Source organism: Acidovorax delafieldii (genome assembly GCF_007993815.1).
Classification (GTDB): Bacteria; Pseudomonadota; Gammaproteobacteria; order Burkholderiales; family Burkholderiaceae_C; genus Acidovorax; species Acidovorax delafieldii.
Map to the genome: position 1 here is coordinate 1 of NZ_VJWE01000005.1, position 40,754 is coordinate 40,754.

The window sequence follows — 40,754 nt, forward strand, 5'->3', positions numbered from 1 at the left end:
GTGGTGACCGGTCGCGTGGAACGCGGCATCATCAAGGTCGGCGAAGAAATCGAAATCGTGGGTATCCGCGACACGCAAAAGACCACCTGCACCGGCGTGGAAATGTTCCGCAAGCTGCTGGACCAAGGCCAAGCTGGCGACAACGTCGGCCTGCTGCTGCGCGGTACCAAGCGCGAAGACGTGGAGCGTGGCCAAGTGCTGTGCAAGCCCGGCTCGATCAAGCCCCACACCCACTTCACGGCTGAGGTGTATGTGCTGAGCAAGGACGAAGGCGGTCGCCACACTCCTTTCTTCAACAACTACCGTCCCCAGTTCTACTTCCGCACGACCGACGTGACTGGCGCCATCGAGCTGCCAGCCGACAAGGAAATGGTCATGCCTGGTGACAACGTGTCGATCACTGTGAAGCTGATCAACCCCATCGCCATGGAAGAAGGTCTGCGCTTCGCTATCCGCGAAGGCGGCCGTACCGTGGGCGCTGGCGTCGTGGCCAAGATCATTGCTTAATTCATAAGCAGAAAAGGAACTTGCCATGTCCAAGCAAAAAATCCGCATCCGCCTGAAGGCGTTTGACTACAAGCTGATCGACCAGTCCGCTGCCGAGATCGTTGACACCGCCAAGCGCACCGGCGCCATCGTCAAGGGTCCCGTGCCCCTGCCGACGCGCATGAAGCGTTTCGACATCCTGCGCTCGCCGCACGTCAACAAGACCAGCCGCGACCAGCTCGAAATCCGCACGCACCAGCGTCTGATGGACATCGTGGACCCTACGGACAAGACCGTGGATGCCCTGATGAAGCTCGACCTGCCAGCTGGCGTGGACGTCGAAATCAAGCTGCAGTGATGTAGCAGTAGCTGCTGTGGGACGGGTTCGCCCGTCCTGCAGTGACTGAAATAACGCGAACTTGCTTGAAAAAGCAGTTCGCGTTATACTTTAGGGCTTCGCTCGATTTGCGCCTGTTAAATGGTGTGCATCAGCGGAGTTTTATTAACCTTCTTTCATGCACGCAAGCGAGAGTTTGCGGAAACGCCGTAGCCAATTGAAGTTGCGGCGGTGAGAGTTTTGGAGAAAACCAATGAGTCTGAGCAACTCCCTCGGGTTGCTGGGTCGCAAAGTGGGCATGATGCGTCTGTTCACCGATGATGGGGACGCAGTGCCTGTCACGGTGGTGGATGTGTCCAACAACCGCGTTACCCAGGTCAAAACCCAAGAGAACGATGGCTACGTGGCCCTGCAGGTCACGTTCGGTTCGCGCAAAGCATCGCGCGTGACCAAGCCAGAAGCCGGCCACCTTGCCAAGGCAGGTGTGGAAGCCGGTGAAATCATCCAGGAATTCCGCGTGACCGCAGAAACCGCTGGCAAGTACGCCGCGGGTGCTACGGTTCCTGCCACCGATGTGTTTGCCGTGGGCCAAAAGGTCGACGTGCAAGGCACGTCCATCGGTAAGGGCTACGCCGGTACCATCAAGCGTCACAACATGAGCTCGCAGCGCGCGTCGCACGGTAACAGCCGTTCGCACAACGTGCCTGGCTCGATCGGTATGGCACAAGACCCAGGTCGCGTGTTCCCCGGCAAGCGCATGACGGGCCACCTCGGCGATGTCACCAAGACCACGCAAAACCTCGATGTCATCCGCATCGATGAAGCGCGTCAACTGCTCTTGATCAAGGGCGCTATTCCGGGCTCCAAGGGTGGGTTCGTGACGGTGCGTCCAGCGATCAAGGCCAAAGCCTCCAAAGGAGCGAACTAATGCAGCTCGAACTCCTGAATGACCAAGGCCAAGGCGCATCCAAGCTGGATGTTCCTGAAACCGTGTTCGGTCGTGAATACAACGAAGATCTGGTGCACCAGATCGTGGTGGCCTATCAGGCCAACGCACGCCAAGGCACTCGCGCCCAGAAGGACCGCGAGCAAGTCCGTCACTCGACCAAGAAGCCTTTCAAGCAAAAGGGTACGGGTAACGCACGTGCAGGTATGACTTCCTCGCCTCTGTGGCGTGGGGGTGGTCGGATTTTCCCGAACATGCCTGACGAAAATTTCACGCAGAAGATCAACAAGAAGATGTACCGCGCCGGTATGTCTGCCATCTTGTCGCAGCTGGCCCGCGAAGGCCGTCTGGCTGTGGTCGATTCGCTGAAGCTTGATTCCCCCAAGACCAAGGTCCTGGCTGACAAGTTCAAGGCGATGAACCTGCAATCGGTGATGGTGATTGCCGACGAAGTGGACGAAAACCTGTACCTGGCCTCGCGCAATCTGGTAAACGTGCTCGTCGTTGAGCCCCGTTACGCCGATCCCGTGTCGCTGGTGCGTTTCAAGAAAGTGCTCGTCACCAAGGGTGCAATCGACAAACTCAAGGAGATGTTCGCATGAGCACACTCAAGTTTGACGAAGGTCGTCTGATGCAAGTGCTGGTCGCTCCCATCGTGTCCGAAAAGGCCACCATGGTTGCCGAGAAGTCCAATGCAGTGACGTTCAAGGTGCTGCAGAACGCTACCAAGCCCGAAATCAAGGCCGCTGTGGAATTGATGTTCAAGGTGGAAGTCAAGGGCGTTTCTGTGGTGAACACCAAAGGCAAGACCAAGCGTTTCGGCAAGACCGTGGGCCGCCGCGACAACGTTCGCAAGGCATACGTCACGCTGCAGCCAGGTCAAGAGCTGAACCTCTCCGGGGAGGCCGCGTAATCATGGCTGTCGTTAAGATGAAACCTACCTCGCCCGGCCAACGTGCCGTGGTGAAGGTCACGCGTGACCACCTGTACAAGGGTGAAGCGTACGCCCCCCTGCTGGAGCCACAATTCCAGAAGGCCGGTCGTAACAACAACGGTCACATCACCACCCGTCACAAGGGCGGTGGTCACAAGCACCACTACCGTGTGGTGGACTTCAAGCGCAACAAGGACGGCATTCCGGCCAAGGTTGAGCGCATTGAGTACGACCCCAACCGTACGGCCCACATCGCTCTGGTGTGCTATGCCGACGGCGAACGTCGCTACATCATCGCTCCCCGCAACCTGGAAGTGGGCGCAACCCTGCTGTCCGGTTCGGAAGCACCGATCCGCGCTGGCAACACGCTGCCTATCCGCAACATCCCCGTGGGTTCGACCATCCACTGCATCGAGCTCAAGCCCGGTGCCGGTGCTCAGATCGCCCGTTCGGCAGGTGCTTCGGCAACGCTGCTGGCCCGCGAAGGCGTTTACGCTCAAGTGCGTATGCGCTCCGGCGAAGTGCGCAAGATCCACATCGAATGCCGCGCCACCATTGGTGAAGTGGCCAACGAAGAGCACAGCCTGCGCCAACTGGGCAAGGCCGGTGTGAAGCGCTGGATGGGTATTCGTCCTACGGTTCGCGGCGTGGCCATGAACCCTGTGGATCACCCTCACGGTGGTGGCGAAGGCCGCACCGGCGAAGGCCGCCATGCAGTCGATCCTTGGGGCAATCTGACCAAGGGTTATCGCACCCGTAACAACAAGCGCACACAGATCATGATCGTGTCGCGTCGCAAGAAGTAAGGGGTAACAGATGACTCGCTCTCTCAAAAAGGGTCCATTTGTTGACCATCACTTGCTGGCCAAGGTCGAAAAGGCCGTCGCCACCAAGGACAAGAAACCAGTCAAGACCTGGTCGCGTCGCTCCATGGTTCTGCCCGAGTTCATCGGTCTGACCATCGCCGTGCACAACGGCAAGCAACACGTGCCGGTCTATGTCACCGACCAGATGGTGGGCCACAAGCTGGGCGAATTCGCCCTGACGCGCACCTTCAAGGGTCACCCCGCTGACAAAAAAGCGAAGAAGTAAGGAACGACCATGTCTGAAACACGTGCAGTCCTCCGGGGCGTCCGTCTGTCGGTCGACAAGGGCCGTCTGGTCGCCGACCTGATCCGCGGCAAGAAAGTGGACCAGGCTCTGAACATCCTGAACTTCACGCAGAAAAAAGCTGCGGGAATCGTCAAGAAGGTTCTGGAGTCGGCCATCGCCAACGCCGAACACAACGATGGCGCTGACATCGACGAACTGAAGGTCAAGACCATCTACGTCGAACAAGGCACCACGCTCAAGCGCTTCACCGCGCGCGCCAAAGGCCGCGGCAACCGCATCAGCAAGCCCACGTGCCATGTGTACGTGACGGTTGGCAACTAAAGGCTCGGGAAGACTATGGGACAGAAAATCCATCCTACCGGCTTCCGCCTTGCGGTCAGCCGCAACTGGTCCAGCCGTTGGTACGCCAGCAACCGCGATTTCGCGGGCATGCTGGCCGAAGACATCAAGGTGCGCGAGTACCTGAAGGCCAAGCTCAAGAACGCGGCTGTGTCGCGCATCCTGATCGAGCGTCCTGCCAAGAACGCCCGTATCACCATTTACTCGGCACGTCCTGGTGTGGTGATCGGCAAGAAGGGCGAAGACATCGAGAACCTGAAGAAGGAACTCGCGTCGCGTCTGGGCGTGCCCGTCGCAGTGAACATCGAAGAAGTGCGCAAGCCTGAAATCGATGCCAAGCTGATCGCCGACAGCATCACGCAACAGCTCGAAAAGCGCATCATGTTCCGCCGCGCCATGAAGCGCGCCATGCAGAACGCCATGCGTCTGGGTGCCCAGGGCATCAAGATCATGTCGTCCGGTCGTCTGAACGGTATCGAAATCGCTCGCTGCGAGTGGTACCGTGAAGGCCGCGTGCCACTTCACACGCTGCGTGCGGACATCGACTACGGTACCTCTGAAGCCAAGACCACCTACGGTGTGATCGGCGTCAAGGTCTGGGTCTACAAGGGTGACACGCTGGGCCGCAATGACCTGCCCGCCGTGGAAACGCCTCGTCCAGACGAAGAGCGCCGCCCACGCGGCCCACGCCGTGATGGCCGCCCAGGTGGCGACCGTCCAGGCGCAGGCCGTGGCCCACGTCGTCCTGTCGGTGGCAACGCCGCTCCGGCCGACGGCAGCGACAAGCCAGCGGAAGCTGGTGGCGCTGATAACACCGCCGTTAAGCGCGTACGCAAAGTCGCCGCGCCCGCTACAGCAGCGGACGGTAAAGGAGAATAAAGATGCTGCAACCTGCTCGCCGTAAATACCGCAAGGAGCAAAAGGGCCGTAACACTGGCGTCGCAACACGGGGTGCCTCCGTTGCGTTCGGTGATTTCGGTCTGAAGTGTACCGATCGTGGCCGTCTGACGGCCCGCCAGATCGAAGCTGCACGCCGTGCGATTTCCCGTCACGTCAAGCGTGGCGGCCGTATCTGGATCCGCGTGTTCCCGGACAAGCCAATCTCTACAAAGCCCGCAGAAGTGCGTATGGGTAACGGTAAGGGTAACCCCGAGTACTACGTGGCCGAAATCCAGCCCGGCAAGATCGTGTTCGAGATCGTCGGCGTGCCCGAAGAACTGGCCCGCGAAGCCTTCCGCCTGGCTGCTGCCAAGCTGCCGCTGCGCACCACGTTCGTCAGCCGTCACCTTGGCGCGTAATTCAGGAGACCATGAAAATGACCAAAGCTACTGAATTGCGCCAAAAAGACGTTGCCGGCATCGAAGCCGAAATCAAGGCACTGCAAAAGGCCCATTTCGGCCTGCGCATGCAAAAGGCTACGCAGCAACTGGGTAACACCAACACGCTGCGCACCACCCGCCGTGATATCGCACGTGCCAAGACCATTCTTGCTGAAAAGCAAGCCGCCAAGTAAGGAGCCCATATGACGGAACCTAAAAAATCCCTCAAGCGCACCTTGATTGGCAAGGTGGTCAGCGACAAGCGTCAAAAGACTGTGACCGTGCTGGTCGAGCGCCGTGTGAAGCACGAGCTCTACGGCAAGATCGTTGCGAAGTCGAGCAAGTACCACGCCCATGATGAAAATGGCGAGTACAAGCTGGGCGACGTGATCGAAATCACCGAGAGCCGTCCGCTCTCCAAGACCAAGAACTGGGTGGCGACCCGCTTGGTGCAAAAGGCCGGTCTGCTGTAAGCAGCTGTCCATGCCCGCTCCGGGGGCGCAAGCCCCTGGGCAGCAAGGCCCTTCAAAACGACCCACAATGTGGGTCGTTTTGCTTTGTGGGCATCCTTTTTGATGCGAACGGTTCACACCGTGCCCAGGAGGAGCTTTGCATGGCACTGCGTTCTCGGGTTCCAACACCCCATCCCAACATCCCTAGGAGAAAACAATGATCAAAGTCGGTGACACCCTGCCCGCAGCCACGCTGATGGAATATTCCGAAGTCGAGGGCGAAGGCTGCAGCATCGGCCCGAATCCCGTGGCGGTGGACAAGGCGACGGCGGGCAAGACGATTGCCCTGTTTGCATTGCCCGGTGCCTTTACACCCACCTGCTCGGCCAAGCATGTTCCTGGCTATGTGGAGAAGGCCGCCGAGTTCAAGGCGGCCGGCGTGGATGAAATCTGGTGCGTGAGCGTGAACGACGCGTTCGTGATGGGCGCCTGGGCGCGCGACCAGAAGACCGACGGCAAGGTGCGCATGCTGGGCGACGGCAGCGCCGCCTTCGCGCAAGCCACGGGCCTCACCCTGGACCTTACCTCCAAGGGCATGGGCCTGCGCAGCAACCGCTATTCGATGCTCGTGCGCGATGGCAAGGTGGTCACGCTCAACGTCGAAGCACCGGGCAAGTTTGAAGTGAGCGACGCTGACACCCTGCTGGCCCAGGCCAAGGCGGCGTGAGACCCCGCTGATTGCTATTGAATCAATAGCTGCAAGCGCATGTGCACCATGCGCTTGCGCCTCAAATGGTCAAAAAATATCGACCTTGAGGTAATGCGCCCCGGGTATGGGGTTGTGGTAGTAGGGCGGGATTTCTTCGAAGCCCAGGTCGGTGTATAGCGCGCGGGCCGACTCCATATCGTCCAGGGTGTCGAGCAAAACACACGCGTAACCTGCTTGCCGCGCCCGGTCCAGCATGGCTTCGGCCAGCTCGCGACCCAGGCCAAAGCCGCGAAACGCCTTGCGCACATACAGCCGCTTCATTTCGCTGGCGTTGGGGTAGTCGGCGTTGTCCAGCGGGCGCAGGGCGCAACAGCCTGCCAAGGCGCCTTCCACTTCGGCGACCAGCAGGGCGCCACGAGGTTCGGCGTAGTCGCCCGGCAGCTGCGCCAGTTCGGACTCAAAGTCCTGAAAGCACAAATCAACGCCCAGCGTGCTGGCGTACTCGCGAAAGATGTCTCTGACCGCATCCCACTCGGCGGGCGAAGAGGGGGTTCTCAGGGAGATGGAGGGCTTGTCCAAAGCGCAAGGCGTGCAAACGAAGGAGCCGCCAGTGTAGCGACTTCGTTCAGAACGCCGGTGCCGCCAGGGACGACACCCACCAGGCCACGCCAGCGCTCAGTGCCAGCACCACCAAGGCGACGATACGGCTCAGGGCGTCATCCCGCGAAGGTGCTGCCGCCTCGGGCAGCGTCTTGTCGCCGTCCAGCATGGGGCGAATGAGCTGCTGCTTGCGCACGCGCACATAAAAGATGATGGCCAGCACGTGCAGCGCCACCAGCCCCAGCACCAGGAACTGCCCGATGTCCTTGTGGTAGTTCGTGGCCAGCCCCACGACGGCGTTCGAGACATATTGGGTCAACGGTCCGGCAAAGGCGATCTCGTCGTCGCTCAGCAAACCCGTGCCCACCTGGGCTGCCAGCACGGCCAGCAGCACGAACACCGACAACGCGCCCAGCGGGCTGTGTCCGATGCCGTCCTCCGGGTGTGGCGTGCCACGCAGGTACCGCAGCAGCCGCGCTGGCGAGTACAGGAACGCCGAAAAGCGCGACCAGCGGCCGCCCACCAATCCCCAGACCAGCCGGAACACCAGCAGCGCCAGCACCGTGTAGCCCAGGCGGAAATGCCAGACCATGGCATTGCCTCCCACATTGGCGGTGATGACCAGCGCCACGATGCAGACCGCCAGGGCCCAATGAAAAATGCGGGTTGGAAGGTCCCAGATGCGTACGGTGTGCTGCGTCATGGTGGTCAAAGGCGGTGCGCCGAAGTGAGGGATGGATGAGGAAGCATGCGGCATTGTGCGGCAGGGCGGCCGGACCTGTAACCTCCCAGCCACAGCACAAACGCGCCCAAACCGGCATACTGCGCAGGCTTGGAAGGCACCATTCTGTTCCACCCACGAAAAAGGAAGTTCCGATGAAAGCATTTGCTGCGTTGACCCTGGCGGCTGCGGCTCTGACCCTGTGCGCCCCCGCCTCCGCCCAATTTGCCAAAGCCGAAGATGCCATCAAATACCGCCAGAGTGCGCTGTTTGTGATGGGCCAGCACTTCGGCCGCCTCGGCGCCATGGCCAACGGCCGCGCGCCGTTCGATGCCAAGGTGGCGCAGGAGAATGCCGACATCGTGGCCCAGATGGCCAAGCTGCCATGGGCAGGCTTTGGTCCCGGCACCGACAAGGGCGCGCCCACCAAGGCACTGCCAGAAATCTGGACCGAGCAGGCCAAGTTCAAGGACCATGCCGAGAAGCTGGAAGCCGAGACCGTGAAACTCGCCGCTGCGGCCAAGACCGGCAACCTGGACAACCTGAAAACCGCCTTTGGTGCCACTGCAGGCACTTGCAAGGCCTGCCACGACAACTTCCGAGCGAAGTGACGCGATCACTGGAGGACCATGTTGCTATGTTTTGCGTAGCAATCAAGGCATGATCCACTAGCGCAAAAGGCCAATTTCTTTCGAAATTGGCCTTTTTGATGCCCTGAACGGGCTGTGGTGCATGCGGGGGCGTTGTGTCCGCCCCGCTGCTCAGGTTTCTGCCAGCAGCTTCTCGATCAACTGGTGCAGCTCCGGGAAATTGGGGGCGCCCACATAGGTCTTCACGATCTCGCCCCGCTTGTTCACGATGAAGGTGGAGGGCGTCAGGCGCACATCGCCCCAGGCCTTGGCCACGTTGCCGGTGTTGTCGATGGCCACCTGGAAGGGCAGCTTGCGTGTCTCGGCAAAGTTCACCACGTAGCTGGGCGGGTCGTAGCTCATGGCCACGGCCAGGGTGTCAAAACCCTTGCTGTTGTATTTGTTGTAGGTCGCGATGATCTCGGGCATTTCGGCCACGCAGGTGGTGCAGCTCGTGGCCCAGAAGTTGACCAGGGTGACCTTGCCTTTCAGGTCGGCGGTGGATTTGCTGGAGCCATCCAGCAGCACGAAGGTCGATGCAGGCGCTTCGGCGCGGCCTGTGTCCAGGTACACATAGGCGCCCACAGCGGCAAACGCTGCCACCGCCACACCTGCTGCCCAATGCTTGATCGCCATGACTTCACCACCCATCCCAAAAGAAACACGGGGCCTGTGCCCCACCCCACATTGTGCCGGAGTGGCCCACTCGCCGCGCGAGCGGCGCCCGCCACACCAAGGCTGGACTCCACTTTCCCGCAAAAGTTCGCTGCAGAACGCAGGGCGGAGCCGACATCGGGGACTCTGCCGATAATGCCCCGATGAAATGGACATTGACCGGCGCCGCTGCCCTGCTGATTGCGGGCTGCAGCCCCGCACTGAATTGGCGCACCGTGCCGTTGCCCGAAGCGGACCTGACCATCACCCTGCCGTGCAAGCCCGACCAGGCCACCCGCACCGTGGAGCTGGCCGGTGCACCGGTGGAGCTGTCCATGGTGGGCTGTGACGCAGATGGCGCCACCTTTGCCGTGTCCCATGCCGCGTTGGCAGACCCTGCCCAGGTGGGCGCAGCGCTCACCCACTGGCGGGCTGCCATGCTGGCGCGCCTGGGGGCAGGGGCCGAAGCGGGCGCCAAAGACGTACCCTACGCGCCGCGCGGCACCTTGCCCCTGCCGCAGTCGGTGCGTACCGTGGCACAGGGGCAGCGTCCCGATGGCAGCGCGGTGGTCGCGCAGGCCGTGTGGTTTGCACGCGCGGCAGGGCCGCAGGTGCGGCTGTACCACGCCGTCGTCTACACCGCCAAGCCCCGGCCGGAGGTGGCCGACCAGTTCTTCGCTGGCCTGGCGCTGCCATGACGATGAGCAGCGGCGGCGTGTTGCCACGGCGGGCGGCCGTCATCGTCTTTCTGGCGTTTGCTTTTGCCTACTTTCTGTCGGCGCTGGTGCGTGCCGTCACGGCCACCCTGGCGCCAACGCTGGCCCAAGAGTTCTCGCTACAGGCGCGGGACCTGGGGCTGCTGGCGGGCGGGTACTTTCTGGGCTTCTCGGCCACGCAGCTGCCGTTGGGGACCTGGCTGGACCGGCATGGCCCCAAGAAGGTCGCACTGGGCTTCCTGGGCGTGGCCGTGGTGGGCAGCCTGGTGTTTTCGGCGGCCACGGGGTTTTCGGGTCTGCTCGCCGGTCGGGTGTTGTGCGGCGCGGGCGTCAGCGCCTGCCTGATGGCGCCGCTCACTGGCTACCGCCGGTGGCTGGAGCCGGTGGCGCAGATGCGGGCGAACTCGTGGATGTTGATGACGGGCTCGCTGGGCATGGTGGCCTCCACGCTGCCGGTGCAATGGGCGTTGCCGCTGGTGGGCTGGCGCCCGCTGTTCTGGGGGCTGGCGGTATTGATCGCGTTGTCGATGGTGGTGATTGCACTGTGGGTGCCAGGCTGGGGTTTTGCGGGGCAGGCGAAGGCCGATTCCGGCGCCGCAGAGGCCTTGCCCCAGGGCTATGGCGTGGTGTGGCGGCACCCTTATTTCCAGCGCCTCGCGCCGCTGGGGTTCTTCTGCTACGGCGGCATGGTGGCCATGCAGACGTTGTGGGCCGGGCCGTGGATGCAGCGCGTGGCGGGCTACACCGCCCTGGAGTCGGCGACGGGCCTGTTCTGGATCAACGTGTCCATGTTGTGCACCTTCTGGACCTGGGGCATGGTCAACCCCTGGCTGCTGCGCAAGGGGTTTGGTGCCGACCGGCTGATGGCCATGGGCCTTCCGCTGTGCTCGGTGGTGCTGCTGGGCATCATCCTGGCGGGGCCCCAGGCCGGGGGTGGCGCCTGGGCGTTGTTCTGCGTGTCGTGCACCTTCGTGTCGCTGTCGCAGCCCGCCGTGGCCATGGCGTTTCCGCAGGCGCTGGCAGGGCGGGCGCTGTCGGCCTACAACCTCGTGATTTTTGTGGGCGTGTTTGTGGTGCAGTGGGGCATCGGGCTGGCGGTGGACGCCTTTGCAGCCGCGGGGCTGGCCACCGTGCCGGCGTTCCAGGCGGCCATGGCGGTGTACCTGGCATGCAACGCCAGCGCCTACGCATGGTTCCTGCTTCGGGGGCGGCGCCATAATGTGTTGACAACCCCCACACCATGAACACTTGCGCAACCATCGATGCAACCTCCGGCGGCCTCTTCATGATGCCCTTCGTTGATACCCGCGTGGCGTAAGTCGTGACCATGAGCCCCACCAGCATCCTCATCATTGCCCACGCCCCACTGGCCCATGCGCTGCGCGAATGTGCGCTGCACGTGTTTGCCGACTGCGGCAGCAGCGTGGCTGCGCTCGACGTGCAGCCCAACCAGCCCCCCGAAGAATCGCTGGCCCAGGCGCGCATCATGCTGGACCAGCTGGGCACCGACACCACCCTGGTGCTGACCGATGTGTTCGGCGCCACGCCCTGCAACGTGGCGCAGCGCCTGGTAGACGGCGTGCGCTCGCGCCTGGTGACGGGTGTCAATCTGCCCATGCTGCTGCGCGCCGTGAGTTACCGGGCTGAGCCGCTCGATTCCGTGGTGACCCGCGCCGTGGTGGGTGGTACCCAAGGGGTGATGCAGGTGGCCATTTCCGCGCCGCAGAACCAGAACCGCCGTAACCGACATGATCAAGACCCGTACGACCATCAGCAATAAATTGGGCCTGCACGCCCGCGCATCGGCCAAGCTCACCAAGCTGGCCGGCAGCTTTCCGTGTGACGTTTTCATGAGCAAGGGGGAGCGCCGCATCAACGCCAAGAGCATCATGGGCGTGATGATGCTGGCCGCCGGGCTGGGCTCTGAAGTGGAGCTGGAAACCAACGGCGACCGCGAACAGGAGGCCATGGACGCCCTGCTGGCACTCATTGCCGACAAATTTGGCGAAGGTGAATAAGCCTGCCCACCTCGCCCGTGTCCTGACCCCGTCGAACCTTTGATCACACCACCATGACCTTCTCCGTCCACGGCCTCGCAGTTGCACGCGGCATTGCCATTGGCCGGGCCGTGCTGGTGGCGTCCAGCCGGGTGGATGTGGCGCACTACTTTGTCGAGCCCTCACAGGTCGAGGGCGAGATCGAACGCGTGCGCCAGGGCCGCAACGCCGTGGTCGAGGAGCTGCAGCGCCTGCAGACCGACATGCCCGCCGACGCGCCGCACGAGCTGACCGCGTTGCTGGATGTGCACCTGATGCTGCTGCAGGACGAAGCCCTCACGGGCGGCGTGAAACACTGGATCACCGAGCGCCTGTACAACGCCGAGTGGGCGCTCACCACCCAGCTTGAGGTGATTGCGCGCCAGTTCGACGAGATGGAGGACGAGTACCTGCGCGAGCGCAAGGCGGACCTGGAGCAGGTGGTTGAACGCATCCTGCGCTACATGAAGGGCGTGGCCAGCCCGGTGGCACCACCGGCCAGCAGCCCGCGCCGCAAGACACAGCAAGATTTGCTGCTGGACGACACGGTGGATGTGCCCCTGGTGCTGGTGGCGCACGACCTCTCGCCCGCCGACATGCTGCAGTTCAAGCAAAGCGTGTTCGCGGGCTTTGTGACGGACGTGGGCGGCAAGACCAGCCACACCGCCATCGTCGCGCGCAGCATGGACATCCCCGCCGTGGTGGGCGCGCGTGCCGCCAGCCAGCTGGTGCGCCAGGACGACTGGGTCATCATCGATGGCGATGCGGGCGTGGTCATTGTCGATCCCTCGCCCATCATCCTGGCCGAATACGGATTTCGCCAGCGCCAGGTTGAGCTGGAGCGCGAACGCCTGGCGCGCCTGCGCCACACGCCTGCCATCACCATCGACGGCCACAAGATCGAGCTGCTGGCCAACATCGAGCAGCCCGGCGACGCCGCCGCCGCCGTGCGCGCAGGCGCCGTGGGCGTGGGCCTGTTCCGCAGCGAATTTCTGTTCATGGGTAAAAGCGGCAACCTGCCCGGCGAGGACGAGCAGTACCGCGCCTACTGCGAGGCCATTGACGGCATGCAGGGGCTGCCCGTCACCATCCGCACCATCGACGTGGGCGCGGACAAGCCTCTGGACAACAAGGCCCACAAGGACAGCTACCTGAACCCGGCCCTGGGCCTGCGCGCCATCCGCTGGAGCCTGGCCGACCCGGCCATGTTCCGCACCCAGCTGCGCGCTGTGCTGCGTGCGGCGGCCCATGGCAAGGTCAACCTGCTGTTCCCCATGCTGGCGCACACGCACGAAATCCAGCAGACGCTCGCCCAGGTGGACCTCGCCCGGGGTGAGCTGGATGCACGTGGCGAGCCCTACGGTCCGGTGCAGCTGGGCGCCATGATCGAGGTGCCCGCCGCCGCGCTCATGGTGCGCACGTTCCTCAAGTACTTCGACTTTCTCTCGATCGGCACCAACGACCTGATCCAGTACACCCTGGCCATCGACCGCGCCGACGAGGCCGTGGCCCACCTGTACGACCCGCTGCACCCTGCCGTGCTGCGCCTGGTGGGCGACGTGATTGCCGAGGGAGAGCGCCAGGGCAAGAGCGTGTGTGTGTGCGGCGAAACGGCGGGCGATGTGACCATGACGCGGCTGCTGTTGGGCCTGGGGCTGCGCAGCTTCTCCATGCACCCCGCGCAGATCCTGGCTGTGAAGCAGGAGGTGCTGCGCGCTGACACGCGCAAGCTCGCCCCCTGGGCGCAACAGGTGCTGGCGGGCGATGAACCTGCTGTGCTGCTGACTGCTTGACGGGCGGAGCATCTGACCGCCTGAGGGGGGTAGTTACTTCAAAATTGATAGCTGTCCGAGCATATTTTTCTAGCGCTCCCAGCCAATTTCGCTGAAATTACTACGTCAGCGTGCCCGCATCCCCATCACGGCTGCGCTGATGATCATGGCCGTGGCCAGCGCAATGCTCCAGGTGAATGCGCGACCGCTCACCAGGATCAGCAGCGCGGTGGACGCCAGTGGCGTGATGTAGCTCAGGATGCCGATGTGCCGGGCGTCCCCCAGCTTGAGTGCCTTGTCCCACATAAAAAACGACGCCCCCAGCGGCCCCAGGCCCAGCACCGCGAGCAGTCCCCAGTCGCGAGGCTGCAGTGCCGCCGCAGGCTCCAGCGCCACATGGCACAGCAGCGACAGCACGCCGGACACCAGCCCGAACAGGCCAATGGCCGTGGTCGGGAACGCTGCCACGCGCTTGGTCATGAGCGAATACGTGGCCCAGATGAAAGCCGCTGCCAGCGCGGGCAGGTAGCCCCAGGCCAGCGTGCCGCTCAACTCGCGCCCGCCGGCAATGGCAATGGCCGCGCCGCCAAACCCCAGCAGCGCCGCCAGCACATGTGGCAAGCGCAGCGCCACACCGGGCAGCACCACCGGCGAGAGCACCACGATGAACAATGGCCACAGGTAGTTGACGAGGTTGGCCTCCACCGGCGGGGCATGGCGCAGCGCGATGAACAGCAGGAAGTGGTACGCGAACAGGCCGTACACGCCCAACGCCAGTGTGCGCAGCGGAATGCGCCACTGCGACGGATCGCGCGCCACGAACGGCCAGGCCGGCACGCTGCCGATGATGAGCGCAACACCCGTGAGCAGGAAGGGCGGAATGTGGGTGAGGGACACCCCCAGGGAAGCGAGAGAGGCCCACAGCGCAATGGCGCCCAGGGCATAGAGGTTGGCTTGCATGGCGCCGAGCTTACGCGCGCCCGCTGTAGTGAGTCGTCGCGCAACACGGGTGAGTCGTCGCGCGCCAAGGTTTTGGGCTGGTTGCCAGCCGTCGTCGGCCGTTATGTGTGCTGCTCAGCCCGGCGCAATGCGGCAGTCAAAGCCGAGGGCGAGCGGTAGCCCGTGCGCAGCGCCACCTCGGCCACCGCCATGCCCGTGCTGCGCAGCACCCGGGCCTGCGCCAGGCGCAAGCCGCGCAGCCAGGCCATGGCGCCCATGCCCTGGTCGTCCCGGCAGCGGGCAGAAAACTGGCTGGGGCTCAGATGCACCTGCGCCGCCAGGTCGGCCACGGTCAGTTCACGGTGCCATTGCTGCGCCGCCCATTGCTGCAGGGCGGGCCAGTTGATGGTGCGGCCGCGCGTGGGGCCGGGCGTGGAAAGGTCGGAATGGGTGCTGTCGAGCCACGCCTCCAGCAAGAGCGCAGGGCCGTAGGTTTGTGCCAGCGGGCGGTCTTGTTGCAGTGCGCTCGCCAGATAGTGCGCCAGTGGCAGTGCATCGGCGGGTGGTTTGGTCGAGCGGCGTTGGCCGGTACAGCGCGCCCAGTCGGGGTGTGCGCTGTCGAGCACCAGGCACAGGCTGCCACGGGACGATTCAAAGTCGTGCCGATCTCCCGGGGCAATCACGCAGCCGCCGCCGGGTGCCACGCGGACGCCACGGCCCGCCACCTCCAGGTCCAGCGCTCCGGAGAGTCCCAGCAGAATCTGGAAATGGTCATGGCTGTGGCTGCCCGGTGATGCGCCGTAGCGGCGCAGCGAGAGCAGACCATTCGGGCCCATGGGTGACCTGCGACCGGGCCGGGTGGACAGGGCTTACACGCCAGCGGCGTGCGCCTGTTGGTCCGCGTGGTAGCTGGAGCGCACCATGGCGCCAACTGCCGCATGGCTGAAGCCCATCTTGTACGCCTCTTCCTCGAACATCTTGAAGGTGTCGGGGTGCACGTAGCGGCGCACGGGCAGATGGCTGTTGCTGGGCGCCAGGTACTGGCCGATGGTCAGCATGTCGATGTTGTGCGCGCGCATGTCGCGCATGACCTGCAGGATCTCTTCGTCCGTCTCGCCCAGGCCGACCATGATGCCGCTCTTGGTGGGCACGTTGGGGTGCAAGGCCTTGAACTTCTTGAGCAGGTTCAGGCTGAACTGGTAGTCCGAACCGGGGCGCGCTTCCTTGTACAGGCGGGGCGCGGTTTCCAGGTTGTGGTTCATGACGTCGGGCGGCGCGGCTTTCAGGATTTCGAGCGCGCGGTCATCACGGCCGCGGAAGTCGGGCACCAGGATCTCGATTTGGGTCTGGGGCGACAGCTCGCGGATGTTCTGGATGCATTCCACAAAGTGGCCGCTGCCGCCGTCGCGCAGGTCGTCGCGGTCCACGCTGGTAATCACCACGTATTTGAGCTTGAGTGCGGCAATGGTCTTGGCCAGGTTCAGCGGCTCATCCTTGTCGAGCGGGTCGGGGCGGCCATGGCCCACGTCGCAGAACGGGCAACGGCGCGTGCACTTGTCACCCATGATCATGAAGGTGGCCGTGCCTTTGCCAAAGCATTCACCGATGTTGGGGCACGACGCTTCTTCGCACACCGTGTGCAGCTTGTGTTCGCGCAGTATTTCCTTGATTTCGTAGAAACGCGTGGTGGGGCTGCCCGCCTTCACGCGGATCCACTCGGGCTTCTTGAGCACTTCGCCCTGCTCCACCTTGATCGGAATGCGCGACAGCTTGGCCGCAGCCTTTTGCTTGGCCAGCGGGTTGTAGGCTTCGGTGGATTGCGCTTCGCGGACGACTTCAGGGGTGCTCATGGCTGTAGGCAGAGTTCAGGGCGCCAACCGGATGCTGAGCTGCTGGCCCAGCACCTGCGCGGCTTCTTCCCAGGTGGTGTGGACCCCGATTGTAGAAAGGTCCACCGTTTTCAATCCTGCGTAACCGCAAGGGTTGATGCGGCCGTAAGGCTCCAGGTCCATGTTCACGTTCAGCGCCACGCCGTGGTAGGTGCAGTGGCGGCTGACCTTGATGCCGAGCGCCGCGATCTTGCCCAGGCCTTCGAAGTCGGGCGTGGGCGCCTCGGAGTCCGTTCGTTTTTGGGGGCGTTGGGGCAGCATGGCGTGGCTGCGCGGATCATCCAGGCGCACATAAATGCCGGGTGCGCCGGCAACCCGGTGGCCCGTGACGCCGAAGTGCGCCAGCGCACGGATCACGGACTCTTCGACGCGATAAACGTATTCCTTGACGAAATAGCCTGCGCGTTGCAGGTCGATCAGCGGGTACGCGACCACCTGGCCCGGTCCGTGGAAGGTGACTTGCCCACCCCGGTTGGTGGCGATGACGGGGATCTCGCCTGGGTCAAGCACATGATCGCTTTTGCCTGCAATGCCTTGGGTGTAAAGCGGCGGGTGCTCACAAATCCAAAGCGTATCCGGGTCAGAGGGCGTACGTGTGGTCGTGTAGTCCTGCATGGCCTGCACAGTGCTGGCGTAGTCCACACGGCCCAGCAGGCGGATGTCAATCATCATGGCGCAACTTGCAGGGGGGCGGCTACAGCACCACTTTCACCAGCGGATGCGATGACAGCGCACGGTACAGGTCGTCCAGCTGCTCGCGGCTGGTCGCCGTGATGGTGATGGTTACTCCGAGGTAATTGCCTGCACGGCTGTCACGCAGTTCAATGGTGGCGGCGTCGAAGGTGGGGTCAAACTGGCGGGCCAGTTCGGTCACCGCGTGCACGAACCCATCCACCTTGGCGCCCATGACCTTGATCGGGAACTTGGAGGGGTATTCGATCAGCGAGTCTTTGCGTGGATCTGTTGCCTGCGTATCGAGGCCGTTGGCGGGCGGCGGATTGGAGGATGTCATGGTGGATCGCGGTGGTAGGGATGCTGCAGTTTCAATAGCTAGGCATGCACTGTCATTGTGCGCCACGGGCTGATGAGGGTGTCTGAATTGTGTGTTTGGCGTGCGCCAGATCGGTGCATTGCGCGAGGTTTTTGGAGCGCAAAAGCCGTTGGCGCATCACCACAACAGAGCAGGCGCACACGAAGCCCACAGGCACGTTTGCGGGTTTTTGTCTGGTGCCATGGGTTTTTACTTATAATTAGAGGCTTTGTAAAAGTTGCGGTCTGTAACGCGGGCGTCATTCATCAATGAAAACAATCCCGCCAGAGACTGAAACTGAGGCTGAAGAATCTGACTTCAAGCCCCTGACGGCCCAAGAGGCGCAGCAGTGGCGCAGTCGCCATCCGCCCCTCTCGGTGTGGAAGGTGGTGGCAGGTCAGGCGCTGGTCGGAATGCTGGTGGCCCTGGTGGCCTGGGTTCTGACGGGCAGGGCGGTGGTGGGTTGGTCTGCAGCCTACGGTGCCCTGGCAGTGGTGGCTCCGGCTGCACTGTTTGCCCGCGGTGTGTTGCGCCACAAGGCGTCATCCAATCCGCGGGCTGCCATGGTGGGGTTCTTTGGGTGGGAAATCGCCAAGATCATGTTGACGGTGGCGCTGCTGGCGGCGGCACCTCGGCTGGTGCCGGGCTTGAGCTGGATTGCCTTGCTGATTGGCATGGTGGTCGCAATGAAAACGTACTGGGTGGCACTGTTGGTGCGGCCTGGTGTCCGAAAAACCGATTGATAGAGAGAAGAGTTGTCCGATGGCCGCAGAAGCGCACGCTCCGACTGCAAGTGAATACATCGTTCACCACCTGCAGCATCTTCAAAACGTCAACCAGACCAAGATCGTTGATTTCACTGTCATCAACTATGACTCGATCATCGTCGGTTTGGTTCTGGGGGCTCTCACCCTTTTGATTCTGTGGTCAGCTGCCCGTAAGGCAACCTCTGGTGTGCCTGGACGCTTCCAGGCAGCGGTCGAGATGCTGGTCGAGATGGTGGACAACCAGGCCAAGGCGAACATTCACAACGCTGAAAGCCGCAAGTTCATTGCGCCCCTGGGTCTGACGGTGTTCGTCTGGATCTTCTTGATGAACTTCATGGACATGCTGCCTGTGGACCTGCTGCCCGCCATCTGGGCGCAAATCTATGGCGCCGCCGGCCACGATCCTCACCATGCTTATCTGCGTGTCGTGCCCACGGCTGACCTGTCTACCACGCTGGGCCTCGCTTTTGCCATCCTGATCCTGCGCTTCTGGTACAGCGTCAAGATCAAGGGTGCTGGCGGCTGGGCACACGAACTGGTGTCGGCCCCTTTCGGCACCAGCAAGAATCCTATCTTCGCCCTGATCCTGGGCGTGGTGAATCTGCTCATGCAGATCATTGAATATGTCGCCAACACCGTGTCCCACGGCATGCGGTTGTTTGGCAACATGTACGCTGGCGAGCTGGTGTTCATGCTCATCGCCCTCATGGGTGGTGCTGCGGCCCTGTCGCTGTCGGGTGTGCTGCTGCCTGTGGGCCACGTCATCGCTGGCACCATCTGGACGCTGTTCCACATTTTGGTGATCTCGCTGCAAGCGTTCATTTTCATGATGCTGGCGCTGATCTACCTCGGTCAGGCGCACAACGCGCACTAAGTTTCCCTTTCGTTTTTTCTTTCCTTAACTTTTCTTTTTAACTCAGGAGTCATCATGGAAAACATTCTCGGTCTCGTCGCTCTGGCTTGTGGTCTGATCGTTGGTCTGGGCGCTATCGGCGCTTCCATCGGCATCGCCCTGATGGGTGGCAAGTTCCTCGAATCGTCGGCACGTCAGCCTGAACTGATCAACGAACTGCAAACCAAGATGTTCATCTTGGCTGGTCTGATCGACGCTGCGTTCCTGATCGGCGTGGCTATCGCTCTGCTGTTCGCTTTCGCCAACCCCTTCGTTTCCACGCTCTTGGCCAACCTGCCCAAGTAATTCCCGTTCAACGCCACTTTAGAAAGGTGTTGCCGTGAGTATCAATGCGACCCTGTTCGTTCAGGCCATCGTCTTCCTGATCCTCGTGTGGTTCACGATGAAATTCGTGTGGCCCCCGATCGCGAAGGCGCTGGATGAGCGAGCCCAGAAAATCGCCGATGGCCTCGCAGCTGCCGACCGTGCCAAATCCGAACTGACCGCTGCCAACCAGCGCGTCGAGAAGGAGCTGTCACAGGCGCGCAACGAGACGGCCTCGCGTCTTGCGGACGCCGACCGTCGTGCCCAGGCCATCATCGAAGAAGCCAAGGCCCGCGCCACAGAGGAAGGCAACAAGATTGTTGCTGCTGCCCGCGCTGAAGCCGAGCAGCAGACGGTCCAAGCCCGCGAAGCCCTGCGTGAGCAGGTGGCAGCGTTGGCCGTCAAGGGTGCCGAGCAGATTCTCCGCAAGGAAGTCAATGCTGGCGTCCATGCCGACCTGCTCAACCGCCTGAAGACCGAGCTGTAAGGGGACACACATGGCTGAACTCGCCACCATTGCCCGCCCTTACGCCGATGCCTTGTTCAAGGCTGCCACTGCGGGCGCGGGCGTCGATCTGGGCAGCACCGCTGCCTGGATGGACGAACTGGCGGCGATTGCCGCCAACCCCCAGCTGCGTCAGTTGGCGGACAACCCCAAGGTGACGGCAGACCAGGTGTTCGCTGTATTCACCGGGGTCGCCCGCTCGGCCCTGCCGGATATGGCCAAAAATTTCCTGCGCACAGTCATCGACAACGGACGCATTGATGCGCTCCCGGAAGTGGCTGCGCAGTTTCGTGCCCTCGTGAATCGTCGCAACGGATCTTCGGATGCCGTGGTGTATAGCGCATTTCCGATGGACAGTGCTGCACTGTCTGAGGTCAGCGCGGCGCTGGAAAAGCGCTTCGGCCGCAAGCTCAACCTCGCTGTGAAGCTGGATGAGTCCCTGATCGGTGGTATTCGCGTAGTGGTGGGTGACGAGGTGCTGGACACTTCGGTCAAGGCCCGTCTTGAACAAATGAAAGCGGCCCTCATCGCGTAATGCGCGGCGAGGACAGCGAACCAAAGAAAGAAGGAAAGAGTCATGCAACTCAATCCCGCAGAAATTTCTGAACTCATCAAGAGCCGCATCGAAGGTCTGGCCGCCAGCAGCGATATCCGCAACCAGGGTACCGTGGTGTCCGTGTCCGACGGTATCGTGCGCGTTCATGGCCTGTCGGACGTGATGCAGGGCGAAATGCTCGAGTTCCCCGCGACCAAGGACGGCCAACCCTCCTACGGTCTGGCGCTGAACCTTGAGCGCGACTCCGTCGGCGCCGTGATTCTGGGTGAGTACGAGCATATCTCCGAAGGCGACACCGTGAAGTGCACGGGCCGTATTCTGGAAGTGCCCGTCGGCCCTGAACTGATCGGCCGCGTGGTGAATGCCCTGGGCCAGCCGATCGACGGCAAGGGTCCCATCAACGCCAAGCTCACTGACGTGATCGAAAAGGTCGCTCCTGGTGTGATCGCCCGTAAATCTGTGGACCAGCCTCTGCAGACCGGCCTGAAGTCCATCGACTCGATGGTGCCCGTGGGCCGTGGCCAGCGCGAGCTGATCATTGGTGACCGCCAGACCGGCAAGACGGCCGTCGCCATCGACGCCATCATTGCCCAGAAGGGTCAGGGCGTTACTTGTATCTACGTCGCTATTGGTCAGAAGGCTTCTTCGATCAAGAACGTGGTGCGCGCTCTGGAACAAGCCGGCGCCATGGAGTACACGATTGTGGTGGCCGCATCGGCTTCCGAATCGGCTGCCATGCAGTACGTGTCGGCCTACTCGGGCTGCACGATGGGCGAATACTTCCGCGACCGTGGCGAAGACGCCCTGATCGTGTATGACGACCTGTCCAAACAAGCCGTGGCTTACCGCCAAGTGTCGCTGCTGCTGCGCCGCCCACCAGGCCGTGAAGCCTATCCTGGCGACGTGTTCTATCTCCACAGCCGTCTGCTCGAACGTGCAGCCCGCGTGAACGCCGATTACGTCGAAGCCTTCACCAAGGGTGAAGTCAAGGGCAAGACGGGTTCGCTGACGGCTCTGCCGATCATCGAAACGCAAGCTGGCGACGTGTCCGCTTTTGTGCCTACCAACGTGATCTCGATCACGGACGGCCAGATCTTCCTGGAGACCAGCCTGTTCAACGCCGGTATCCGCCCCGCCATCAACGCCGGTATCTCGGTGTCGCGCGTCGGTGGTGCTGCCCAGACGAAGCTGGTGAAGAACCTGTCCGGTGGTATCCGTACCGACCTGGCCCAGTACCGTGAACTGGCTGCGTTCGCGCAGTTCGCTTCCGATCTGGACGAAGCCACCCGCAAGCAGCTGGACCGCGGTGCCCGCGTGACCGAACTGCTCAAGCAGGCGCAGTACAGCCCGCTGTCCATCTCGCTGATGGCTTCCACGCTGTTCGCTGTGAACAAGGGCTTCATGGACGACATCGACGTCAAGAAGGTGCTCGACTTCGAACACGGCCTGCACCAGTTCCTGAAGACCAGCCACGCCGCTTTGCTGGCCAAGCTGGAGCAGGCCAAGGCCATGGACAAGGACGCAGAAGCCGAATTGACCGCAGCGATCGCCGCGTTCAAGAAGTCGTTCGCTTAAACCGGACGAGGAGCCATCATGGCAGCAGGCAAGGAAATACGCGGCAAGATCAAATCGGTGGAAAACACCAAGAAGATCACCAAAGCCATGGAAATGGTGGCCGCATCCAAAATGCGCAAGGCGCAGGACCGGATGCGGGCTGCCCGCCCATACAGCGAGAAGATCCGCAACATTGCAGCCAACCTCGGCAAGGCCAACCCAGAGTACGTGCATCCGTTCATGAAAGTGAACGATGCCAAGACCGCTGGCGTCATCGTCATCACCACAGACAAGGGTCTGTGTGGCGGCATGAACACGAACGTGTTGCGTGCCGTGACGACCAAGCTGCGTGAACTGCAAGGTGCTGGCGTCTCGACCGAAGCCGTGGCGATTGGCAACAAGGGCCTGGGTTTCCTGAACCGTGTGGGCGCCAAGGTGGTTTCGCACGTGACGGGTCTGGGCGACACCCCCCACCTGGACAAGCTGATTGGCCCGGTGAAGGTGCTGCTCGATGCATACGCAGAAGGCAAGATCAACGCGGTGTACCTAAGCTACACCAAGTTCATCAACACCATGAAGCAGGAATCGGTGGTGGAGCAGTTGCTCCCCCTGTCCTCCGAGCAGATGCAGGCTGAGAAGACGGAACACGGCTGGGACTATATCTATGAGCCCGATGCGCAAAGCGTCATCGACGAGCTGCTGGTCCGTTATGTCGAGTCCCTGATCTACCAGGCGGTTGCGGAAAACATGGCGTCCGAGCAGTCGGCGCGCATGGTGGCCATGAAGGCTGCCACCGACAACGCCGGCAGCGTCATTGGCGAGTTGAAGCTGGTCTACAACAAGACGCGCCAGGCAGCGATCACGAAAGAACTTTCGGAAATCGTGGCTGGCGCCGCTGCTGTGTAAGCAGCTCAACAAACTACTTTATTGGAGCGAAAAATGGCTCAAGTGCAAGGCAAGATTGTTCAATGTATCGGCGCTGTGGTGGACGTGGAGTTCCCCCGCGACCAGATGCCCAAGATTTATGACGCCCTGAAGCTCGAAGGCTCGTCGCTGACGCTGGAAGTGCAACAGCAGCTGGGCGACGGCGTGGTGCGGACCATTGCCCTGGGTTCGTCCGACGGCCTGCGTCGCGGCATCATGGTGTCCAACACCGGCAACCCCATCACCGTGCCTGTGGGCAAGGCGACGCTGGGCCGCATCATGGACGTGCTGGGCACGCCCATCGACGAACGCGGTCCGGTCAGCCAGGACCTGACGGCCTCCATCCACCGCAAGGCCCCTGCGTACGACGAACTGTCGCCATCGCAAGAGCTGCTGGAAACCGGCATCAAGGTGATCGACCTGGTGTGCCCGTTCGCCAAGGGCGGCAAGGTGGGTCTGTTCGGCGGCGCTGGCGTGGGCAAGACCGTGAACATGATGGAACTCATCAACAACATCGCCAAGGCCCACAGTGGTCTGTCGGTGTTCGCTGGTGTGGGCGAGCGTACCCGTGAAGGGAACGATTTCTATCACGAAATGGCCGATTCCGGCGTGGTGAACCTCGAGAAGCTCGAAGACTCGAAGGTCGCCATGGTGTACGGCCAGATGAATGAGCCCCCAGGCAACCGTCTGCGCGTGGCCCTGACCGGCCTGACCATCGCGGAATCCTTCCGTGACGAAGGCCGTGATGTGCTGTTCTTCGTGGACAACATCTACCGCTACACGCTGGCCGGTACCGAAGTGTCCGCTCTGCTGGGCCGTATGCCTTCCGCCGTGGGCTACCAGCCTACGCTGGCCGAAGAAATGGGCCGCCTGCAAGAGCGTATTACGTCCACCAAGGTCGGTTCGATCACTTCCATCCAGGCCGTGTATGTGCCAGCGGATGACTTGACCGACCCATCGCCTGCCACGACGTTTGCTCACTTGGACTCCACCGTGGTGTTGTCGCGTGACATCGCTTCGCTGGGTATCTACCCCGCCGTGGATCCTCTGGACTCCACCAGCCGCCAGCTGGACCCGAACGTGGTGGGCGAAGACCACTACACCACGGCCCGCGCCGTGCAAGGTACGCTGCAGCGCTATAAGGAACTGCGCGACATCATCGCCATCCTGGGCATGGACGAACTGGCTCCTGAAGACAAGCTGGCTGTGGCCCGCGCTCGCAAGATCCAGCGTTTCCTGTCGCAGCCTTTCCACGTGGCCGAAGTGTTCACGGGTTCGCCAGGCAAGTACGTTCCCCTGTCGGAAACCATCCGCGGTTTCAAGATGATCGTGAACGGCGAGTGCGATCACTTGCCAGAGCAAGCGTTCTACATGGTGGGCACCATTGACGAAGCCTTCGAAAAGGCCAAGAAGGTGGCCTGATGAGCCGTCGGCCGGGCAGCCCATGGCAGCGCGGCCTTCAGCAATCAAGCAACCCACCTTTTCCTAGGAGCAATGATGAACACCATCCACGTTGATGTGGTCAGTGCCGAAGAGTCCATCTTCTCCGGTGAAGCGCGTTTTGTCGCTCTGCCCGGCGAAGCTGGCGAACTGGGCATCTACCCCCGCCACACCCCGCTGATCACCCGCATCAAGCCGGGCTCGGTGCGCATCGAAATGGCTGACGGTGGCGAAGAGTTCGTTTTCGTGGCCGGTGGCATTCTGGAAGTGCAACCCAACTGCGTGACCGTGCTGTCCGACACCGCCATCCGTGGCAAGGACCTGGACGACGAGAAGGCCAACGCAGCCAAGTCTGCAGCCGAAGAAGCGCTCAAGAACGCCAAGAGCGACATCGATCTGGCCAAGGCCCAGTCCGAGCTGGCTGTTATGGCAGCCCAGATTGCGGCACTGCGCAAGTTCCGCCAGAAGAAGTAAGCTTTTGCGAGCACCCGTGTGCGGCAAAAAACCCGGCAATGCCGGGTTTTTTTATTTCTGTGCCGTGTGGATGGCCTCCAGCATTGGCCTTGCCATGATGCATACACTCCACCCCAGCCGTGGATTGCCATGAGTTCCGTTTGATGTGGATGGTCGGTGACTCTTAGCGCTGCTCCGAAGCGAAACGGTTGCCCGCCACACAAAAAAGGCCGGGGCCCCTCACAGGGCCCCGGCCTTTTGCATTGGCACTTTTCACAAAGCCCTCATGCAGTCCGCATGGGGCCTCTGGCAATTACATCGCGTTGCCGATTTCGCCCGAAGAGATCTGGCCGGTGCGCAGGGCTTCAGCAGCCTGGGCACGCACGGCAGCGCGGTCAGCGGTGGACTTGTAGGTCACCACACGCGAACCAGCGGGTTCGACGGAGCGGGTCTGGGCCACGGTAGCGGCTTCGGCGGCCACTTCAGCACGGGTGCGGTTGGTTTCGAACTTGGTGGCGAACTGCGAAGCATCGGCTTCATCAGCGTGGGCACCAAAAGCGGCAAAAGCGGCGACAGCAGCAACGGACAGGAAACGGACAGACTTGTTCATGGTGAAACTCCGAAAAATTCTAAAAAGAGGACTTGGGTACTGAGAGATACGGCGCAACCAGGGCGGCAGATTCAGCCGCCCCTGGTGAATCAGCCGCGCTCACCCGAAGAAATCTGGCCAGTGCGCACTGCTTCAGCAGCCTGGGCACGCACGGCAGCGCGGTCAGCCGTGGACTTGTAGGTCACCACACGCGAACCAGCGGGTTCGATCGAGCGGGTCTGGGCCACGGTAGCAGCTTCGGCAGCCACTTCAGCGCGGGTGCGGTTGGTTTCAAACTTGGTGGCGAACTGCGAAGCATCGGCTTCGTCAGCCTGGGCGCCAAAAGAAGCGAAAGCGGCGACAGCGGCGATAGACAGGAAACGTGCGGTGTTGTTCATGATGAAAAATCCTTGAAGTTAAAGAAGCGGCTCAAAAAACCGGAACAAAGCGCCAAAAACAAAGAAAGCTGCCTGGGACCGGGTTCGGTGAGTCGCCTTGCGGGTTCGGCTCATCGATGGGATGAACTGTACGCCGGTGGGGTGCAGAGAAAAACCACCGGGTCGCGAACTAACTGTTCCAGTATTGGAAACAATGAAGGTGGGATGAGGACAAGTCCGTTGGCTTAGGGCACTGGTTCGGCCGGAGATAGTTACCTGCTGATGGATAACCCGGGTACATATTCAGGACGGTGGCAGAGTGCAGAGCTGCAGAGCTGCAGAGCTGTAGAGCCGAAGGCGTGTGACGGGCGCACCTGCGCAGAGTCAGCGGGTTAGCTCCGCAATGTGGCCTGCAGGGGCTGGATGTGGGGTGTTCAATTCAATGCCCATGGAAAGCAGTTTGCGGCTGAACTGCACGTGCCGTCAGGCTGAGCGGCAGTCCACCCATACACACAATGGCCGCCCTCTGGGCGCTCTGATGCGTGTCGCGTTGTAGATGCTCGGGATGGCCGCCAGCCGGTATTCAGCGCAGGAGCGGCGCGTCGGGTAGCTCGTTGACGGAGGGCGAATCGGTGGCGCGCGGAAAGTGCTCCGCCAGCAGGGCGCCTACCGCCCCCACGGCCTGCGCCAGGCCTTCTTCGTAGCGGCCTTGCTGAAACTGGGCCGACATCTTTGTCGCCATCTCCTGCCATGCGGTGGGTGGGACATGCCGTGCCAGGCCCCGGTCGGCGACGATCTCGAACGCATGTTCCGGCATCAGCAGGTAGATCAGCACGCCGTTGTTGTGTTCGGTGTCCCACACGCGGTGTTTGCTGAACAGCATCAGCGCGCGTTCGCGTGCATTGGCGTGACGGCGCAGGTAGCTCCAGGGGAGCCCCGCTTCCGCCACGATGCGAATTTGCCCGGTGTGCTGCAACTCGCTGGCAGCGACCTGCGCGCCGAGGCGCTGCAGTGCTTGCAACGGGATGGCGGATCGGCCGAAGGCGTCGTGCCAGCGATGGTGGACGAGCCTCCAGATGGAACGCCATAGCGTGTGCGTTGGTTGCCCGCTGTTCTCAACACCCATCACCAGTCCCCCGATGCACCGCCGCCACCAAAATCGCCCCCACCGCCCGAAGTGAAGCCGCCGCTGTCACTGCTGCTGCTGAATCCGCCCGAGCTGCCGCTGCTCCAGCCCCCGGAGCCTCCGCCGCCATGCCCCAGGCTGATGGGGCCGCTGCTGCCTCCAAAAAGCCAGGTGTAGAGCAGCGCAATCACGCCCGCGCCCACCGACAGCAGCAGGCTGGAGGTGAACACGAACGCCAGGGCGCCTACGCCGCCTCCTACCGCCAGTCCGCCCAGCGCAGCCCCCAGGAGGCTGCGAGCCAACGGGCCGGCCACCATGACGCCGAAGAACAGGAAGATGGCAAAGTCCGTCCAGTCGAACAGGCCATGACTGCTGCCCCCAGCGGCAGGGGCGGACCTCTCAGCCGGGGCGGGCAGGGCTTCGCCCGCAATGCGCGCGCCGATCTGCGTGACCGCAGCGCTCAGGCCGCCGGCAAAGTCGCCTTGCTGAAAGCGGGGCTTCATCGCGCCGTCGATGATGCGTGCTGCTGCGATGTCGGGGATGGCACCTTCCAGAGACTTGGCAACCTCGATGCGCATCTTGCGGTCGTTCTTGGCCACCAGCACCAGCACACCATCACCCACGTCGCGGCGCCCGATCTTCCACTGGTTGCCGACGCGGTTGGCATAGGCGGCGATGTCCTCTGGTGCGGTGGTGGGCACCATCAGCACGACGACCTGCGAGCCGCGGGCTTTTTCGAGGGCGACCAGCTGGCCCTCCAGCGCCTGGGTGTCTGCGGCGCTGAGCGTGCCGGTCTGATCAATGACGTGGCCGGTCAGCGGGGGCACAGCCAGCGGCTCCGATTGGGCCCAGCCAAAGATAGGCCATGCAGCTATAAATAATATAGCTATCAGGGCATATCGGATAGGCGCTAGCAGCATATTTAGCTCACATCAGGCCCTGCAAGGGGTGTTCAGGGCTTGGCTTTGGAGGCGGAAAAATCCACCGTGGGTGGCACGGAAATTTGGGCCTCGTTGGCGACGGTAAAGCTGGGCTTGGGGGCGTAGCTGAAGGCCATGGCCGTGAGGTTGGTGGGGAAGCTGCGGGCCAGCACGTTGTACTCCTGCACGGTCTGGATGTAGCGGTTGCGGGCCACGGTGATGCGGTTTTCGGTGCCTTCCAGCGTCACCCGCAGGTCGCGAAAGCCCTGGTTGGCCTGCAAGGTGGGGTAGCGCTCGGACACGACCATCAGGCGCGACAGGGCGCTGGACAACTCTCCCTGGGCCTGCTGGAACTTGCTGAAAGCCTCGGGGTTGTTCAGCGTCTCGGGCGAGACCTGGATGGCCGTGGCCTTGGCGCGGGCCTCGACCACCTTGGTCAGCGTCTCCTGTTCAAAGTTGGCCTCGCCCTTCACGGTGGCGACGATGTTGGGCACCAGGTCGGCACGGCGCTGGTACTGGTTGAGCACTTCGCTCCAGGCGGCCTTCGATTGCTCGTCCAGGCGCTGGAAGTCGTTGTAGCCGCAGCCGCTCAGCGTGAGCGTGGCGGCGAGCAAGGTGAGGAGGGCAAGAAGACGTTGGATCATCATGATGGTGGAGTCCGCCGATGGAGAAATGGGATGACTGTGCCAGAAACCGGAGGGCGCCAGTCCGCAAAATGGTCGGAGACCAGCGATGGTAGGCCCCCGCCCGAGCGCGTACAAAATCGGTGGGCAGCAAGGCATTGCACCGCCGCCGCACAATAGCAGGCTAACGTTGCACCTGTCACGCCGTTCCGACCCACTTACCACCAGAATTAACATGCCCCGCGCCCGATCAAAAGCAGCCACCCTGGGTGGCTCTTCGGATGAAACCGAAACAGCGTTTTATGAGGCGCTGCAGCGCGGTGACATCGAGCTGCTGATGTCCTGCTGGGCGGACGATGACGAGATTGTCTGTGTGCACCCGGGCGGGCCGCGCCTGCTGGGGCCCGCCGCCATCCGTGCCGCGTTCGAGGCCATGTTCTCCCATGGCACAGTGCGTGCCCGGCCGGCGCAGGTGCACCGCGTGGTGGCGCTGTCGAGTGCCGTGCACAGCGTGGTCGAGCAGGTCGAGGTGATGCTGCCTGACGGCCTGCACCAGGCCGTGGTCATGGCAACCAACGTGTACCACAAGACCCCCGAAGGCTGGCGCATGGTGGCCCACCACGCCAGCCCGGGCGTGGCGCCCGACGCCCAGGTGGATGTGCTGGCGCAGCGCCCCGTTCTGCATTGAGAGGCCCCTGCGTGAGAATTTTGGGCCCAATTGGCTGTATGCGCCGACAAAATATGCCTTGAAAGCTATGAAATACATAGCGCCTCGCTGGCTCCCCGGTGGCCAGTTGCAAACGATCTGGCCCGCGCTGTACGCACGCCGTGTGTTCGGCCCGCGTCCCGAGTACCGCCGTGAGCGCTGGGACACCCCCGACGGCGATTTTGTCGATGTGGACTTTCTCCAGGACGGTGTGGTGGCTGACGCTCCCAGGCCGCTGCTGGTGGTGTTCCACGGGTTGGAGGGCTCATCACGCAGCCATTACTGCGAAGCCTTTGCCGACCTGGCCCGCGAGCGCGGCTGGGCCTGCGCGCTGCCGCACTTTCGCGGCTGCAGCGGGGAGATCAACCGTGCCCCGCGCGCCTACCACTCGGGAGACCATGCGGAGATCGGCTGGATGCTGCAGCAGCTGCGTGTGCACCACCAGGGGCCGCTGATGGCGGTAGGAGTGTCACTGGGTGGCAACGCCCTGTTGCGCTGGGCCGCCGAAGTGGGCACTGACGCTGCGCGCAGCGCGGATGCGGTGGCGGCCGTGTGCTCGCCCATCGACCTGGCGGCGGGCGGCCATGCCATCGGGCGCGGCTTCAACCGGCTGGTGTACACGCGCATGTTCATGCGCACCCTGGTGCCCAAGGCACTGCAGAAGCTGGCCCAGCACCCGGGGCTGTTTGACCGGCAGGCGCTGCTGGCCGCGCGGGACCTGTACGCGTTCGACAACGTGTTCACAGCGCCCGTCCACGGGTTTCGCAACACCGAGGACTACTGGCTGCGCGCGTCGGCCAAGCCGCTGCTGCACCGCATCCGCATTCCGGCGCTGGTGGTGAACGCGCGCAATGACCCCTTTGTGCCCGCTGGCAGCCTGCCGGGCGTGCGCGAGGTGGGACGCCATGTGACGCTCTGGCAGCCGCCGCATGGCGGGCATGTGGGGTTCCCGCGCGGGTTGCCGCCCGGGCACGTGCGTGCCATGCCCGACGCCGTGGGAGGGTGGCTGGCCGAGCACAGTGGGGCGCTGGCGCTGCACGGCGCACAATCCGCCCATGGATGACATCGTCAAACAGGCACTGGCCAAATGGCCCAATGTGCCCGACTGCTATGGCTGGCTGGGCCTGGATGCGCGCGGCCACTGGTATCTGCGCGACGACGCGGTGCAGGCAGCGGGTACGTTTCCGCACAGCAAAGGGTCGTTGCTGCAGCACGACAAGCTCATCGCGTTCATAGCCCGCAACTACGAGCCTGACGACCAGGGGCAGTGGTTCTTTCAAAACGGCCCCCAGCGCGTGTATGTCGAGCTGGAGGCCACGCCCTGGGTCTGGCGTCTGCAGCAGCAAGACCTGCGCGCCATCAGCCATACGGGCCGGGAGGCGTCGGTCCGCCACTGCCTGCTGGACGAGCAGGGCCGTGTGTACCTGGAGACAGACCTGGGCCTGGGGCTGGTGCACACGCTGGATGTGGCACTGGCTGCAGAGGCTGTGACCGACGGACGCTGGACGCCGCAGGACGTACAGGCGCAGGACCTTCCGGCACGCTACGGGTATGTCTGCAGTCCGCGCGCCCGATCGCAAGCCGGGGCCCCTCCGCCAACCTGAAGCTCCGCCCCACCGCCTTCAGCCCGGAGTTGCAGGCACTCAGAGCGGCTCACCACGGCACTGGATAAGCTGCAAGACGAAAAAAAACCGGTCGCAAGGACCGGCTTTCTGGGTGGGGTTCTACCCCGCCCGCGCAGGGTGAGGCGCTGCCTTACTTGGCGGCAGCTGCCATGAACTCCACGGCGGCGCGCAGATCGGCGTCAGAGGCTTGGGAGCCGCCACGCGGAGGCATGGCGCCCTTGCCCTTGGCGACACTGGTGTACAGCGCGTCGATGCCTGCGGGCAGGCGAACGGCCCAGGCGGCCTTGTCACCAAACTTGGGAGCACCTGCCACACCGGCAGCGTGGCACACCTGGCAAGCCTGCTTGTACAGAGCCTCGCCAGCGCCTGCTGCGGCGGCTGCAGGTGCGGCAGCTACCGCTACAGTGGGCGCAGCAGCTGCAGGGGCTGCGGCGGGTGCTGGTGCAGGAGCGGCGGCTGGTGCTGCGTCTGCCTGAGCGGCTGCGGGAGCAGCAGGTTCGGCAAACTTGGCCCCACCCGCATTGGCCATATAGGCCACAGCGCGCGCAATTTCGGTGTCGTTGAAGTCGCCGCCACCTTGGGGGGCCATGGCGCCCTTGCCCTTCAGGGCCGACTGCACCAGAGCTTCAAACCCGGTGCCGATGCGAGCAGCCCAGGCAGCGGCATCACCAAACTTGGGGGCACCTGCAGCGCCGGAGGCATGGCAGGCCGAGCACTGGGCCTTGAACACTTCTTCGCCGCTCTTGAGAGGGCGGTTGGCGTCGCGCACTTCGACCATGCCGATCTTCTGGATGCGTTCGGCGATGGCCTTTTCGGGGTTGACGGCACCGGCAGCGGGCTTGTCCGCCGACGTCACATACAGGACCAAGCCAATGATGGCAAAGATCGGAATCACAAACGAGAAAAGTACCGCGACCAGCAACTGCTTGGGGTTCTTGATCGGGCCGGTATGGGCTTCTTCGTGGTGGTTGTCGCTCATGTCGTCCTCAGGTGTATCGGGGGCTTCGGTGTAATCAACCTTAAATTATATCTGCGGGGATGGTTATTCCCATCCCCGCTGGATGCAGACAACCACGGGTTTGCCCCAGAGCGAGCGCAGCGCCCCGGGGGCTGCGCTCGCTCCCGCGCAGGGCGTCAGGAGGGGAGCCGGGCGCTGGTGTCGGGCGCTCCACCCCCCAGTGCCTTGTACAGCAACACCTGGTTTTGCAGTTGCGCCAGCCGCACCTGCACCACTGCCTGCTGGGCCGTGAACAGCGAGCGTTGTGCGTCCAGCAGATCCAGATAGCTGGCCACGCCGTTGCGGTAGCGCAGGTCGGCCAGTTGCAGGCGCGCGGCCTCTGCCTGGGCCTGCTGTTGCTGGGCCTGGGCCTGTTCGCCCAGCGTGGCTTGCCCCGCCAGTGCATCCGAGACCTCGCGGAACGCGGTCTGGATGGCTTTTTCGTACTGCGCCACGGCAATCTCCCGGCCGACCCGGGCGCTGTCCAGGTTGGCCTGGTTGCGGCCTGCGTCAAAAATGGGCAGCAGCAGGGATGGCGCGATGGTGAAGCCCCAGGAGCCGTTCTTGAACAGGCCGGACAGCTCGCCGCTGGCTGTGCCTGCCTGCGCCGTCAGGGAGATGCGCGGGAAAAACGCCGCCCGCGCAGCGCCGATGTTGGCGTTGGCGCCGATGAGTTGCTGCTCCGCCTGGCGGATGTCCGGCCGGCGGGTGAGCAGCTCCGACGGCACGCCGGCAGGCAACGCTGCCATCGCAGGCGCGTCGGCCAGCTTGCCACCGGCCAGACTGGCGCGCACGTCTTGCGGCAGTGCCTGGCCCACCAGCAGGACCAGCGCGTTTTCGTCGAGCGCGCGCTGGCGCTGCTGTTGCGCCAGCGTGGCGCGGGCCGCCTGGGTGAGCGACTCGGCCTGGCGGAAGTCGAGCTCGGATGCCACACCCGCGTCCAGGCGCATCCGGGTCAGGCGCGCCGACTCCTCGCGCGATGCAAGGGTCTGGCGCGACAGGTCCAGCAGCTCCTCGTCGGCCAGCAGTGTCAGCCAGCCATTGGCCACTGCCGCCACCAGGCTCACCTGTGCAGCGTTGCGGCCTTCTTCCGTGGCAAGGTACTGGGCGAGTGCCTGCTCCTTGAGGCTCGCAATGCGGCCAAAGAAGTCGATTTCCCATGCGGATACGGCCAGACCCACGCTGAACGAGTTGGTCAGGTTGCCCGTGCCCGTGGCAGGGGCCCGGCTGGCATTGGCGGCCAGTCCCACGCCCGGGTACAGGTCGGCCCGGCGCACCTGGTAGGTGGCCCGAGCTTGCTCGATGTTGAGCATGGCCACACGCAGGTCGCGGTTGTTGGCCAGCGCAATGTCGATGAGCTGTTGCAGGCGTGGCTCGGCAAAGTAGTTCTGCCAGGGCACGGTGGCTCCCGACTGCGCAGCTGCGCTGTTGGTCGTTGCCGCCCCGCCGGCGTAGGTGGCGGGGACGGGGGGTTGCGGGCGCTCATAGGTGGGGATGAACGAGCAGCCAGCCAGCAGCGCAGCCGCCGTGGCTGCTGCCAACGCAATGGGGGTACTTCGGTTCTTATTCATGGGTTCCAACTCCTGCTTCTTCGGCATGGCGGCGGTTCATTTCCTGCTGGCGCGCGCTGCCTTTGAACAGGCTGCGCACCACCACAAAGAACACGGGCACAAAGAACACGGCCAGTGCGGTGCCAGTGACCATGCCGCCCAGCACGCCGGTGCCGATGGCCCGCTGGCTGGCAGAGCCTGCACCCGACGCGACGACCAGTGGCAGCACGCCCAGGCCGAACGCCATCGAGGTCATCACGATGGGGCGGAACCGCAAATGCGCGGCGGCCAACGCCGACTCGATCACGCCCTTGCCCTGGGCCTGCAGGTCCTTGGCGAACTCGATGATCAGGATGGCGTTTTTCGCTGACAGGCCAATGATGGTGATCAGGCCCACCTGGAAGTACACGTCATTGGCATAGCCGCGCAGCAAGGTGGCCAGCAGCACGCCCAGCACGCCCAGGGGCACCACCAGGATCACGGCCAGCGGGATCGACCAGCTCTCGTACAGCGCAGCCAAGCACAGGAACACGGCCAGGATTGCAAAGCTGTACAGGATGAGCGACTGCGAGCCTGCGAGCTTTTCTTCGCGCGACTGGCCGGTCCATTCAAAACCGAAGCCTTGGGGCAGTTGGCCAGCGAGCTTCTCCATCTCGGCCATGGCAGCTCCCGTGCTGTAGCCCGGCGCTGGCGAGCCGGAAATGCGCATGGCGGGGTAGCCGTTGTAGCGCACGGTTTGCTGCGCGCCGGTCACCCAGCGCGTGGTCGCGAACGCCGACAGCGGCACCGGTTTGCCCTGGCTGTTGGTGGCATTGATCTGCAGCAGATCGTCGGGCTGCATGCGCGCCGGCGCATCGGCCTGCACCACCACCCGCTGCAGGCGGCCCTGGTTCGGGAAGTCGTTCACATAGCTGGAGCCCAGCGCGGTGGACAGCGCGGAGTTGATGGCATCAAACGGCACACCCAGCGCGTTGGCTTTGTCGCGGTCTATGTCGATCTGCAACTGCGGAGCGTCTTCCAGACCATCGGGGCGCAGTTGCGTGAGCACCTTGCTCTGCGAGGCCATGCCCAGCAACTGATTGCGGGCTTTCACCAGGGCCTCGTGCCCCGCGCCGCCACGGTCCTGCAAGCGGAACGTGAAGCCGCTGGCGTTGCCCAGCTCGGGAATGGGCGGGGGGCTCAACGGGAAGATGAAAGCATCGCGAATGCCCATCAGCGCACCAAAGGCGCGGTTGGCCACGTCCTGTGCCGACTGACCGGGGCCATGGCGCTCGCTCCAGTCCTTGAGGGTCACAAAGGCGAGGGCCGCGTTCTGCCCCTGGCCGGAGAAGCTGAAGCCCAGCACGCCCACCATGCTTTGCACCTCGGGCTGCTTGAGGATGAAGCCTTCGACCTGCTCCATCACGGCCAGCGTACGCTCCTGCGTGGCGCCCGGTGGCAATTGCACGTTGACGATGATGTTGCCCTGGTCTTCGCTGGGCAGGAACGAGGTCGGCAGGCGCATGTAGACTACGGTCACGGCGCCGATGATGGCTGCGTAGATCACCAGGTAACGCGCGGCGCGCCGCAGCATGCGGGCCACAAAGCCCTCATAGCCTTTGGCAGTGCGCGAAAAGCCGCGATTGAACCAGCCAAAGAAGCCAGTCTTCTCGTGGTGATGCCCCGCCTCGACCGGCTTGAGCAGGGTGGCGCACAGTGCCGGTGTGAGCGACAGGGCCATGAAGGCTGAGAAGCCAATGGATGCCACCATCACCGCCGAGAACTGGCGGTAGATGTTGCCCGTGGAGCCTGCAAAAAATGCCAGCGGCACGAACACCGAGATCAGCACCACCGTCACGCCAATGATGGCGCCCGAAATCTGGCGCATGGCCTTGCGCGTGGCTTCCAGCGGCGACAGGCCTTCTTCGCTCATGATGCGCTCAACGTTCTCCACCACCACGATGGCGTCGTCCACCACGATGCCGATCACCAGCACCATGCCAAACATGGTCAGCACGTTGATCGAGAACCCCAGCGCCAGCAGTGTGGCAAACGTACCCAGCAGCGCAATCGGCACCACGATCGTCGGGATGATGGTGTAGCGCCAGTTCTGCAGAAACAGGAACATCACCAGGAACACCAACACCACGGCCTCGACCAGGGTTTCTGCGACCTGCTTGATGGAGATGTCCACGAAGCGCGAGCTGTCGTAAGGAATGCTCCAGCTCATACCTTCGGGGAAGTAGCGTGACAGCTCATCCATCTTCGCGCGTACGTCCTTGGCGGCCTCCAGTGCGTTACCGCTGGGCGACAACTGAACGCCGATGCCCACGGCGGGCTTTCCGTTCAGGCGTGCGGCGGTGGCGTACGCCTGGCCGCCCAGTTCCACACGCGCCACATCCTTGATGCGCACGGTGGACCCATCGGTGTTGGCACGCAGCACGACGTTGCCGAACTGTTCAACGCTGGACAGTTGCCCATTGACCACCACGGTGGCGGCAATGCCTTGGCCCGCGACATTGGGCAGGTCACCAATGGTGCCGCTGGCCACCTGGGCGTTCTGGGCGCGGATGGCGGCGGTGATCTCTGCTGCCGACAGGTTGTAGCTCACCATCTTGGCCGGATCGATCCAGATGCGCATGGCGCGCTCCGTGCCAAACAGCTGGGCCTGGCCAATACCCTTAAGGCGTTGCAGTTCTGGCACCACGTTGCGCGACGCATAGTCACCCAAGGCCACGGTGTCGGTGGCCGGGTTGCTAGACGACAGCATAGTGAACAGCAGGAAGTTGGAGCGCGACTTGTCCACGCGAACGCCCTGTTGTGTCACGGCAGAAGGCAGACGCGGCGTGGCCCGTGAAAGCCGGTTTTGCACGTCCACCTGCGCCAGGTCGGCATTGGTGCCGGGCTGGAAACTCAGCGTGATGCTGCCGGAACCATCGGCCTGCGCGACCGATTCCATGTAGATCAGCCCGGGGGAGCCGTTCATCTCGCGTTCGATGACCGACAGCACGCTGTCTTCGAGGGTTTGCGCCGATGCGCCGGGGTAGGCCGCGTTGATGACGATGGACGGTGGTGCCACCGGCGGGTACTGTGCAATGGGTAGCTGCGTGATGGCTACGCCGCCCATCACCATGATGAACAGCGCAATCACCCACGCAAAGATGGGGCGGTCAATGAAAAATTTGGCCATGCTGGATTGCCCCTTATGGCTTGGATGCGGCCGAAGCGGGCGCTGCCGGCGCCTCTGCGGAGGCTGGCGCTGAGGCAGTCGCTGCTGCCGGCGCAGGCGTGCCTGGTGCTTGCCATGGAACGGGCTTTACCGGGGTTCCGGGAGGCAGCATCTGCAGCTTCTGGAAGCCGTCCACCATCACTTTTTCACCCGCCTTCAGACCGTCCAGCACCACCCAGCGGTTGTTCTGTGCGGCACTGATCTTGACGGTGCGCTGCGACACCTTGCCGTCCTCGCCAACCACGCTGACCGTGTCGCCCTGCTGGGTGCGCGTGACAGCCTGCTGGGGCAGGGTGATGGCGTTGCTGGCCTGTGCCTGTTCAATCCGCACACGCAGATACAGTCCGGGCAGCAGCTCGCCCTTGGGGTTGGGCACCTCTGCGCGCAGGGTGACCTGGCCGGTGGTGGAGTCCACCGACAAGTCCGTGAACAGCAGCTTGCCAGCTTGTGCGTATTCAGATCCGTCGCTGAGCACCAGCTTGACGCTGGCTGCCTGGCTGCCGCCAGCGCGCTTGAACTGCCCACTTTCCATAGCGCGCCGCAGTTGGAAGACGTCACCGGCCGATTGGGTGAAGTTCACGTACACCGGGTCAATCTGCTGCACCACAGCCAATGCGGTCGCTTCGCCCTGGCCGACCAAGGCGCCTTCGGTGACCAGTGCGCGGCCAATGCGGCCGGAGATGGGGGAGGTCACGCTGGCATAGCTGAGGTTGATGTCGGCGGTGCGCACAGCAGCCTTGGCGGCCGCCACGTCGGCCTGGGCTTGTTTCTCGGCCGCCTCTGCGTTTACAAAGTCCTGCTTGCTGATGGCATTGGCTGCAACCAGGGGGCGATAGCGCTCAGCTTGTGCGCTGGCCTGTGCCAGATTGGCCTGGGCCTTGGCGAGGCTGGCGCGCGCGCTCTCTGCCGCTGCGGCGTAGGGAGCGGGATCAATGCGGAACAGCACCTGGCCGGCCTTGACGTCGCTACCTTCCTTGAACACGCGCTGCTGAAGGATGCCGGCGGCCCGTGCGCGCACTTGGGCAACCCGAGACGCTTCCACGCGGCCAGGCAGTTCGGTGATCAGCCCCACGTCGCCGGGCGTGGCGGTAACGACTCCCACTTCGACCGGGGGCGGCTTGGGACCGCCTGCCCCGGCGGCCTGTCCATCGGCCTTGCCACAGGCGGACACAAGCAGTACCGCTGCGCTGATGGCAGCCAGCGAAAGCACTCGTCGGGTGGTGGTGGCACGCAAGTAAGGGGTGCCGGATGCGTCACGCAGTTGAGGCATGAGAGTCCTTTGGGTGGGCGTCAAAAAAAGGGATTTGGAAAAAAAGTGGGAGGTCTGGAGCACTTCGCTCAATGCCCCGACAGTTTGATCAGAAATTATACATACAGACATGAATGTATAATTGTTGACTGCTGCAGATGCCCCTAGGCAGTCGTAGGGGTTTTGGAGACTCAACAGGATGTTTGACTATGGCGCGCCGGACAAAAGAAGATGCAATCGCAACCCGCAACGGGTTGATCGATGCGGCTGAGTTGGTGTTTCGGGAAAAAGGGGTGTCCCGCGCGTCGCTGAGTGATATTGCCCAGGCGGCGGGAGCCACGCGTGGTGCGATCTACTGGCACTTCAAGGACAAGGTGGATCTGTTTAGCGCCATGATGGACCGTGTCACGCTGCCGCTGGAACAGGGTTTTGCCAGTTTTGAAGACAGCACCTGCGCCGATCCTGTGCAACGCCTTCGGGCGGTGATGGCGCTGGTGCTGCGCAGTGTGGCCTCGGACGAGCACACCCGAAGGGTTTTCGAGATTGCGTTGTACAAGGTGGAATACGTGAACGAGCTGATGGGGCTGCGCGAGCGCCATGTGGCGGCCTCCGAAGGGTTTACGCAGCAGCTGGCGCGCGACTTTGCGCTGGCTGCTGAGTCGCAAGGGGTGGTGCTGTCGATGTCGGCGATGGACGCGGCCATCAGCCTGCATGCCCTTTTTGATGGGCTGATCCGCAACTGGATTCTGAATGACGGTGGCTTTGATCTCATTGGTGTAGGTGGCGCCAGCACCGACGCATTTTTGCGTGGTGTGGGGTTGTCGCTGGTCGGTACGAAAGTGCCTGCTGCATCCTGTGGTGGCTGAGCGCCAGGGCTTTGTTTGTTTGGATGCTTGCCGCGTGCAATAATCAAAGGCTGCGTCAATCAGAGGTATGCGGCTGTAGCTCAGTGGATAGAGTATTGGCCTCCGAAGCCAAGGGTCGTGGGTTCGATCCCCGCCAGCCGCACCAACGGTACATGCAGCAGCGAGCGCTTACAGCGTTTGTGAAGAGCGTCAAATGCGTTTAATTTCTGAATGCGTAAAAATTTGGTGCTATAATTCGAAATTCTCCGGAGGGGTGCCCGAGTGGCTAAAGGGGGCAGACTGTAAATCTGTTGGCTTACGCCTACACTGGTTCGAATCCAGTCCCCTCCACCAGTGAGTGAGCAGTGTTGAGAGTGATGCTTAACTTTGCGAGTGCAAAGTTGGGTTCGCAAAGGCCGGTGGTCTGCGCGGGAGTAGTTCAATGGTAGAACCCTAGCCTTCCAAGCTAATGACGCGGGTTCGATTCCCGTCTCCCGCTCCATTGTTTGTTGTGCTGGTTTGTTGAGTAGAGATTTTTGGTGTTGTGCGAGCGGCGCCAATTGCCCATGTGGCTCAGTGGTAGAGCACTCCCTTGGTAAGGGAGAGGTCGCGGGTCCGATTCCCGCCATGGGCACCATTTTCTGGTGCGTCCGGTTCTGGTTGCGCCGAGATCCTGTTGTGTTGATTTAGATTTTTTTCGGAGTCGGAAAAATGGCAAAAGGAAAATTCGAGCGGACCAAGCCCCACGTGAACGTGGGCACGATCGGTCACGTGGACCATGGCAAGACGACGCTGACGGCAGCTATCGCTACCGTGCTGTCCGCCAAGTTCGGCGGCGAAGCCAAGGCCTACGACCAGATCGACGCTGCGCCCGAAGAAAAGGCCCGCGGTATCACGATCAACACCGCCCACGTGGAATACGAAACGGCCAACCGCCACTACGCTCACGTGGACTGCCCTGGTCACGCCGACTATGTAAAGAACATGATCACCGGCGCTGCCCAGATGGACGGCGCTATCCTGGTCTGCTCCGCTGCTGACGGCCCAATGCCCCAGACCCGCGAGCACATCCTGCTGGCTCGCCAAGTGGGCGTGCCTTACATCATCGTGTTCCTGAACAAGTGCGACATGGTGGACGACGAAGAACTGCTGGAACTCGTCGAAATGGAAGTGCGCGAACTCCTGGACAAGTACGACTTCCCAGGCGACGACACCCCCATCATCCGTGGCTCCGCCAAGCTCGCCCTGGAAGGCGACAAGGGCAAGCTGGGTGAAGAAGCCATCATGAAGCTGGCCGAAGCCCTGGACACCTACATCCCCACGCCTGAGCGCGCTGTGGACGGTGCCTTCCTGATGCCCGTGGAAGACGTGTTCTCCATCTCCGGCCGCGGCACCGTGGTGACCGGTCGCGTGGAACGCGGCATCATCAAGGTCGGCGAAGAAATCGAAATCGTGGGTATCCGCGACACGCAAAAGACCACCTGCACCGGCGTGGAAATGTTCCGCAAGCTGCTGGACCAAGGCCAAGCTGGCGACAACGTCGGCCTGCTGCTGCGCGGTACCAAGCGCGAAGACGTGGAGCGTGGCCAAGTGCTGTGCAAGCCCGGCTCGATCAAGCCCCACACCCACTTCACGGCTGAGGTGTATGTGCTGAGCAAGGACGAAGGAGGTCGCCACACTCCTTTCTTCAACAACTACCGTCCCCAGTTCTACTTCCGCACGACCGACGTGACTGGCGCCATCGAGCTGCCAGCCGACAAGGAAATGGTCATGCCTGGTGACAACGTGTCGATCACTGTGAAGCTGATCAACCCCATCGCCATGGAAGAAGGTCTGCGCTTCGCTATCCGCGAAGGCGGCCGTACCGTGGGCGCTGGCGTCGTGGCCAAGATCATTGCTTAAT

At 62.9% G+C, this 40,754-nt stretch carries 50 protein-coding genes and 4 tRNA genes; 37 read left to right on the forward strand and 17 right to left on the reverse strand.

Going from position 1 to position 40,754, the window contains the following annotated elements; translation table 11 throughout:
• From ATF69_RS02330 to ATF69_RS02390, 13 genes are all read left to right on the forward strand, one after another.
• The coding region (locus tag ATF69_RS02330; RefSeq protein ID WP_244303642.1) for an EF-Tu C-terminal domain-related protein at positions 1–507 on the forward strand (507 nt) is incomplete at its 5' end.
• 25 nt (positions 508–532) lie between these two features.
• The gene (gene rpsJ, locus ATF69_RS02335) at positions 533–844 is read left to right on the forward strand and encodes a 30S ribosomal protein S10 (protein ID WP_005796953.1); all 312 of its coding nucleotides are present in this window, start codon (positions 533–535) and stop codon (positions 842–844) included.
• A gap of 232 nt (positions 845–1,076) precedes the next feature.
• A complete protein-coding gene (gene rplC / locus ATF69_RS02340) occupies positions 1,077–1,751 on the forward strand; it encodes a 50S ribosomal protein L3 (protein WP_056058913.1) in 675 nt (224 codons plus the stop codon).
• Complete coding sequence (rplD, locus tag ATF69_RS02345) at positions 1,751–2,371, forward strand: 50S ribosomal protein L4 (RefSeq protein WP_008906425.1); 621 nt, start codon at positions 1,751–1,753, stop codon at positions 2,369–2,371. The genes rplC and rplD overlap by 1 nt, the downstream gene beginning before the upstream one ends.
• Positions 2,368–2,682: a 50S ribosomal protein L23 gene (rplW, locus tag ATF69_RS02350; RefSeq protein WP_007847815.1), complete on the forward strand. Its 315-nt coding sequence runs from the start codon at positions 2,368–2,370 to the stop codon at positions 2,680–2,682. Before rplD ends, rplW begins: the two co-directional genes overlap by 4 nt.
• A 2-nt stretch (positions 2,683–2,684) precedes the next feature.
• Entirely contained in the window at positions 2,685–3,509 is an 825-nt protein-coding gene (rplB, locus tag ATF69_RS02355; RefSeq protein WP_008906426.1) for a 50S ribosomal protein L2, read from the forward strand.
• A 10-nt stretch (positions 3,510–3,519) separates the two neighbouring features.
• Positions 3,520–3,795 carry a 30S ribosomal protein S19 gene (gene rpsS, locus ATF69_RS02360; protein WP_010467177.1) on the forward strand — a complete coding sequence of 92 codons (276 nt, stop codon included), beginning with the start codon at positions 3,520–3,522 and terminating at the stop codon, positions 3,793–3,795.
• Between the two features lie 9 nt (positions 3,796–3,804).
• The gene (gene rplV, locus ATF69_RS02365; RefSeq protein WP_007847806.1) at positions 3,805–4,137 is read left to right on the forward strand and encodes a 50S ribosomal protein L22; all 333 of its coding nucleotides are present in this window, start codon (positions 3,805–3,807) and stop codon (positions 4,135–4,137) included.
• 15 nt (positions 4,138–4,152) lie between these two features.
• Positions 4,153–5,034, forward strand: coding sequence for a 30S ribosomal protein S3 (gene rpsC, locus ATF69_RS02370; RefSeq protein WP_056058910.1), 882 nt, complete (start codon positions 4,153–4,155; stop codon positions 5,032–5,034).
• A 2-nt stretch (positions 5,035–5,036) separates the two neighbouring features.
• Positions 5,037–5,453 (forward strand): 50S ribosomal protein L16, encoded by a 417-nt coding sequence (gene rplP / locus ATF69_RS02375; RefSeq protein ID WP_015012190.1) that lies wholly within the window; start codon positions 5,037–5,039, stop codon positions 5,451–5,453.
• A 17-nt stretch (positions 5,454–5,470) separates the two neighbouring features.
• The gene (gene rpmC / locus ATF69_RS02380) at positions 5,471–5,668 is read left to right on the forward strand and encodes a 50S ribosomal protein L29 (RefSeq protein WP_015012191.1); all 198 of its coding nucleotides are present in this window, start codon (positions 5,471–5,473) and stop codon (positions 5,666–5,668) included.
• Positions 5,669–5,677: 9 nt separating this feature from the next.
• Positions 5,678–5,947: a 30S ribosomal protein S17 gene (gene rpsQ, locus ATF69_RS02385; RefSeq protein WP_056058906.1), complete on the forward strand. Its 270-nt coding sequence runs from the start codon at positions 5,678–5,680 to the stop codon at positions 5,945–5,947.
• Between the two features lie 196 nt (positions 5,948–6,143).
• The gene (locus tag ATF69_RS02390) at positions 6,144–6,653 is read left to right on the forward strand and encodes a peroxiredoxin (protein WP_015012193.1); all 510 of its coding nucleotides are present in this window, start codon (positions 6,144–6,146) and stop codon (positions 6,651–6,653) included.
• 69 nt (positions 6,654–6,722) lie between these two features.
• Here ATF69_RS02390 and ATF69_RS02395 read toward each other — a convergent pair whose 3' ends face one another.
• Positions 6,723–7,214: a GNAT family N-acetyltransferase gene (locus tag ATF69_RS02395; RefSeq protein ID WP_056058903.1), complete on the reverse strand. Its 492-nt coding sequence runs from the start codon at positions 7,212–7,214 to the stop codon at positions 6,723–6,725.
• Between the two features lie 46 nt (positions 7,215–7,260).
• Positions 7,261–7,938, reverse strand: coding sequence for a cytochrome b/b6 domain-containing protein (locus ATF69_RS02400; protein WP_146869797.1), 678 nt, complete (start codon positions 7,936–7,938; stop codon positions 7,261–7,263).
• A 173-nt stretch (positions 7,939–8,111) separates the two neighbouring features.
• Between ATF69_RS02400 and ATF69_RS02405 the strand changes: the two genes are divergently transcribed.
• Positions 8,112–8,567: a c-type cytochrome gene (locus tag ATF69_RS02405; RefSeq protein ID WP_146869798.1), complete on the forward strand. Its 456-nt coding sequence runs from the start codon at positions 8,112–8,114 to the stop codon at positions 8,565–8,567.
• A gap of 150 nt (positions 8,568–8,717) precedes the next feature.
• Here the strand turns inward: ATF69_RS02405 and ATF69_RS02410 are convergent, their stop codons facing one another.
• Positions 8,718–9,221: a TlpA disulfide reductase family protein gene (locus ATF69_RS02410; protein ID WP_056058916.1), complete on the reverse strand. Its 504-nt coding sequence runs from the start codon at positions 9,219–9,221 to the stop codon at positions 8,718–8,720.
• A gap of 182 nt (positions 9,222–9,403) precedes the next feature.
• On the opposite strand from ATF69_RS02410, the gene ATF69_RS02415 reads away from it, so the two are divergent.
• The 5 genes from ATF69_RS02415 to ptsP all read left to right on the forward strand — a co-directional run bounded on the left by ATF69_RS02415 (position 9,404) and on the right by ptsP (position 13,784).
• Positions 9,404–9,937, forward strand: a complete 534-nt coding sequence (locus tag ATF69_RS02415; protein ID WP_056744131.1) for a hypothetical protein — start codon at positions 9,404–9,406, stop codon at positions 9,935–9,937.
• Between the two features lie 2 nt (positions 9,938–9,939).
• Positions 9,940–11,199 carry an MFS transporter gene (locus ATF69_RS02420; RefSeq protein WP_146869811.1) on the forward strand — a complete coding sequence of 420 codons (1,260 nt, stop codon included), beginning with the start codon at positions 9,940–9,942 and terminating at the stop codon, positions 11,197–11,199.
• An 83-nt stretch (positions 11,200–11,282) separates the two neighbouring features.
• A complete protein-coding gene (locus tag ATF69_RS02425; RefSeq protein WP_056058890.1) occupies positions 11,283–11,735 on the forward strand; it encodes a PTS sugar transporter subunit IIA in 453 nt (150 codons plus the stop codon).
• Positions 11,704–11,973 (forward strand): HPr family phosphocarrier protein, encoded by a 270-nt coding sequence (locus ATF69_RS02430; RefSeq protein ID WP_056058887.1) that lies wholly within the window; start codon positions 11,704–11,706, stop codon positions 11,971–11,973. The genes ATF69_RS02425 and ATF69_RS02430 overlap by 32 nt, the downstream gene beginning before the upstream one ends.
• Positions 11,974–12,026: 53 nt before the next feature.
• Positions 12,027–13,784 carry a phosphoenolpyruvate--protein phosphotransferase gene (gene ptsP, locus ATF69_RS02435; protein WP_056058884.1) on the forward strand — a complete coding sequence of 586 codons (1,758 nt, stop codon included), beginning with the start codon at positions 12,027–12,029 and terminating at the stop codon, positions 13,782–13,784.
• Positions 13,785–13,889: 105 nt separating this feature from the next.
• Here the strand turns inward: ptsP and ATF69_RS02440 are convergent, their stop codons facing one another.
• The 5 genes from ATF69_RS02440 to ATF69_RS02460 form a co-directional block, all read right to left on the reverse strand.
• Complete coding sequence (locus ATF69_RS02440) at positions 13,890–14,723, reverse strand: DMT family transporter (protein ID WP_146869799.1); 834 nt, start codon at positions 14,721–14,723, stop codon at positions 13,890–13,892.
• Positions 14,724–14,824: 101 nt separating this feature from the next.
• On the reverse strand, positions 14,825–15,538 hold the full coding sequence (locus ATF69_RS02445; protein ID WP_146869800.1) for an AraC family transcriptional regulator: 714 nt from the start codon (positions 15,536–15,538) through the stop codon (positions 14,825–14,827).
• 33 nt (positions 15,539–15,571) lie between these two features.
• Positions 15,572–16,552 carry a lipoyl synthase gene (gene lipA / locus ATF69_RS02450; RefSeq protein ID WP_056058875.1) on the reverse strand — a complete coding sequence of 327 codons (981 nt, stop codon included), beginning with the start codon at positions 16,550–16,552 and terminating at the stop codon, positions 15,572–15,574.
• 15 nt (positions 16,553–16,567) lie between these two features.
• Complete coding sequence (gene lipB / locus ATF69_RS02455) at positions 16,568–17,263, reverse strand: lipoyl(octanoyl) transferase LipB (RefSeq protein ID WP_146869801.1); 696 nt, start codon at positions 17,261–17,263, stop codon at positions 16,568–16,570.
• Between the two features lie 22 nt (positions 17,264–17,285).
• The gene (locus ATF69_RS02460) at positions 17,286–17,603 is read right to left on the reverse strand and encodes a YbeD family protein (RefSeq protein WP_056058869.1); all 318 of its coding nucleotides are present in this window, start codon (positions 17,601–17,603) and stop codon (positions 17,286–17,288) included.
• 287 nt (positions 17,604–17,890) lie between these two features.
• On the opposite strand from ATF69_RS02460, the gene ATF69_RS02465 reads away from it, so the two are divergent.
• From ATF69_RS02465 to ATF69_RS02505, 9 genes are all read left to right on the forward strand, one after another.
• Positions 17,891–18,364, forward strand: coding sequence for an ATP synthase subunit I (locus ATF69_RS02465; RefSeq protein ID WP_056058866.1), 474 nt, complete (start codon positions 17,891–17,893; stop codon positions 18,362–18,364).
• Between the two features lie 19 nt (positions 18,365–18,383).
• The gene (gene atpB, locus ATF69_RS02470) at positions 18,384–19,262 is read left to right on the forward strand and encodes a F0F1 ATP synthase subunit A (protein WP_010467223.1); all 879 of its coding nucleotides are present in this window, start codon (positions 18,384–18,386) and stop codon (positions 19,260–19,262) included.
• Positions 19,263–19,316: 54 nt separating this feature from the next.
• Positions 19,317–19,586, forward strand: a complete 270-nt coding sequence (gene atpE / locus ATF69_RS02475; protein WP_015012210.1) for a F0F1 ATP synthase subunit C — start codon at positions 19,317–19,319, stop codon at positions 19,584–19,586.
• A 34-nt stretch (positions 19,587–19,620) separates the two neighbouring features.
• Entirely contained in the window at positions 19,621–20,091 is a 471-nt protein-coding gene (locus ATF69_RS02480; RefSeq protein WP_056058864.1) for a F0F1 ATP synthase subunit B, read from the forward strand.
• Positions 20,092–20,101: 10 nt separating this feature from the next.
• On the forward strand, positions 20,102–20,644 hold the full coding sequence (locus ATF69_RS02485) for a F0F1 ATP synthase subunit delta (RefSeq protein WP_056058859.1): 543 nt from the start codon (positions 20,102–20,104) through the stop codon (positions 20,642–20,644).
• A 42-nt stretch (positions 20,645–20,686) separates the two neighbouring features.
• The gene (gene atpA, locus ATF69_RS02490) at positions 20,687–22,240 is read left to right on the forward strand and encodes a F0F1 ATP synthase subunit alpha (RefSeq protein WP_055396240.1); all 1,554 of its coding nucleotides are present in this window, start codon (positions 20,687–20,689) and stop codon (positions 22,238–22,240) included.
• An 18-nt stretch (positions 22,241–22,258) separates the two neighbouring features.
• Complete coding sequence (atpG, locus tag ATF69_RS02495; RefSeq protein ID WP_056058853.1) at positions 22,259–23,125, forward strand: F0F1 ATP synthase subunit gamma; 867 nt, start codon at positions 22,259–22,261, stop codon at positions 23,123–23,125.
• A 33-nt stretch (positions 23,126–23,158) separates the two neighbouring features.
• Positions 23,159–24,565, forward strand: a complete 1,407-nt coding sequence (atpD, locus tag ATF69_RS02500) for a F0F1 ATP synthase subunit beta (RefSeq protein WP_056058846.1) — start codon at positions 23,159–23,161, stop codon at positions 24,563–24,565.
• A 75-nt stretch (positions 24,566–24,640) separates the two neighbouring features.
• Positions 24,641–25,057, forward strand: coding sequence for a F0F1 ATP synthase subunit epsilon (locus ATF69_RS02505; protein ID WP_015012216.1), 417 nt, complete (start codon positions 24,641–24,643; stop codon positions 25,055–25,057).
• Positions 25,058–25,349: 292 nt separating this feature from the next.
• On the opposite strand, the gene ATF69_RS02510 is transcribed toward ATF69_RS02505, so the two are convergent.
• The 5 genes from ATF69_RS02510 to ATF69_RS02530 all read right to left on the reverse strand — a co-directional run bounded on the left by ATF69_RS02510 (position 25,350) and on the right by ATF69_RS02530 (position 28,692).
• Positions 25,350–25,646, reverse strand: coding sequence for a DUF4148 domain-containing protein (locus ATF69_RS02510; RefSeq protein ID WP_146869802.1), 297 nt, complete (start codon positions 25,644–25,646; stop codon positions 25,350–25,352).
• Between the two features lie 89 nt (positions 25,647–25,735).
• Positions 25,736–26,023 carry a hypothetical protein gene (locus ATF69_RS02515; RefSeq protein WP_056746105.1) on the reverse strand — a complete coding sequence of 96 codons (288 nt, stop codon included), beginning with the start codon at positions 26,021–26,023 and terminating at the stop codon, positions 25,736–25,738.
• A 562-nt stretch (positions 26,024–26,585) separates the two neighbouring features.
• Positions 26,586–27,023, reverse strand: coding sequence for a TPM domain-containing protein (locus tag ATF69_RS02520; RefSeq protein ID WP_342212235.1), 438 nt, complete (start codon positions 27,021–27,023; stop codon positions 26,586–26,588).
• Positions 27,024–27,127: 104 nt separating this feature from the next.
• Positions 27,128–28,048, reverse strand: a complete 921-nt coding sequence (locus ATF69_RS02525) for a TPM domain-containing protein (protein WP_146869804.1) — start codon at positions 28,046–28,048, stop codon at positions 27,128–27,130.
• A 32-nt stretch (positions 28,049–28,080) separates the two neighbouring features.
• Positions 28,081–28,692, reverse strand: a complete 612-nt coding sequence (locus ATF69_RS02530) for a LemA family protein (RefSeq protein WP_108500185.1) — start codon at positions 28,690–28,692, stop codon at positions 28,081–28,083.
• Between the two features lie 214 nt (positions 28,693–28,906).
• Between ATF69_RS02530 and ATF69_RS02535 the strand changes: the two genes are divergently transcribed.
• From ATF69_RS02535 to ATF69_RS02545, 3 genes are all read left to right on the forward strand, one after another.
• Positions 28,907–29,359, forward strand: coding sequence for a YybH family protein (locus tag ATF69_RS02535; RefSeq protein WP_056059073.1), 453 nt, complete (start codon positions 28,907–28,909; stop codon positions 29,357–29,359).
• 67 nt (positions 29,360–29,426) lie between these two features.
• Entirely contained in the window at positions 29,427–30,440 is a 1,014-nt protein-coding gene (locus tag ATF69_RS02540; protein WP_146869805.1) for a YheT family hydrolase, read from the forward strand.
• Entirely contained in the window at positions 30,433–30,981 is a 549-nt protein-coding gene (locus tag ATF69_RS02545; protein ID WP_146869806.1) for a DUF2946 family protein, read from the forward strand. Before ATF69_RS02540 ends, ATF69_RS02545 begins: the two co-directional genes overlap by 8 nt.
• A 151-nt stretch (positions 30,982–31,132) precedes the next feature.
• Here ATF69_RS02545 and ATF69_RS02550 read toward each other — a convergent pair whose 3' ends face one another.
• The 4 genes from ATF69_RS02550 to ATF69_RS02565 form a co-directional block, all read right to left on the reverse strand.
• The gene (locus ATF69_RS02550; protein WP_146869807.1) at positions 31,133–31,981 is read right to left on the reverse strand and encodes a c-type cytochrome; all 849 of its coding nucleotides are present in this window, start codon (positions 31,979–31,981) and stop codon (positions 31,133–31,135) included.
• A gap of 155 nt (positions 31,982–32,136) precedes the next feature.
• Positions 32,137–33,570, reverse strand: coding sequence for an efflux transporter outer membrane subunit (locus ATF69_RS02555; RefSeq protein ID WP_146869808.1), 1,434 nt, complete (start codon positions 33,568–33,570; stop codon positions 32,137–32,139).
• Complete coding sequence (locus tag ATF69_RS02560; RefSeq protein ID WP_056059085.1) at positions 33,563–36,718, reverse strand: efflux RND transporter permease subunit; 3,156 nt, start codon at positions 36,716–36,718, stop codon at positions 33,563–33,565. Before ATF69_RS02560 ends, ATF69_RS02555 begins: the two co-directional genes overlap by 8 nt.
• 13 nt (positions 36,719–36,731) lie before the next feature.
• On the reverse strand, positions 36,732–38,027 hold the full coding sequence (locus ATF69_RS02565) for an efflux RND transporter periplasmic adaptor subunit (RefSeq protein ID WP_146869809.1): 1,296 nt from the start codon (positions 38,025–38,027) through the stop codon (positions 36,732–36,734).
• Positions 38,028–38,215: 188 nt separating this feature from the next.
• Here ATF69_RS02565 and ATF69_RS02570 point away from each other — a divergent pair, with 188 nt between their 5' ends.
• The 6 genes from ATF69_RS02570 (at position 38,216) to tuf (ending at position 40,753) form a co-directional block, all read left to right on the forward strand.
• Positions 38,216–38,872, forward strand: a complete 657-nt coding sequence (locus ATF69_RS02570; protein ID WP_146869810.1) for a TetR family transcriptional regulator — start codon at positions 38,216–38,218, stop codon at positions 38,870–38,872.
• Between the two features lie 69 nt (positions 38,873–38,941).
• Positions 38,942–39,017: transfer RNA gene (locus ATF69_RS02575), tRNA-Arg, on the forward strand.
• A 102-nt stretch (positions 39,018–39,119) separates the two neighbouring features.
• Positions 39,120–39,205 (forward strand) — tRNA-Tyr (locus ATF69_RS02580).
• Positions 39,206–39,279: 74 nt separating this feature from the next.
• Positions 39,280–39,353: transfer RNA gene (locus tag ATF69_RS02585), tRNA-Gly, on the forward strand.
• Between the two features lie 60 nt (positions 39,354–39,413).
• A tRNA-Thr gene (locus tag ATF69_RS02590) sits at positions 39,414–39,488 on the forward strand.
• 74 nt (positions 39,489–39,562) lie between these two features.
• Positions 39,563–40,753 carry an elongation factor Tu gene (tuf, locus tag ATF69_RS02595; RefSeq protein ID WP_099731469.1) on the forward strand — a complete coding sequence of 397 codons (1,191 nt, stop codon included), beginning with the start codon at positions 39,563–39,565 and terminating at the stop codon, positions 40,751–40,753.
• The last annotated feature ends 1 nt before the right edge of the window (position 40,754 follow it).

Coding starts and splice junctions, on each gene's coding strand:
- ATF69_RS02465 (WP_056058866.1), top strand. CDS start 17,891: ATGAAAACAATCCCGCCAGAGACTGAAACTGAGGCTGAAGAATCTGAC.
- rplB (WP_008906426.1), top strand. CDS start 2,685: ATGGCTGTCGTTAAGATGAAACCTACCTCGCCCGGCCAACGTGCCGTG.
- lipB (WP_146869801.1), bottom strand. CDS start 17,263: ATGATGATTGACATCCGCCTGCTGGGCCGTGTGGACTACGCCAGCACT.
- rplP (WP_015012190.1), top strand. CDS start 5,037: ATGCTGCAACCTGCTCGCCGTAAATACCGCAAGGAGCAAAAGGGCCGT.
- ATF69_RS02545 (WP_146869806.1), top strand. CDS start 30,433: ATGGATGACATCGTCAAACAGGCACTGGCCAAATGGCCCAATGTGCCC.
- ATF69_RS02555 (WP_146869808.1), bottom strand. CDS start 33,570: ATGAATAAGAACCGAAGTACCCCCATTGCGTTGGCAGCAGCCACGGCG.
- ATF69_RS02540 (WP_146869805.1), top strand. CDS start 29,427: ATGAAATACATAGCGCCTCGCTGGCTCCCCGGTGGCCAGTTGCAAACG.
- rpsQ (WP_056058906.1), top strand. CDS start 5,678: ATGACGGAACCTAAAAAATCCCTCAAGCGCACCTTGATTGGCAAGGTG.
- ATF69_RS02570 (WP_146869810.1), top strand. CDS start 38,216: ATGGCGCGCCGGACAAAAGAAGATGCAATCGCAACCCGCAACGGGTTG.
- ATF69_RS02415 (WP_056744131.1), top strand. CDS start 9,404: ATGAAATGGACATTGACCGGCGCCGCTGCCCTGCTGATTGCGGGCTGC.
- rpsJ (WP_005796953.1), top strand. CDS start 533: ATGTCCAAGCAAAAAATCCGCATCCGCCTGAAGGCGTTTGACTACAAG.
- atpG (WP_056058853.1), top strand. CDS start 22,259: ATGGCAGCAGGCAAGGAAATACGCGGCAAGATCAAATCGGTGGAAAAC.
- rplV (WP_007847806.1), top strand. CDS start 3,805: ATGTCTGAAACACGTGCAGTCCTCCGGGGCGTCCGTCTGTCGGTCGAC.
- ATF69_RS02440 (WP_146869799.1), bottom strand. CDS start 14,723: ATGCAAGCCAACCTCTATGCCCTGGGCGCCATTGCGCTGTGGGCCTCT.
- atpD (WP_056058846.1), top strand. CDS start 23,159: ATGGCTCAAGTGCAAGGCAAGATTGTTCAATGTATCGGCGCTGTGGTG.
- ATF69_RS02420 (WP_146869811.1), top strand. CDS start 9,940: ATGAGCAGCGGCGGCGTGTTGCCACGGCGGGCGGCCGTCATCGTCTTT.
- ATF69_RS02530 (WP_108500185.1), bottom strand. CDS start 28,692: ATGATCCAACGTCTTCTTGCCCTCCTCACCTTGCTCGCCGCCACGCTC.
- ptsP (WP_056058884.1), top strand. CDS start 12,027: ATGACCTTCTCCGTCCACGGCCTCGCAGTTGCACGCGGCATTGCCATT.
- atpE (WP_015012210.1), top strand. CDS start 19,317: ATGGAAAACATTCTCGGTCTCGTCGCTCTGGCTTGTGGTCTGATCGTT.
- atpA (WP_055396240.1), top strand. CDS start 20,687: ATGCAACTCAATCCCGCAGAAATTTCTGAACTCATCAAGAGCCGCATC.
- rplD (WP_008906425.1), top strand. CDS start 1,751: ATGCAGCTCGAACTCCTGAATGACCAAGGCCAAGGCGCATCCAAGCTG.
- lipA (WP_056058875.1), bottom strand. CDS start 16,552: ATGAGCACCCCTGAAGTCGTCCGCGAAGCGCAATCCACCGAAGCCTAC.
- ATF69_RS02410 (WP_056058916.1), bottom strand. CDS start 9,221: ATGGCGATCAAGCATTGGGCAGCAGGTGTGGCGGTGGCAGCGTTTGCC.
- ATF69_RS02505 (WP_015012216.1), top strand. CDS start 24,641: ATGAACACCATCCACGTTGATGTGGTCAGTGCCGAAGAGTCCATCTTC.
- ATF69_RS02460 (WP_056058869.1), bottom strand. CDS start 17,603: ATGACATCCTCCAATCCGCCGCCCGCCAACGGCCTCGATACGCAGGCA.
- atpB (WP_010467223.1), top strand. CDS start 18,384: ATGGCCGCAGAAGCGCACGCTCCGACTGCAAGTGAATACATCGTTCAC.
- rpsC (WP_056058910.1), top strand. CDS start 4,153: ATGGGACAGAAAATCCATCCTACCGGCTTCCGCCTTGCGGTCAGCCGC.
- ATF69_RS02425 (WP_056058890.1), top strand. CDS start 11,283: ATGAGCCCCACCAGCATCCTCATCATTGCCCACGCCCCACTGGCCCAT.
- ATF69_RS02400 (WP_146869797.1), bottom strand. CDS start 7,938: ATGACGCAGCACACCGTACGCATCTGGGACCTTCCAACCCGCATTTTT.
- ATF69_RS02515 (WP_056746105.1), bottom strand. CDS start 26,023: ATGAACAACACCGCACGTTTCCTGTCTATCGCCGCTGTCGCCGCTTTC.
- rplC (WP_056058913.1), top strand. CDS start 1,077: ATGAGTCTGAGCAACTCCCTCGGGTTGCTGGGTCGCAAAGTGGGCATG.
- ATF69_RS02485 (WP_056058859.1), top strand. CDS start 20,102: ATGGCTGAACTCGCCACCATTGCCCGCCCTTACGCCGATGCCTTGTTC.
- ATF69_RS02560 (WP_056059085.1), bottom strand. CDS start 36,718: ATGGCCAAATTTTTCATTGACCGCCCCATCTTTGCGTGGGTGATTGCG.
- rplW (WP_007847815.1), top strand. CDS start 2,368: ATGAGCACACTCAAGTTTGACGAAGGTCGTCTGATGCAAGTGCTGGTC.
- rpsS (WP_010467177.1), top strand. CDS start 3,520: ATGACTCGCTCTCTCAAAAAGGGTCCATTTGTTGACCATCACTTGCTG.
- tuf (WP_099731469.1), top strand. CDS start 39,563: ATGGCAAAAGGAAAATTCGAGCGGACCAAGCCCCACGTGAACGTGGGC.
- ATF69_RS02390 (WP_015012193.1), top strand. CDS start 6,144: ATGATCAAAGTCGGTGACACCCTGCCCGCAGCCACGCTGATGGAATAT.
- ATF69_RS02405 (WP_146869798.1), top strand. CDS start 8,112: ATGAAAGCATTTGCTGCGTTGACCCTGGCGGCTGCGGCTCTGACCCTG.
- ATF69_RS02430 (WP_056058887.1), top strand. CDS start 11,704: ATGATCAAGACCCGTACGACCATCAGCAATAAATTGGGCCTGCACGCC.
- rpmC (WP_015012191.1), top strand. CDS start 5,471: ATGACCAAAGCTACTGAATTGCGCCAAAAAGACGTTGCCGGCATCGAA.
- ATF69_RS02510 (WP_146869802.1), bottom strand. CDS start 25,646: ATGAACAAGTCTGTCCGTTTCCTGTCCGTTGCTGCTGTCGCCGCTTTT.
- ATF69_RS02565 (WP_146869809.1), bottom strand. CDS start 38,027: ATGCCTCAACTGCGTGACGCATCCGGCACCCCTTACTTGCGTGCCACC.
- ATF69_RS02525 (WP_146869804.1), bottom strand. CDS start 28,048: ATGCTGCTAGCGCCTATCCGATATGCCCTGATAGCTATATTATTTATA.
- ATF69_RS02550 (WP_146869807.1), bottom strand. CDS start 31,981: ATGAGCGACAACCACCACGAAGAAGCCCATACCGGCCCGATCAAGAAC.
- ATF69_RS02445 (WP_146869800.1), bottom strand. CDS start 15,538: ATGGGCCCGAATGGTCTGCTCTCGCTGCGCCGCTACGGCGCATCACCG.
- ATF69_RS02535 (WP_056059073.1), top strand. CDS start 28,907: ATGCCCCGCGCCCGATCAAAAGCAGCCACCCTGGGTGGCTCTTCGGAT.